Raw genomic sequence first — 55794 nt, forward strand, 5'->3', positions numbered from 1 at the left:
CCCTTTCCTGTGCACTGCTACGCAGTCCTTAGATACCCAGCTCGCTGCGCACGGCCGTCCAGTTGTCGCGCGTCATCAGCTTGCCGGTGGTCTGCGTGTCGGCGGCCGGCTGCTTGCCGTTGCGGATCCAGTCGACGAGGTTCTCGGTGCTTTCCTTGCCGTGGTTCGTCGAGCTGACCGCGATCGTGCCATAGAAGCCCGTGGGCTGCTTCTTCTGGAATTCGGCGAACGCTTCGCCCGCGCCGTTGATGCCCACGCCGATCACGTCCGCAGCCGGAATGTGCAGCTGTTCGGTCGCGCGCACGGCGCCCAGCACGCTTTCCTCGTTGAGCGCGAACACCACCCACTTCTTGATGTTCGGATGCTGCGCCAGCACGGGCGACGCTGCATTGAAGCCGCCTTCGTCGTCGGTGGTCTTTTGCGGCGCGTCGAAGATGTTTTCCTTCTTGAAGCCGCCGGCCAGCAGCGACTGCGTCGCGCCGTCCGTGCGCAGCTTCGCCGTCGGCAGCTCATAGTCGGTGATGCGCAGCGCGCCCACTTCTTCCGGCTTCCAGCCGCGCTTCTTCATTTCGTCGCTGATCGCCTGGCCCACCTGGTTGCCGATCTTGAACGCCGACATGCCGAGGTGCGGCACATTGGCGAGCGGCTTGCCCGCGGAGTCGACGAGCTGGTCGTCCACCGTCACGAACTTCATGTTGTAGCGCTTCGCGCGCGCCTGAATGGCCGGTCCGAGACGCACGTCGGGCGCGCAGATCACGAAGCCCTGCGCGCCTTGCGCGCCCAGGTTGTCGATGGCGGCGAGCACCTTCTCGCCGTCCGGCGTGCCGATGTTCACGACCGAGAAGTTCTCCTTCTGGCCGAGCGCCGTGGCGGCTTTCTGCTCGTTGATGAACCATGCCTGTTCCGGCATCTTCACGAGGAAGCCGATCTTCACGGGCGAGTCGGCGTGCGCCGCCATGTTCATGCCGAGCGGCGCGATGCACATCGCCGCGAACGCGGCACGAAGGGTCAAGCGGCGGATCTTGCTGGTCATGCTCCTGTCTCCTCAGGTGTGGTTGTTGCATATCGATGCAACTGCGGCAAAAAAGCGATCAGTGGCCGAAGGCCTCGACCTCGACGTGCCTGCCGAGCAGGAACGCGTCGGCCACGAGGCGCAGCGGGCGCACGTCGACGTCGTCGGTGCCGTGGGCGATCAACCAGTGAAAGCGGTCATAGAGCGCGGCATATTCGCGTTCGGCTTCGAGCGCGACCGGCTCGCCCGCAATCGCCAGGCGCTTGCCGCCTTCGGTGATCGCGAGCAGGCCATCGGTGGTTTCCACGTCGATTTCCCATTGTTCGACGGGGCCGTGGCGCCAGTCGAACTCGGCGCGCACGGGCACGCCATCGGTGTCGATGCAGTCGAGTTCCGCGGCGATCGGCGTGGCGCAATCGGCCGGCACGTGCAGCGTCGCGCCGCGCAGCAGCACCTCGCGCGGCAGGATACGCGTGACGATGGAAAGCGCATTGATGCCCGGATCGAACACGCCAAGGCCGCCCGGTTCCCAGATCCACTGCTGGCCCGGATGCCAGCGGCGCACGTCTTCCTTCCAGCGCACGTGCACGGCGCGGATGGTGCGCCCGGCGAGCCATGCGCGCGCCGGCTCCACGGCGCTCGCGCAGCGCGAATGCCACGTGGCGAACAACGTGCGGCCACGCTTTTGCGCGAGTTCGCGCAGCGCCTCGATCTCGCTCACGCTCGCGCCCGGCGGCTTTTCCAGCATCACGTGCTTGCCCGCTTCGAGCGCGGCGCGCGCCTGCGCGTAGCGCACCTGCGGCGGCGCGCACAGCGAGACCGCGTCGAGGTCGGACTCGGCCGCCAGCAGCGCGCCGATGTCGGTGTAGTTGCGCACGTTCTCCACCTGAGCGTTGCGGCTCGCGCTCGCCACCAGCTCGAAGCCGGGATTACCCGCGATGGCGGGCAGATGCTGGTCGCGCGCGATCTTGCCTACGCCGACGATGCCCAGGGTATAGGACGCTTTCATGAGGTTTCTCCGTCCCTGTCGCGTTGTCACGGAATCAGGGTGATTTTTATTCTGGATGACGAACGATTCACTTACCCCAGCGCAGCACGAGCGGATCGAGGCGGCGCGCAATATCGATCAGCTCGGCGCGCGTCGCGGGATGCATCGCGGGCAGCGGGTGGCGCGGCAGTTCGCACTCGATCACGCCCCCTTCCTTCATCAGCGACTTGCACGCGAGCAGGCCCGCCTGGCGGTTCTCGTGATTGATGAGCGGCAACCACTTCTGGTAGAGCGCGAATGCGTCGTCCGCGCGGCCTTCGCGGTGGGCTTCGATGATCGGGCGAATGCCGTCCGGGAAGCCGCCGCCCGTCATCGAACCCGTTGCGCCCGCGTTCAGGTCCGCGAGCAGCGTGATGGCTTCCTCGCCGTCCCACGGGCCTTCGGCCGCTTCGCCCGCGAGCTTGATCAGCTCGCGCAGCTTGTTCGCCGCGCCCGGCGTTTCGATCTTGAAGTACGACACCTGCTCGATCTCGCGCGCCATGCGCGCGAGGAACGCGGCGCTGAGCACGGTGCCGCTCGCGGGCGCGTCCTGGATCATGATGGGAATGTCGATGGCGTCGGACACGCGCGCGTAGAAGTCGTAGATCTGCTGCTCGGGCACGCGGAAGGTCGCGCCGTGATACGGCGGCATGAGCATGACCATCGCCGCGCCCTGCTCCTGGGCGCGCTTGCTGCGTGCGGCGGCGACGGTCGTGCCGTAGTGCGTGGTCGTCACGATCACGGGCACGCGGCCTGCCACGTGCTCGAGCACGGTGCGCGTGATTGTCTCGCGCTCGTCGTCGGAGAGCGAGAACTGCTCCGAAAAATTCGCGAGTATGCACAGGCCGTCCGAGCCCGCGTCGATCATGAAATCGACAGCGCGTTTCTGGCTTGCCAGATCCAGCTCGCCCGTTTCGGTGAACGTGGTCGGCACGACGGGGAAAATGCCCTGGTAGCGGGGCGTACGGCTCGTAGTCATGTCTTCAGTCCTGCTTGAAAAAGGGGGCGGGCCGCGCCTTCACGATTCGCTCGATGCCTGCTCGTGGCGCATGCCCGCTGCGCCCGACGGCGCGCGCTGCTGTCATTGCTGTCCTTCGGCCTTGCCTGCGTAGCGCCGCCTCACGTGGAGCGGATTCGCTTCACGCAGCGCCTCGGGCAACCACGCATCGGCGAGATTCTGGTAGCAGACCGGCCGCAGGAAACGCTCGATCGCCGCCGTACCCACCGATGTGCTGCGTCCGTCCGAGGTGGCCGGGAACGGGCCACCATGGACCATCGCATCGCAGACCTCCACGCCGGTTGGAAAGCCGTTGGCGAGCACGCGGCCCGCCTTGCGCTCGATGAGCGGCAGGAGCGTGCGAACGAGGTCGGCGTCCTCCGCTTGCGCGTGAAGCGTGATCGTCAACTGCCCTTCGATCTTGCGCAGCACGGCGCGCAGTTCGCTTTCGTTCGCGCATTCGACCAGCACGCTGCTCGGGCCGAACACTTCCTCGCCGAGCGCGGCGTCCGCCAGCAGATCGCCGGCGCTCACGCGCAGCAACGCCGCTTGCGCGCGTCCGGGCGCCGCGGCGCCGCGTGCGAGCGTCGTGACCTTCGGATGCCGCGTGAGACGGTCGATGCCGAGCTCGTAGGCGCGCAGGATTCCCGGCGTCAGCATCACGCCCGCCGCAGCCGCGCTGAACTCGCGCGCGGCGTTCGCAGCGAACGCGTCGAACGCTTCGCCCGCGACGCCGAGGATCAGGCCGGGATTGGTGCAGAACTGGCCGCAGCCCAGCGTCGCCGATGCCGCGAATTCGCGCGCCAGCGTCTCGCCGCGCGCGGCGAGCGCGCCGGGCAGCAGCAAGTTCGGATTCACGCTGCTCATTTCAGCATAGACGGGAATCGGCTCCGCGCGCGCCGCCGCGAGTTTCATCAGCGCGAGACCGCCCGCGCGCGAGCCCGTGAAGCCGACCGCCCGAATCGCCGGATGGCGCACGAGCGCGCTGCCCACGTCGTGGCCCGCGTCGAACAACAGCGAGAACACGCCTTCGGGCAAGCCCGCCGCCGCGACCGCTTGCTGGATCGCGCGGCCCACCAGCTCCGACGTGCCCGGATGCGCGGGATGCGCCTTCACGACCACGGGACAACCCGCGGCCAGCGCCGAAGCCGTATCGCCGCCGGCGACCGAGAATGCGAGCGGAAAATTGCTCGCGCCGAACACCGCGACCGGACCCACGCCGATGCGCCAGAAGCGCAGATCGGTGCGCGGCGGCTGCCGCTCGGGCAGTGCGGGCTCAATGCGCACGTCGAGCGAGTCACCGCTTCTCACGAGCGACGCGAACATGCGCAGCTGGCTTGCGGTGCGCGTGCGCTCGCCCTCCAGCCGCGCGCGCGGCAGGCCGGTTTCGGCCATGGCGCGTTCCACGAGTGGGTCGCCGAGCGCTTCGATGCGCGCCGCGCAATCGTCGAGGAATTGCGCGCGCTTCGCGGCAGGCAGCGTGCGATAGATGTCGAACGCTTCGTCCGCGAGATCGCAGGCCGCTTCGACATCGCGGTCGAGCGCGCCATGGAAGACCGGCTGCTCGATTGGTTCATTGCTCGCGGCATCGATCGCCCGAAACGCCACGCCTTCGCCGCGCTTCGCGCGTCCACCGATCAACAGTTCGCCAGTGATTTGCATTGTCATGATCAAAAGCCTTCAGCGCGCATCAGTGCGAATGCCGTGGAACCGCGGCCCCGCGCTTGCCCACGAGGAAGTCGAGATCGCATCCTTCGTCGGCCTGCAGCACGTGATCGACATAGAGGCGCGCATAGCCGCCCTTGCCCAGTTGCTCGGACACGCCGGGCGCCGCGGCCGGATCGACGTCGCTCAAGCGGCGCGCGAGTTCCTCGTCGCTGATGTCCAGATGCAGCCGGCCCGATTCGCAGTCGAGCTCGATCCAGTCGCCGTTGCGCACGGCCGCGAGCGGCCCGCCCGCGGCGGCTTCGGGCGCGACGTGCAGCACCACCGTGCCGTAAGCCGTGCCGCTCATGCGCGCGTCCGAAATTCGCACCATGTCCTTCACGCCCTGACGCAGCAGCTTGGGCGGCAGGCCCATGTTGCCGACCTCGGCCATGCCGGGGTAGCCGCGCGGGCCGCAGTTCTTCATCACGAGGATCGAGTCCTTGTCCACGTCGAGCGATTCGTCGCCGATGGTCGCCTTGTAGTGATCGAAGTTCTCGAACACCACGGCGCGCCCGCGATGCTTGAGCAGCTCGGGCGTGGCCGCCGAAGGCTTCAGCACCGCGCCGCGCGGCGCGAGATTGCCGCGCAGGATACAGATACCGCCGTCCGCGATCAATGGCTTGTCGAGCGGACGAATCACTTCGTCGTTGTAGTTCGGCGCCTCGCGCACGTTGTCCCAGATGGACTTGCCGTTCACGGTGAGCGCATCGGGATGCGGCAGCAGGTTCGCTTCACCCAGCCGGCGCAGCACGGCCGGCAGGCCGCCCGCGTAATAGAACTCTTCCATCAGGAAGCGGCCCGACGGCTGCAGGTCGACGATGGTCGGCGTGTTGCGGCCAATGCGCTGCCAGTCTTCCAGTTCGAGGTCGACGCCGATGCGGCCGGCGATCGCCTTCAGGTGGATCACGGCGTTGGTCGAGCCGCCGATGGCCGCGTTCGTGCGGATCGCGTTCTCGAACGCCTCACGCGTGAGGATCTTCGAGAGCTTCAGATCCTCCAGCGCCATCTGCACGATGCGGATGCCCGACATGTGCGCGAGCACGTAGCGGCGCGCATCGACAGCCGGAATCGCGGCGTTGTGCGGCAGCGAAACGCCCAGCGACTCGGCCATGCAGGCCATCGTCGAGGCGGTGCCCATGGTGTTGCAGGTGCCCGCCGAGCGCGACATACCCGCTTCGGCCGAGAGGAACTGGTGCAGGTTGATCTCGCCCGCCTTCAGCTCCTCGTGCAGCCTCCAGACCACCGTGCCCGAGCCGATATCGCGCCCTTCGTGCTTGCCGTTGAGCATCGGGCCGCCCGTCACGACGATGGCGGGCACGTCCACGCTCGCCGCGCCCATCAGGAGCGCGGGCGTGGTCTTGTCGCAGCCGCACAGCAGCACGACGGCGTCGATGGGGTTGCCGCGGATCGCCTCTTCCACGTCCATGGAAGCGAGATTGCGCGTGAGCATGGCCGACGGGCGCAGGTTCGATTCGCCGTTGGAGAACACGGGAAATTCGACGGGGAAGCCGCCCGCTTCATAGATGCCGCGCTTCACGTGCTCCGCGAGCTTGCGGAAGTGCGCGTTGCAGGGCGTCAGTTCCGACCACGTGTTGCAGATGCCGATGATCGGCCGGCCGTCGAATTCGTGATCGGGAATACCCTGATTCTTCATCCAGCTTCGGTACATGAAGCCGTTCTTGTCCGTGGTGCCGAACCACTGTTGGGAGCGCAGCTTGAATTTGGTTTCCGACATCGTGATCGTCTTTTGGGGCGAGTCATTCGCGCAATGGATTGAGCACAGTCTATGGAGAACTCTGATAACCTTCTAATGAAAAAATGGACGCATCCGATACCGAAACAGGCATTGGTATAAACACCTAATACTATTTGGGATTTCCAGCGAAATCATGCTCGACACAAGCCCCTGGTATGTGCGCACGCGGTTGAAAACGCGGCAATTGCTCCTCGTCGTGGCGCTGGCCGAAGAAGGCAACATCCACCGGGCGGCGGCGGTGCTCAGCATGACGCAGCCGGCCGCCTCGAAGCTGCTGCGCGAGCTGGAAGACATGCTGGGCGCGGTGCTGTTCGAGCGCATGCCGCGCGGCATGCGCCCCACGCTGTACGGCGACGCGCTGATCCGCCACGCGCGCGCCGTGCTCGGCAGCCTCGACCAGGCGCAGGAGGAGCTGAGCGCCCTGAAGGCCGGGCGCCTCGGCCACGTGGCGGTGGGCGCGATCACGTCGCCGGGCGTGCGCGTGCTGCCGGCGGCGGTCGCGGCGGTCAAGCGCACGCACGCCAACCTGCGCGTGAGCGTGGAGATCGACGCGAGCAACGTGCTGCTCGAGCATCTCGCGCAGGACAAGCTCGACGTGGTGCTGGGACGCCTCTCAGCCGAGCACGACAAGCTCCAGCTGCGCTACGAGCGGCTCGCGGGCGAGCCCGTCTGCGCCGTGGTGCGGCCCGGGCATCCGATGCTCGCCGACGGGCAATCCCGGTCTATCGCGCTCGCCGACATCGCACGCGACACGTGGGTCGTGCCGCCGGTGGGCAGCGTGTTGCGCCACCGCTTCGAGCTGATGTTCCAGCGCGCAAGCCTCGCGCCCCCTTCGAACGTGGTGGAAACGCCCGCGCTGCTTTTCATCACGCGCGTGCTGGAGCAAAGCGACATGATCGCCGTGCTCACCGAGGACGTGGCGCGCTACTACGCGGCGCACGGCATGGTCGCGATCCTGCCCGTGCCGATGGACTGCCAGATGGACGACTTCGGCATCATCACGCGCGCGGACGGCCTGCTCACGCCCGCGGCGAGCGTGATGATGGAGACGTTGCGGCAAGTGAGCGCCGAGATCTATGGAGCGCAAACCGCGCGATAATCGCGCGAGGAAACTCGTGCCCGAGGACGGAACCATGCACGCCAGCCATGCCGCAGCGCCCGACAGCACCGCCATTCGCGTCGCGCTATGGCGCGCGCTGCACATCGAGGTCGACGACGCGCCTCACGTCCTCGAAGACGAAACCGGTCTGCAGATCGCAGCGCCCGATGCGAACTGGCGCGAGCGGCCCGATATGGATCCGCAAGGCACGCGCGGTTATCGCGCTTCGATCGTCGGCCGGGCTCGCTTCGGCGAGGATCTCGTGGCGGAACAGACCGCGAAAGGCCTGGCGCTGCAATACGCGATTCTCGGCGCGGGTCTCGACACGTTCGCGCAACGCCGCCCGGAGATCGCTTCGCGGCTGCAGGTGTACGAGGTGGACAAGCCGGGGCCGCAGGCGTGGAAGCGCCGGCGGCTCACGGAGCTTGGCTATCGCGAAGAGGCGTGGCTGCACTTCGTGCCTGTGGACTTCGAAGCCGGCGAGGCGTGGTGGGAACGGCTCGCCGCGGCGGGATTCGACGCGGCGAAACCTGCGGTGATCGCGTCCACGGGCGTTTCCATGTATCTCACGCGCGAAGCGAATCTCGCGACGCTGCGGCAGATCGCACGGCTCGCACCGGGCTCCACGCTCGCCATGACGTTCCTCTTGCCGCTCGATCTCATCGCCGGGCCCGAGCGCTCGCAGCACGCCGCCGTGTACGAGCGCGCGCGAGCGGCGGGCACGCCGTTCGTGAGCTTCTTCGCGCCGGACGAGATGCTTGCGCTCGCACGCGAAGCGGGGCTGCGCGAGGCGCAACATGTTTCGACCGCGGATCTCACCGCGCGTTATTTCTCAGGACGTCGCGATGGGCTGCGGCCCGCGAGCGGGGAGTCGATTCTGGTGGCGACGGTTTGAACGGCAACGCCGCCCGGGGATAGGTCCGGCAGGATCCGCGGCACACGTTGTGTGCAGTTCATGTCGTCAGCCGGCGATACGCGTTCAAATGGCGGACCAGCCCCTGTGGATCGCCGCGCCTTTCGAGCAGTATCGCCAGATTGTGGTGAGCATCCGCGTACGACGGGTCGAGCGCAAGGCAGCGTTGATAACTTCGCTCTGCGTCTTCGAGGCGGCCCAGCTCCTCGAACGCAATCGCGCGGTTGAAGTGCAACACGGCATCGTCGGGGAAGTGAGTGAGCGCCTTCTCGAATAGATGCAGCGCATCTTCGCAGCGTCCTTCGAGTTCACACAGCAGCGCGCCGAGGTCCACATAGGCGGCATAAAAAGGCTGCGGCGATAGCTCGATGGCCTTGTTGTACGCGCGTTCAGCACCGCTTGCATCGGACGTTCTCAGTTGCTCGCCGAGTTCGTACCACTCCTGCGCCTGGTGCGCGACGTTCTTCTGCGCGGGAGCCGAGTCGAGAAAGACGACATCGCCCTTGATTTGCGCGACTTCGAAGTCCAGCAGAAGCTGGCCGGTAACGGCATCCCACTGCGAAGTGCCGGTTCGCACGGCGACCTCGCTGCCGACCGCCGATACGCGAATCCCTGTGAGCGGCAACGCATCGGGCAATGCGTCCTTGAGCCGAGTGAGGGCCGTGATGATCTTGCGCGGCGGGATGCGCGCCTCGCGCAACTGCAACGCAGTGCGCAGCAGCACGATATCCTGGAACGTGAAGCGGTATGCGTTGCCCGGCCCTCGCGACGGTGTCACGAATCCCGCCGCGACGAGGCCTGAAACCACGCTTCGCGAGACCCCCAGCATGGCCTGCAATTCGCGCATCGAAATCTCGCGCGCGGCGGCTCGTGACGTCACTTGCGTGCCCGAACCTTCGCAGGCGCTTCAGCGTGAGCCTTGGCTGCACGCGCCGGTGGCTTGCGCGTCTTGGGCGCGACGGGCAGCTCGGCAACGGGTTCCTCGCTCTTGCTGCGCCTCGGCGCCGGAGCCGCTTTCGCCTTTGCGCCTCCTTTCAGACTCGCGCGCAAGGCATCCATCAGGTCGATGACTTGTCCACCGCCAACCTGCTCTTCCTCGGGCTCGTGAATGACGACCTGCTTGCCTTCGATCTTCTCGTCGATGGCAGCGAGGATGCGCTTTTTTTCCTCGTCTTCGTAGGCATTCGGGTCGTAATTGTCTTGCGCACCCTGCTCGATGATCTGCAGCGCGAGTTTCATTTCGGTATCGGATACTTGAACACGCTCGATATGCAGCTCGGCCAGCGATCGAACCTCATCGGCATAGCGCAGTTGCTGAAAGACGAGCCCATCTTCTTCCGGGCGCACCTGCACGATTCGCGTTCGCCCTTTCGACGCCCATTTCGCCAGCGCGCACCGGCCGCTCTGTGCGAGCGCCTGCTGCAACAAGCTGTACGGCTTCCCGCCGCGCTTGTCGGGCGCGATGAAATACGCCTTGTCGTAGAACACCGGATTGATCGCCTCTTTCGGGATGAAGGCCATGATCTCCACGACATGGCTGGCGGCGTCTTCCAGCGCCTTGAGTTCGTCGCTCGTGAAGACCACGAAGCGGTCCTTTTCGAACTCGTAGCCCTTGTTCATGGCCGAGCGGTCGACCACCTCGCCCGTCTTCTCCGAGATGTACTGCTGCTTCACGCGCGAGCCGTCCGGCGCGAGCATGTGGAACCTGACGTCCGACGAAGTCTCGGTCGCGCTATAGAGCTTCACCGGTATCGAAACGAGCCCGAAAGACAGGGTCAAAGAAGCGATTGAGCGGGCGGGCATGGACTCCTCCTCGCGATTTGCACGGTCAGCATGTCGCTTACGCAAAGCGCATGCCGCCGCCGGCCAGCGATGGTTTCATTCTAGGCGCTTTATCGCCGACGCCAACGACTGCCGCGTCGACCCGTAATCCGCCCACGGGTCCAGCGGCTGGAAGCTCAGGTACTCGCGGGCCGTCTGGACCGTCCATTGCGCCCCGCTCTTGAGGGCAGCCAGTTGCTCCCAGGACACGGGCATCGAAACGCCCATCCCCGGCCGCGCGCGGGCCGAAAACGCGGCGGCCGTGGTCTGCGCCTTGCCGTTGCGCAGATAATCGACGTAGACCTTGCCGACCCGGTTCGAAGCCCCCGACGTCGCCGAAAAGCGCTCCGGAATGGACTTCGCGAGGTGCCGCACGAAAGCCTGCGAGAACGCCTTCACGGGCTCGTAGCCCAGGCGCGGCGCCAGCGGCACGACGACATGCAAGCCCTTCCCGCCACTCGTTTTCAGCCACGCTTGCAGACCGAGTTCCGATAGCAGCGTTTGAACGAGCAGCGCGGCCTCTTGAACGTGCCCCCATTTCACGCCTTCTCCCGGGTCCAGATCGAAAATGACACGGTCGGGCTTGTCGAGTTGTCGGACCGTCGAATTCCACGTATGGAATTCGATGGTGTTCATTTGCGCGGCCGAAAGCAAAGCGTCGACGGTGTCGACCGTCAACAAGGGCGGATGGTTCGGCCATAGCGCGCGGTCGTGGGCCGTCAGCCCGGGCATGCTCGTTCTCTCGGCATGCTTCTGGAAGAACAGCTGTCCCGCGATGCCCTCGGGTGCGCGGACCATGGCGAGCGGGCGAGCCTTCAAGTGAGGCAACATGCGTTCCGCAATACTCGCGTAGTAGCGGACGAGATCTGCCTTCGTGATGCCAGCCGAAGGATCGACTATGCGCTCCGGATGCGTGATCTTGAGCTTCGGCTGAGAGCTCGGTGCCTGGGTTCTGCCGCCCTCCCGGACGACACCGCCGGGCGGCTTGTCGATTCGCAGTCCTCTGAAGGAGGCCTGCCGGATGACGCCATCGGCCGTCCATTCCGCAAACTCGACCTCCGCGACGAGTTCGGGGCGAACCCAGCGCTCGCTGCCCGCGGAGCGCCGCCCCCAGCGGCGGCGCCTGTCGACAGCCATGTCGAAGGGCGCCGCATCCACTTCAAGGAGCGAGAGCCGTGCCCACAAGTCGTGCGCGGTCCTGGCGTCCCAGCCGGTACCGACGCTTCCGGCGTCACGAAGCTTGCCGTCCGTGTAGTAGCCGAGCAGCAGGCTGCCAACCTCGCCGTCCTTGCCGCCCCGGGCCGTGAAGCCGCAGATCACCAACTCCTGCCGCAGCCGCGATTTCGCCTTGAGCCACGTCTGGGTCCTCCCCGATTCATAGGGCGCATCGCGGCGCTTGAGCATGAGCCCTTCAAGGCCCAGTCCGGAGGCGGCCTCGAACAGCTGGGCGGGAGGTGCTTCGAAGTCCTGACTGAAACGGATATGCTCGCCGGGCTTTTCAAGCAGCTGCGCTAGCCGCGCGCGTCTCGCCCAAAGCGGCACCTTCCTGAGATCCTTCCCGTCGAGGTAGATCAGATCGAACAGGAAGTAGACGATGTGCTGGTTGGCGTTGCCGTCTATCGCATCCTGCAAGGCGGCGAAACTGGGAATGCCGTTCTTTATGACAGTGATCTCGCCATCGAGCCACGCACTCGTGACGGGAAGCGCTTCGATTTCCGCTGCGAGCGTCGGGAACCTGGCGGTCCAGTCATGGCCGCCTCGCGTAATGAGCCGCACATGCCCTTTGGCGATGCGCGCCAGCATGCGATAGCCATCGAGCTTCGCCTCCGCTATCCAGTCACCGCTTGTGGGAAGCGAAGCCGCCAGCGTGGCGAGTTGCGGCTCGAGTCTGGCAGGCAACGGCGCAGACACCGCCGCGGAGAGGTCTATCCCGGACGCCTCATTGTGCGCTGGCCTCGCTTCCTTCGGCTCGCGTTCTTCGATGAGCCCCAGCGGCTTCGTCGTGACGCTGTCGGGCAACGCCTTGATCACATCGTATTGCGCGAGCGGCTGCGCCCACGCATCGCGCTTCTTGAACAGCATCCACTGGTCCTGCTTGTCGTCGGGCTTCGATATGCGAACCAGTTCCCAGAGCCCGGCAAGCTTTTCGCCATGCAACCGAAAGACCAGCTTGCCGGCTGCCATTCCCTCCTGGGGATTGCCGACGGGCTCCCATGTCCCGCGGTCCCACACGATCACCGTGCCGGCGCCGTATTGTTTCGGCGGAATGGTGCCCTCGAAGCCTCCGTATTCGACAGGATGGTCTTCCACGTGGATAGCCATCCTTTTTTCCTTCGGGTCGTAGCATGGACCCTTCGGTACCGCCCATGACAGCAGCACGCCATCGAGCTCGAGCCGAAAGTCATAGTGAAGCCGGCTTGCCCAGTGCTTTTGAACGACAAAACAGGGATGCTCCCGGTCGGCGGTTCCGCCGGGCGGCGATGGCGCCGGTTCGGGCGTGATGCGGAAATCCCGCTTTTTGCCATAACGGGAAAGCGGCGGAGCCGCCGGGTCGCGGTCGCGGGGTGAGGCCATGACGATACTCCAGGAAGCGCTCTCGCCTGGTGTGTCGCAAATCGAAAGCCTGAAGACAGCTGCACGCGCTGCAGTTGGCAGACTCAGGTGGGCGCCAGGCCAGGCCTCAAACCACGGCTGCCTTGGTCACCGCAACGAGTACAAGCGCCGAACCGGGCTCGGGAATGCTTCCGAGGCCCGGTGCGTGGCGCCTGAGTGGATCTTCAGGCCGCGGCGGCCGAACTCGCAACCTCAGTGGCGGCCTGCGGCGCCGCTACTTCGACAGGTTCCGCAGACTTCACCGCGACCTTCGGCGCCCGTGCCTTTCTGGAGACCGGCGATTTCGCCGCCGCACCGTTCTTCGGAGCGGCCTTGCGCGCCGGCGTTGCCGCCTTTGCAGTGGCCTTCTTGACAGTGGCTTTCTTACTCGCGGTGCTCTTCTTTGCAGCGGATTTTTTGGCTGCCGGCGCCTTGGACGCCTTCTTTGCAGGTTCTGCGTTTTCAATCAAAAACTTCGACCGGTCTTTTGCGCCGGCGAGCCACGCGGGTGCCGTGCCACGGCCGGACCAGGTCGCGCCGGTTTTCGGATCACGGTATTTCGGCGGCTGCGGGCCACGTACGTAATTCCCCGCCTTCGGCGCTTTCACATCAGCAGCGGTTTTCGGCGTTGCGCCCGTAATCAGAAACTTGCTTCGGTCCTTCGCATTGGCAATCCAGGCAGGCGCTCGACCGCGGCCCGACCAGGTTGCACCCGTCTTCGGATCGAGATATTTTGCGGCCGACGAGCCCTGCCGGGCCGCAGCGGTAGTTCCCGCTTTGCGTCCGAGCCGTTTACCGACAAATGCTTCGATATCGGCGAGCGTCACCGCGTGCTTGCTCATGAGACCACGAATCTTTTCGAGCACCGCTGTCGATTTCGTTGTCGCCAATGCTTCTGCTTGAGCCTGTAACTTTGCGATCCTTGCCTGAATCGATTCGAGCGTAGCCATTCGTGTTTTTTCCCTTGAAAAGATAGTTTTCCGGCACTATGCCACATCGGACGGCAAATACAATATCTGGTTTTGAATTCCTTTGCGCTCGTCAGCGAGAAACATTACTGTCCATTGCTGACCAACTCACGTAATGCCGTTTACGGATTGGCTCGGCGAGCAGCTTCGGCAACTCCCGCGTCTGGAAAAATCCATGGTACGAGAAACCTATAAAGGATACGTTTTGTGGGGCCACGCCATCGCCCAACAGGCGGACATCCTCACGCCCGAGCGCTATGCCGGAGGCGGCACGGTGACCCGGGACCATAAACTCATCAGCGCTTCGGGCGTTCTGGATTTATTTAATTCGGAGGACGACGCACAGCAAGCGGGGTTAGCCTGGGCACGCGCGTGGGTGGACACCCATGGTTGACGCCGCAGATTCCGGCTCAACCGGATCCGCTTCGAACGATTGCACGCACATGCGGTGCAATGGCGCTTCAATTTGCGGCGCTTTTCGACGGCTCACTCCGGAAAGCGTTCGTGTCAGTTTCTAGTATTCCTCGATCAATCGGGCCAACGACTCGGCCTCCCGTGCGATGGCTTCGTCCGGTGACACGCCGTCGCTGATCCATAGCTGGACGGTATCCACGAACGCATTTTTCGCCGCGCCGCACAATTGCGTAATGCGAATTCTGTAGACACCGTCGAAGCTAAAAACCTCGAGACGCCCTTCGTGCTCACGCGCATAGAACTTCATTGTTTGCCCCTTTGAGTGATCGCTGCGCGTCCTTTCGCGGCCGTTGGCCCCGCTCCGCTCACTTACGCGCGGCCACTCATGCCGCGCATGCGCCTTGCGAAACGGGCACGCTCCGCGTCGTCCATCAGAGCCAGAAACTGGTCCGCTTCCATATGAACCAGTTCTTCGTGATCGCCCGCCTCGAAGTAGATGTCCGGTTGATCGGCAAGGTTCGTATCGAGGTAGGTTTTCATGCCATACGCCCCGCAGATCGGCGGCAACGCCCCTGCATCGCAGTCCTTGAAGAGCTCGCGCAGTTCGACCTCCGTAGCAAGGGCGAGCCTGCGTCCTGTCTTGTTCCAAAGCTCGGACAATTGCACGGCATAAGTCGAGGGCAGCACGACGGCTACATAGCCGTGCTCGTCTTCCAGCAGCACGGTTTTGGCAAGACGGTCGCCGGGAATGTGAGCCGCGGCAGCGCTTTCCATGCTCGAATGACTGTATGGGTGGCGCACGATTTCGTAGCGTGAGCCCTTGCTGCGCAGGCGCTCCTGCAAAGTGGTCGACATCGACATGGCACACCTCCTGTCGAATGCGTAGAAGAAAACCAACCGCGAGTCGTCCCTTCAGAATAGTTCACGCGCGTGCAAATAGCACGCCGCCACCGGCTCCATCAAACCTCGGCACGAGACCCGGTAACGGACTTCAAGTTGTCACCGATGAGTCCAGAGAAGCCGCCTTTCTCACCCGGGTTGATACTGCGGGCACTCGGTTTGGAACCAATGGTCGACGAGTTGCTGCGCCGCATGCAGATCGTCCGGGTAGTTCGGATCGTCGTTCCATGGTGACGGGTCATAGCCCGCTTTGCGCAGGGCCGAAAGCTCGCTTTGGCGTTGCGCCTTGGTCGGAGGTGCATTGGTTTTGAGCGCGGCCAGGTCGCGGCACTCCGTCGGGCTCAGATGTGGCCCGCTTTGCGGCACGCCGCCGACGACACATGCCGTCAGCAGGAGCGTCAACGCAGCAAGCGCCGAGCGGTTTCTCGCAAGGGTTTCCATAGCGCATCTCCACAGGTCTGATTGGCGCGGCGCAACCAGTGCGACGCCAACGGTCGCGCGTGACTTCCAGTGTTTATTCTGCCTTAGACCTGTCACCGGGGGAGGCGCTCAGTGCATGATGAGCAAATACTCGAGGCTAACCGGGCGTGCAAAGCGGTACCATGCGAAAGCCACCGGACGCCGGGTTTATCGGTGCGTCAGCCTCTAACGTCTCACTGGCTCGGGTTCCGTCATGATTCTCTATCACACCACTCACGGTTCATCGGTCATCGAAATATCCGTCGAAGGCAAAATCACAGACGGCGAACTGCGCGAAGCCATCGAGCGAATGCGTGACGACCTTGAACTGAACGGAAAGACCCGTGTACTCGAACGCATCGAGCATTTCACCGGTATGGAGCCTAAAGCGCTGTGGACTGACCTGACGCTCGGCGTTTCAGTGGCGCGCAAGGTCAAGCGCGCGGCGGTGGTCGCCGACGCGGGCTGGATTCGCGCCTCGATGCATTTGGCGCGATTCTTTACAAAGGCTGAAATCAAGGCGTTCCGTATCGACGAGCTGGAACAGGCGCGAGCCTGGATCAACGAATGAACCTCGCTTCCAGGGCGAGCGCTTGCGAACGGAACCTCAACATCGCCAGAAACGGTTGGCGAGGGGACGCGCACATCGACCAGGCCGCAACCTGAACCGACGCTTCGATGCCGCGCGAACCCGTTCGCGAAACGTAGCCGCTCCTGCTAAGTCAGTGAGTAGCCGGCTCGTTCAGATAGACACCTGCCGACAGCCCGGCTTTCACCTCCCGCGTGAACGCGTCGGTGGACACTTCCTCCGCTCCGGCCTCGATCGCGTCGTACGCCTGACGCACGACGTCGTCCGGCGTCGCCTTCGGCACTTCCAGCCCGCGCGTCAGGTCCGTATCGATAAAGCCGGCATGCAGCCCGACGACCTGCGTGCGCTGCTCGCGCAGCGAATGACGAAGCCCGTTGGTCACCGCCCACGCGGCCGACTTCGATACGCCATAACCGGAGAGGATCGGCCGGTTCACCCAGCTCGCAACCGACAGCACGTTCAGGATCGCGCCACCGCCGTTGCCGGCGAGGTTGCCCGCGAACGCCCGCGCCATCGCCAGCACGCCGAACACGTTCGTCTCGAAGTGATCGCGCAACGCATCGAGCGCGCCGTCGTCCGTCAGGCTGCCGAGCCGCGCGATGCCCGCATTGTTGATGAGCAGCGTGACGTCGCGCGCCGCGTCGGCGGCAGCGGCCACGGCCGCCGGATCGGTGACGTCGAGCTTCACGGGGACGACGCCCGGCAGCGTCACGCTAGCCGGATCGCGCGCGCCGGCGTAGACCTTGCGCGCCCCTCTTTCGAGCGCCTGTTTTGCGAACTCGCGGCCAAGCCCGCGGTTCGCGCCCGTGACGAAAACAACCGCACCTTCGATCTTCATATCCCATCCTTTCGTCTGATGGATCGCATGCGCGCCCGGCTTCGCGCGCGCTTGAATCGCATGCGCGCCCGGCTTCGCGCGCGCTTGAAATCCGGTGAAAGTTCATCTGGCCAGCCAGTGCATTGAAGCGCGATGAATCTGGACCGGCCGCAGCACCGCGCCGGCGTGGCGTCGCGTTGCACGCGGAAGTCGACTACACTCAGTCAATGTCGATCACCATCGTGGCATTGTGTCGATGCCATTGACGCATGTCAATGGTGATCGAAATTGTGTTTATCAATCGACGTGATCGCCTGGATCAGGGAGAAGGGAGGGACCGATGGGAGTATCACGACAGCAGGCCGCCGAGAACCGCAACGCGATCGTCGCGGCCGCCGAGCGGCTGTTCAGGGCGCGCGGCGTCGACGCCGTGGGGCTCACGGAGTTGATGAAGGAAGCCGGTTTCACGCAGGGCGGCTTCTATAACCACTTCAAGTCAAAGGACGCGCTGGTTGCCGCGGTGATGGAAAAGGCGATGCAGGACTATGCGGATTCGCCGAACAGCGGGAGCCTCGCGCAGCAGACGGCGCGCTACCTGTCGAGCGCGCACCGCGACAACATTGAAGCGGGGTGCCCGCTCTCGGGCTTCGCGGGCGATGCTCCCCGAATGACCGACGCGGCGCGTGCGTGCTACGCGCGCGGGCTCGCCGCTTATCTCGACCGCCTGGCAGACATGATGGCGACGGACGGCACGCCGCCGGAGCAAACCCGTCGCGACGCGATCGCAGCGTTCAGTGAAATGGTGGGGGCAATCGTGCTCTCGCGTGCGATCGCCGGCGCAGACCCGGCCCTCGCCGACGAAATCCTCGACGCGGGGCGGCGCACGCTCGTCGACGCGCCCGACGAGCCCCGAGCCTCGCGTCAGTAGCGCGCTGGACGAACAAAGGCCGCCCGCATCCTTTCCGATGCAAGCGGCCTGGACCTGCGGATCATGCCTTGATGAAGCGGTACTTCAACGGCGTATTACCCTGCACTCCTCATTATTTCAATAGCGTTGTACTTCGACAAAAACCGGTTAGCCTTGCCAGATACGACTGCTACCGCCGGACTGCTTTTTGCAACGGGTACATGGTATGGTCCAACTCTTCCGCAGGAGGGGAATCCCGGGATGGAGCCAACGACTCGCTCCATGAAAACCAGTGTAGACCTGGACGCGATGAACCAATTGCCCGAAACGAGCCCAATATGGCGCCGAGTTCACGCAATTGTCGACCGTCATGCAGCGCTCGACCGCCTTGCAGAGGAGGCGGCTTCCCTGGCGGTGCAAAAGCCAGCCGGTCGCATTTCACTTAGGCGTTGCGCCTCGAGGCAGTGCACACAGGCGTTGTCCCGATGGGTACTTTGGCTGAATCATGCAAAATACGCGGCATCCAATGATGCGGAGACCGCCCGTGGGCATCAATTTCGACTTGAACGACTTGCAAGCGTTTCGCGCGGTGGTCGAGCTGGGAAGCTTCCGAAAAGCCGCCGAGGCGGTCAGCATCTCCCAGCCTGCCTTGAGCCGCCGGATCGACAAGCTCGAGGAAGCGCTCGGCGTGCGTCTTTTCGATCGCACCACGCGCAGCGTCACCCTCACCACCGTCGGCCGCGTGTTTGCCCCGAGCGCCGAACAACTGCTCGATGATCTCGACGTCGCGCTGCTCGGCATCCGCGACGTTTCATCGAGCCGCCTGGGTCACGTGACGATCGCGTGCGTGCCTTCGGTGGCGTACTACTTTCTGCCGAACGTCATCGCGAGCTATCATCGCCGCTTTCCGCGCATCAGGGTCAAGCTGCTGGATTCGAGCGCGAACGACGTGCTCGGCGCCGTCATCAGCGGCGAGGCTGATTTTGGCGTGAGCTTCATGGGCAGCCAGGAGCCCGAGATCGAGTTCAAGTTGCTGCTGGAGGAGCGGTTCGTTGCCGCCTGCCGCCGCGACCATCCGCTCGCGCGCAAGAGTCGCGTGACCTGGGGCGAGCTTTACGAGCACGAGTACGTCTCGGTCGACAAGACTTCCGGCAATCGCCTGTTGCTCGACCAGGCGCTCTCGGCCGTGCCGCCGCGCGCGCCGAGCGTCTGTGAGACGCGGCACGTCACGACCATGCTCGGATTGATCGAAGCGGGGCTCGGCGTTGCCGCGGTGCCGTCGATGGCCATGCCCGGCGAGGACCACCCTGTCCTGACGAGCGTGCCGCTCGTCGAACCGGTGGTCAAACGACGCGTGGGCATCGTGAGACGACGCGGGCGTCCACTCACGCCCGCTGCGGAGGAGTTTCACCGGGCCATCATCGAAACGAAGCGCGGCAGAGTCGCAGGCAGCGATGCGGGAGGCAACAGCGCCACGACAGGCAAGACACGAAGGAAGACCGCGTCGTGAGTTTGACAAGACCGCTTCGTCTGCTCTATGTGCAGGTCCTGCTGGGCATGGCGCTCGGCATGACCGTCGGCCACTTCTGGCCATCGGCCGGCGCGCTGCTCAAGCCCCTCAGCGACGCGTTCGTCGGCCTCGTGCGGATGACGATCGCGCCAATCGTCTTCTGCACGATCGTCCTCGGCATCACCTCGCTTGCGAACGGGAAGGCCATCGGCCGCACGATCATCCGGGCGCTGGCGCTCTTCTATGTCCTGACGGCCGTCGCGCTCGCGATCGGCCTCGTCACCGCGCTCGTGATGCGACCCGGCGCCGGCCTGCACGTCGACGTGCGTCATCTCGATTCGAGCATTCTCGCGCCCTATGCGAAGCCCGCGCAGGGAACCGGGCTCGTGGCGCTCGCGCTGAGCGCGATCCCGGACACGATACTCGGCGCCTTCGAGAAGGGCGACGTGCTGCCGGTGCTGCTGCTCGCGATTCTCGCAGGCTTCGCGCTCAATTCGCATCAGCAGGCCGGCCGGCTCTTACTGGAGGTGATCGACGGCGTAGCACAGGTGCTCTTTCGCATCCTTGCGATGATCATGCGGCTCGCCCCGCTCGGGGCGTTCGGTGCGATGGCTTTCACGGTGGGCCGCTTCGGCATTCGCTCGGTCGGCTCGCTCGGCATGCTGATGGTGTCTTTCTATGTGGCATGCCTCGTGTTCGTCGCACTCGTGCTCGGCTCGCTCGCGCGGTTGCACGGTTTCGCGCTTTGGCGACTCTTGCGCTACCTGCGCGAGGAACTGCTGATCGTCCTCGCGACTTCGTCGACGGAGCCGGTCCTGCCGCGCCTGCTCGTGAAGCTCGAAGCGCTCGGTTGTGACAAGGGCGTCGTGGGGCTCGTGCTGCCCGCGGGCTATTCGTTCAATCTGGACGGCACCGCGATCTACCTGACGCTCGCCGCCCTGTTCATCGCGCAGGCGTGCGATGTGCCGCTCTCCGCGCCGCAAATCGCAACGATGCTCGCCGTCATGTTGCTCACTTCGAAGGGCGCGGCCGGCGTGTCCGGCAGCGGACTCGTCGCGCTCGTCGCGACGCTCACGGTGATTCCCGATCTGCCGGTGGCCGGCGTCGCGCTTCTGGTCGGCATCGACCGCTTCATGTCCGAGGCGCGCGCCTTGACGAGCGTGATCAGCAACGCCTGTGCGGCGATCATCGTGTCGTTGTGGGAAGGCGCCTGCGATCGAGCGCGTCTCGCTCGCGCGCTCGGCGCGGCCGGGCCGCGCTGCCGGGGCGGTGCCGATGACGCCGCCGATGACGCCGCGACAGACACCCGGGCGTGACGGGAAGGCTGCCCTTCCCGGGGCTCTGTCTCAATGCGCCGAGACGGAATCGAGCCCGGTCGAATTCACTTCTGCCTGTACGCCGGGAGAGGCGAGATAGTCGAGCAGCGCCTTCGCTTCCTTCGGATGCTGAGCGCCGACGGGGATGCCTGCGGCAAAGCGCGTGACCGACTGCAGAGACTCGGGAATCTTTCCGACGAAGGTCGCGCCCTGGATTGGCAGCAACTCGCTCACCTGCTGGAAGCCGATTTCGTAGTCGCCGTTCGCCACCACCGATGCCACAGGAATCCGCGGAATCATCTTCGCCTTCGGCCTGACCTGATCCTCGATGCCGAGCTTCCTGAATAACTCCCGCTCGATATAGACGCCGCTCGCGCTGTCCGAGTAGGCGACCGACTTCGCATGCAGCAGCGTCAGCCTGAGCGCTTCTGGCGAGCCGATGTCGGGCTTCGCCGCGCCTTCGCGCACGACCATGCCGATGCGCGAATCGGCCAGTTCGACCCGCGATCCGGCGATGACCTTGCCTTGCTTGATCAGATCGTCGAGCGCGTAGCCGACCATGATGACGGCGTCCGCGGGCTCGCCACGCTCGAGCCTGTTCGGGATCGCTTCGGGCGATTTGCCCATTGACGGTCCGTATGCGGTGTCGAGCGTGTTGCCCGTCTGGGACGCGAACCTGGGACCGAGCACCTTGTATGCGGCGGTAAAGCCGCCCGAACTCATGACGTGCAGGTCGGCGGCCTGCACGTTCGCCGCAGCGGCCGAGGTTGCGACGAGCGCTGCCGCGCAAAGTTTCCGAAGCAGGTTTCTCATGCTGAGGGTCGTTTGGGATAGTGATGATTGCGGGAACATGCGGGACCGCGCCTTGGCATCAGTGCGCCGGAGTCAGCGTCACCGCGCGGCGGCGATAGAGTGCGAACGTCGCCAGCAGGCCGCACGCCGCGGCGAAGCTCATCCAGTAGCCGGGGGCGGCCTTGTCGCCGGTCATATGAATGAGCGCCGTCGAAATCGCGGGCGTGAAGCCTCCGAACACGGCCGTAGCGAGGCTGTAGGCGAGCGAGAAGCCTGCAACGCGCACCTGCACCGGCATGACTTCCGTGAGCGCGACGACCATCGCGCCGTTATAGATGCCGTACATGAACGAGAGCCAAAGGAGCACGAGCAGCATGTTGATGAAGCTCGGCGCGTGAGCGAGCAGCGACAGTGCCGGGTACGCGGTCGCCATGGCGAGCACCGTCATGGCGACGAGGAGCGGCCGGCGGCCGATCTTGTCGGAGAGCGCCCCGCCGATCGGCAGCCACACGAAGTTCGACACGCCGACACACAGCGTCACGAGCAGACTGTCGGCGGTGCTCAGATGCAGGACCGTCTTGCCGAAGGTCGGCGCGTAGACCGTGATGAGATAGAAGCTCGTGGTGGTCATCGCGACGAGCATCATGCCCGCGATAACGACGGTCCAGTTCTGCCCCAGCGTGCCGAACACTTCCTTCATGGACGGACGATGCTGGCGCGCCTTGAACTCCTGCGTTTCCTCCAGATTTCGCCGCAGCATGAAGATGAACGGCACGATCATGCAGCCGACGAAGAACGGTACGCGCCAGCCCCACGCGGCGATGGCCGATGCGCTCATCCATTGATTGAGCGCGAAGCCGAGGCCCGCGGCAACGACGATCGCCACCTGCTGGCTCGCGGACTGCCAGCTCGTGAAGAAGCCCTTGCGGCCCGGCGTGGCCATCTCGGCGAGATACACCGAGACGCCGCCCAGTTCCGCGCCGGCAGAGAAGCCCTGCAGCAGCCGACCGAGCAACACGAGCGCGGGCGCCAGGAGTCCGATCGTGGCGTAACCCGGCACGAATGCGATCAGGATGGTGCCGCTCGCCATGATGGAGAGCGTGACGATGAGGCCCTTGCGGCGGCCGACGTCGTCGATATAGGCGCCGAGCACGATCGCGCCCAGCGGCCGCATCAGAAAGCCGGCGCCGAATACCGCGAACGTCATCATCAGCGAAGCGAATTCGCTTTGGGCGGGAAAGAAGACGTTGGCGATCTGCGTGGCGTAGAAGCCAAACAGAAAGAAGTCGAACTGCTCCAGAAAATTCCCGGCCGTTACGCGGAAAACCGCAGCGGCCTTCGACTGTGCGGTCGAAAGGCTAGACGAGGGGTGCATCGAGGTGTCTCCAGAGATCCAGAAAATATGCCGTGGTCCGGTCGTTTTGGTTTTGGCAATCTTCGCCCGGAACCGGCACAACGATAAGTGCAATTTTCGGAACGATTGATGTTGTCTGGTTATCAATCGATGCCTGCTGGTACGGCCGCAGCTTGCCGTGCCACGCTGTACTTGCCCGGTTTCCCGCAACGGCTTGCCCGGCCTGGATCACCCATGGGCCGGCCGAGCGGGCAAATCCGTTCGGCTCCCCCACCCCTGGGCGAACCCGGGAATATTGATTGCGGCACTGCACCAAGGCGCGCGACCGATGCGCGTCCCCAATTGAACCCCTCGAGCGGAGCCATGATGACTGAACCCACGATCGCACTACCCGACGCAGGCCCAGGCAAAGGGTCTCAAGGCGCTTCGACGCCGGACACTGGAATAAACGACTTCGCACGGCTGTGCGCCGACACCGCTGGCCGCATCGCAGAGCTCAACAGCCGTGCGCTCAGTACAACCCTGGATGAGTAGCGCGCAATCGCGCTGGAGGCAGCCAGCGAACGCTCGCCGTTCGACGCATGGCGTTTGAATGCAAGCTATGCGTTAGCGGGCACCGCGAAGGCTGCGGCCTACTGGCGGCACGTCAACGAGATCCTGCTCGGCGCGGTCGTCGATGCCGTAACCGATACGGAGAGCCGCCTGAACCGCGACTTCATGGCATGGAGCGCAGCGTTCAAGGACAGTGCTTCCGGATTGGGTTCGACGATATTGACGGGCGATCCGACTCACGCCGTTCGCGGTGCTACGCAGGCGGTACGGATCGTGGGTGCCGACGAAAAGCCGCCCCCATCCGGAACGCGTTGATGCGCTGTGGAAGCGAACTCACGCGGCGACACCCGTCCGCCGGTCTGCGCAGCGGGTACAGCTGCCGCGTCGAAATCGCGGTCAGCACGCCGGTTGTTCGCGCGTAGTCAGCACCGCAACAAGCCGCCACGAAAAAACAAAGCGGGAGCCGGCTCGACGCCGCTCCCGCCAGATCACTTCGTCGTGCTTCTAATCGGCGTGCGACTCGCGACCGACTCGCATGCCGCCGCGACGCTCAGCTCATATGCAGCCCGCCATTGAGCGAGAAGTCCGCACCGGTCGAGAAGCCCGATTCATCGGACGCCAGCCACGCCACGATGGAGGCGATCTCCCATGGCTCGCCGAGGCGCCGTACCGGAATGCTGTCCACGATCTTGGAAAGCACTTCGGGCTTCACCGCCTTCACCATGTCCGTGCCGATATAGCCCGGCGAAACGGTATTGACGGTCACGCCCTTGGTCGCCACTTCCTGGGCGAGCGCCATGGTGAAGCCGTGAATGCCGGCTTTGGCCGTGGAGTAGTTCGTCTGGCCGAACTGGCCCTTCTGCCCGTTCACCGACGAGATGTTGATCACGCGCCCAAAGCCCCGCTCGATCATGCCGTCGATCACCTGCTTGGTCACGTTGAAAAGGCTCGTGAGGTTGGTGTCGATCACGGCGATCCAGTCTTCATGCGTCATCTTGCGGAAGACGACATCGCGTGTAATGCCCGCGTTATTGACCAGAATGTCGATCTCGCCAACGTCCTTTTTCACCTTTTCGAACGCTTTGGCCGTGGAATCCCAGTCGGCCACGTTGCCTTCGGACGCGACGAACTCGTAGCCGAGCGCCTTCTGCTCGTCGAGCCAGCGCGTCTTGCGTTGCGAATTCGGGCCGCAGCCCGCGACGACCGTGTAGCCGTCCTTATGCAGACGCTGACAGATGGCCGTACCGATGCCGCCCATGCCGCCGGTCACGTAGGCAATACGCTTTGCCATAAATCCTCCTTTTGCTTTAGGGAGTAGGTGAGTGGGGAAGACTCTGGAGGATGGAGTCAGTTTGACGACCACCTACAAGCCGGGCGATGGGGATAAACCCGTAATGGGAAACGCCCGCTGTGCGGCTGCTGAACTCGTCCGGGAAACGATTCAGCCTAACAGCGGACTTATGGGGACACAAGGGAAGCAGGCTGTCAGGTGTGCGCGATCACACAGATACCTGGCATAACTCAATAAATGAATGAGCAGGAAATGCGTTTTGCATAGTTGCGCAGGCAGCCCCGCGCCGCGCGGGCTACCTGCAGGCTCGTTGAAAGGGCATCAAACGCCGGCAGCGAAATCAGCAAAACGCCCGCTGCCAAACGTCTCGGGCAGCCCCGTCACATCGTCCAGCCGCCCCATCGCTTCGAGCAGCGAGCGGCCCGCGGTCGTGAGCGACAGCCGGCGGTGGCCTTCCGTCCACTGCTCGAGCGCAACCAGCTGGCGCTCAAGCAGCGTGTCCAGTTCCTCGCGGTTCATGTCGATCTGCTCCGGCGAATGACGGACCAGCATTAGCGTGGCGAATTCATGCGGACTCAGCAATGTCGTCTCCCAGTAACTCGAATGCCGCAACCAGGGGCACAGGGCCGCATATCTTCAGGGTTCAATGTGTCACTGCGATGACTGTCACAATTTCGCGCCGGCGCGGTAGGGATCCTGTATTGCCGGCGTTGTCTCCGTCTTCCCGGCCCGCGGCGCGTGCGTCGGCAGCAGCGCTGCGCCGCATTCCTCCACGAGGTTGCCGAGCGAGGTGGGAAAGAGCGTGCCGGGATCGTCGGCGATGCCGGCGCCGTCGTCGCGCAGCGTCGCACCGATGCCCACCACGATCGTCGAGTCGGGAGCGCGCTCGCGCAGCCGCCGCACGAGATTGCGCAGGTAAGGCGCCGACTCGGGCGCGTCGAGCGAGACCACGCAAATGACCGGGGCACGTTCATCGATCACGGCCCCGCGTGTGGCGCGCACCTCGTCGTAGGTGGTCGCCGCGCAGGGAATATTGCGCCGCATGAGCAACTGGCCGACGATCGCCACCGCCACCTCGTCGAACGCGCCGCGTCCGGGCACGCAAAGCACTTCCCCCGCAACCGGCGACAGCGTGAACTCGTCCGCGCGCGCAGCGGACTCCTCGCCGCTGCCCTCGGGCGCGGCGTGGCGCGAATCGTCCACGGATTCGAGATCCTCGACGATATCGAGCAGCGCCTGGTTGATGCGCGCGACCTGCTCGGCGGGCAGCACGCCGCGCAAGGCGTCGTTGCGCGCGAAGCGCAGTCCTTCGAACACCACCTGCTCGTAGTAGTCGATGAGCCGCATGCTCGTGAGCAGCCGGTCGGCCTGCAGCAACGCCTCGTGCGGATCGTCGGCGAGCAGGCGCTGGTAGCAGGTTTGCGCGGGCGTGAGCGCGGGCTGGTCGCCGAGCAGGATGGTGAGGAAGTGCAGACGGTCCACATAACGGCCGAGCGTGACGATGCACAGCGTGAGCGGCGTGGACAGCACGAGACCCACGGGCCCCCACAGCCAGCTCCAGAAAATCGCCGCCACCACCACGGCGAGCGGCGAGAGGCCCGAGCGCCGTCCATACAGCATCGGCTCGGCGAACTGACCCGCCACCACGTCCACGACGATGAAGAAGATCAGCGTCGTGACGGCCATGGTCCATTGCGGCTGCGTGGCCGCGGCGACAATGGTCGCCATGATCGCGGCGATCCAGATGCCGATGTAGGGCACGAACCGCATGAGCGCCGCGACCGCGCCGAACAGCAGGGCGCCCGGCACGCCGATGCCCGCCAGCCCCAGCGCGATCACCCCGCCCACCGAGACATTCACGCCGAGTTGCGCGATGAAGTAGCGGGAGAGCCGCTGCGAGGCGTCGTTGATGGCGGTCGTCGTGCGGTGCAGGTCCTCGGAGCCGAACACGCTGATGAGCCGGTCGCGCAGATCCTCGCGCTGGAACAGGATGAAGATCGTGACCACAAGCACGATAAAGCCCGTTTCGAGCGGCGCGAGCGCCGGAGCGAGCGCCCTTTGCGCGAGCTGCAGCGGCGTGGGCGCCGGCGTGTGGACCTCCACGGGCATGGGCTGTTGCGGCTGGTTGCGCGCCGCGCGCCCGCGCGGCTGCAGCGGCGCGGGCGGCGGCGTGGGCGTGACGCGCTGCAGCGTGGCGGCGGCGCGGGCCATGAGCGAATCGGCGCGGCCCACGGTCTTTTGCTGCACCGTTTGCACCTTCTGCTCGATCTCTTCCTGGTACTGCGGCAGCGAGGCGGAGAGCTGGTAGACCTGCGCGGCGATCAGCGCGCCCACACCGGCGAGCGCGAGCACGGTGGAGAGAACCGCGACGAGAATGGCGATGAACTGCGGCACGTGGAAGCGCCGCAGCGCGGTCACGAGCGGCGCCAGCAGAAAGCTCAGCAGCACCGAGAGCGTGATGGGAATCAGCACCGCTTGCCCGAAATACAGGCCGCACACCACGACTACGCCGGTAATGACAGAGGCGAGGCTATGCAGCGTGGGCGGACTTGGCGGAAACACCCGGTTGCGTCGGCCCTGCGGCGGCAGCGGGAAATTCATGTCAGATCAGATCGGCAAGAAAGGGAAGCGAAAAACGGGGCCGTGACAGCTCGGGCAAGCGCACGGTCCATTTGCGAACAATTTTGCGAACCGGCCACACGCACCGGTGACATGCACCCGGCATGTCTCGAAATGGTACAGCGCCCGCGCGCCCTGGAGCGCAGCACAAAAAATCCGATTTTCGCAGGTGGGGAGGCCGGGGTGCAGAAACCGCGCGTCGCGGCCGTCCGTCACTGCGACTGCGTCTTGCCCGACACGAGCTCCTGATTGCGCGCGGCAAGGAACTGGATCAGCCCGTCCACCCCGCCCTGCTGGATCTTCTCGTTGAACTGCTGGCGATAGGTTTGAATCAGCCACGCGCCGAGCACGTTCAGGTCGTAGAGCCGCCAGCCCTGCGGCGTCTTGTAGAGGCGGTAGTCGATTTCCACCGGGTTGCTGTTCGTCTGCGCGAGCGTGCGCACCACGACGTCGGTGTCGCCGGGCGCGTTGCGCATGGGCGGGTAGTCGATCTTCTGGTCGGGCTTCAGCTGCGCGATCGCGCCCGAGTAGAGATGGATCAGCAGCAACTGGAACTGCTGCTCGACCTGCTCCTGCTGCCCGGGCGTCGCCGTGCGCCAGTGCGGCCCCATGGCGAGCCGCGTGGTGCGGCGGAAATCGACATACGGAAGAATGTCGCGGTTGACGATGTCCTGAATGCGCGCGATGTCGTCTGGCGCGATGGCTTTGGTGCGCACTTCGTCGAGCACCTGCTGCGTGGCGGTCTTGATGAGCGCCTGCGGGTCCGACTGGTCCACCTGGGGCGATTGGGCAAGCGCCGCCGTGGCGGGCAGGAGCGACAGACAGCACGCGAGCAGCGCGGTGATGCGGAATGACCTTGTCATCGATATCTCTGGGCAATGGCGGGAACGACGATGCGGCGGGATTCGACGAGCGGGACGGCCAGCGTCACGCTGCTTGCCGTTGCGCGAGGCTCTCTAACGCCGGGCCCCGGATGCATCGCATGAATTGCATATCGTACGAACCGCATGAACCGCTCGCCAGCGCTTAGTCTAGCGGGTTGCGCGCGCGCAGGTCAGGTCGCTGCGCCTTTCATGCGGCTTCGCGCATGCGCGTCCTCCGCGCGGGCCCGCCTCCGGGCGAGTCGGCGCGAAGTCTAGCAAGACCCATTCCATCCTGGCGGTCTCTCGATGGGCTTGCGTCGCAGGGGGCCCCGAGCCGCACCGGCTCTGTAAAAACGACACGCGCGTCACGGCAAGGCGGAAAACCGGAATGCCACCGGCCGCGAAACAAAGCGAGCGCGCCCCCGTGCTGAGTTACCCCTGTGCGGTGCGCTTCTGGAGAACCGCATGGATGTCCGCCCACTCGATGCCCAGGATCTCGAATTGATCTGCCGCCATCGCGAAGCGATGTTTCGCGAGGCTGGCCGCGACGAGGCCACATTGCGCACGATGACCACACACTTCCGCGAGTGGCTCGAGCCGCGCCTCGCCAATGGCGCGCATTGCGGCTACGTGCTGAGTGAGCAGGCTGTGGCGCTCGCGGGCTCGGGCTCATGCTGATCGACTGGCCCCCGCATCCGATGCATCCGGAAACCGGTCTGCGCGGGTATGTGCTCAATGTCTACGTGGAGCCGCGCGCCAGGCGCCGCGGTCTTGCACGCCGGCTCATGCAGCTCGCCGACGACGAATTCGCGAGGCGCGGTGTCACGTACGCGATATTGCACGCGACCGGGCAAGGGCGGCCGCTTTACGAGCGGCCAGGCTGGATCGGGACGACCGAGATGGCGAAGGCGCTTCCAGCCGCGCCCGTCTGAGAAGCCACCGTTCGCCACCGTTCGCGCCGCCGGATTTCCATTCGCGCCCGCTTCCCCGCCCTTCGTCGCATTCCCGTCGCCTCCCCGACTGCCGCTCTCCACACTGCAGCCATCGACTCCGCTCGACCTGCCAAGGAGGGCCAGCATGCCTGCCATCATTGCGGCGCACGTCGTCGCCGCGACGCTTTCTGTCATACTCGGAACCGCCGTCATGCTGGCCGAAAAAGGCAGCGCGCGACACAAGTGGCTCGGCCGCCTCTGGGCGCTCACGATGTGCGCAACCGCGCTCAGCTCGTTCGACATCCGCGAGCTGAATCCGGGGCATTTTTCCTGGGTGCACAGTCTTTCGCTGCTGACGTTCGCGAGCGTCGGACGCGCCATCTGGGCGATCCGCCACGGCAATGTCCGCGGCCATCGCCTCGCCATGCGCGGGTCGTTCTTCGCGCTCGTCGTGGCAGGCCTCGCCGCCATCGCGACGCCGCACCGGCTGCTCAATCTCATCGTCATGAGCTGGATCGCATGATTCCCTGGACGCACGTCGAGTTTCCGAACGCCTCGGCCCGCCTGCCCGCGCCGGCGGCGCATGTCCTCGTCGCCGGATTCGCGCGCGAGGCGGTGATCGTCGTCATCGGCAACGCGCTGATCGCGCTCGCGCTCACCGCCGTCGGCGTTGGCAAGGGCTTCGTCGACAACCTCGTGTTCAGCCAGTCGATCGGCCTCTCGATCATGCTGCTGCTCGACGCCGGCCGGTTTTTCCTGCAGCGTCGCAGCGCGCTCACCGTCCCCCGGCTCGCCGTGGCGATGGTGCTAGCCCTCGTGCTCGGCACCGCGCTGGGGCGCGGCATCGCGAGCATGCTGCTCGGCATCGGCCTGAGCCACGCCTTCGCGACAAAGGATCTCGAATTGACCGGCTGGATCGCGCTCACGGCCACGCTGCTCGTCACCTGGTATGGCTGGTCGCGCACGCGCATCGCGGAGCTGAGCGAGCAGGTCGCGCGCACGGCATGGCAGAAAGAAGCCGCCGAACGCACGGCGCTCACCGCCCGCCTGCAAGCGCTGCAAGCACAGATCGAGCCGCACTTCCTCTTCAATACGCTGGCGACGCTAGACAGCCTGATCGCGTCCGATCCTTCGCGTGCGCGCGAACTGCTCGCCAGCCTGAACCGCTTCCTGCGCGCGACGCTGGAAGCCTCGCGCGCGCAAAGCGAAACGCTCGCGGTGCAGTTCAGGGTGCTCGACTCGATGCTCGCCGTGCATGCGATGCGCCTTGGCCCTCGCCTCGCCTATGCGCTCGATCTGCCGCGCGATTGCGCCGATCTGCCGGTGCCGCCCATGCTGTTGCAGCCGCTCGTCGAGAACGCGCTCAAGCATGGCATCCAGGGCTTGGTACAAGGCGGAAGGATCGACATCGGCGCGCGGCGCGACGGCCAGGATGTCGTGCTGACCGTGACCGACACGGGCCCCGGCTTTGGCGTCACGCCAGGCACGCAGGGCGCGGGCGTCGGCCTCGTGAACGTGCGCGAGCGGCTTGCGGCGCTCTATGGCGAGCGGGCCTCGCTCACGCTGATCGAAAACGTGCCGCATGGCCTCGTGGCGCGCGTCCGGCTGCCTCTGTTCGATCCTGCCGGTGCTGACGTCGGCGTTGGCCTTGGCGCAGCCGGCGAGGCGCGCAAATCATGAAACGCCGCATGCCCGCCGATACGGCGCAACACAGCAGCAACGCGCACCGCTCGCCCGACACCCCGACCGCGCTGATCGCCGAAGACGAGCCGCTCATCGCGGCCGCGCTCGAACGCGAGCTTGCCGCCGCGTGGCCGGACTTGCGCATCGTGGCGATGGTCGGCAACGGCCACGAGGCCATCGAGCGCATCGCCGCGCTCGAGCCCGATATCGCCTTCCTCGATATCGCGATGCCGGGCGCGACGGGCCTCGACGTTGCGCGCGCGTGCGCGAATCTCGCCGCGCCACCGCAGATCGTGTTCGTGACCGCATACGACGCCTACGCGCTCGAAGCGTTCGAGGCCGCGGCCATCGACTATCTGCTCAAGCCCGTCGAAACGGCGCGGCTCGCGCGCACGGTCGAGCGACTGCGCGCCCGGCTCGCACGGGCGGCCGCGCAGGGCGCCGAAGCGCCGCAGACGCAAGCGGACCTGCAACACGTGCTGCGTCAACTCGAAGCAATCACGCAGGACGTGCGGGCAGCACGCGCGGGCTCGCCTGGCGGCAGTGCGACGGCCGTCGCGCGCGAGGCGCCGCTGCGTTATCTGCGCGCCTCCAGCGGCAACGATATCCGCATGGTGCCGGTGGAAGATGTGCTGTACTTCGAAGCAGCCGACAAGTACGTAGTGGTCACGACACGCAGCGGCGAATTGCTGATCCGCACGAGCCTGCGCGAGTTGTGTGCGCAACTGGACCCCGCGCGCTTCTGGCAGGTCCACCGCAGCACGGTGGTCAACGTGGACCAGGTGGAAAGCGCGTCGGTCAGCGCACTCGGCAAGATGACGCTGCGGCTGCGCGGCCACGCCGGCGCGCTCGACGTGAGCAGGCAATACGCACACCTGTTCCGGCAGATGTGAATCGGGCGCATGCGCGAGCGCGGCTCCTTGCCGGCGATGCCACATTCAAGGCATCACGCCGCGTCCGGCGGTCCGCCTTGCACCGCACTGCCGCCGAGATAGGTGGCACGCACCCGGTTATCGACCGCCAGCTCGCGAGCCGCCCCCGCGAGCGCCACACGCCCGCCTTCCAGCACATAGGCCCGATTCGCGATGCGCAGCGCCTGGCGCGCGTTCTGCTCCACGAGCAGCACGGCCGTGCCCGCATGGCTGATGCGCGCGATCACCTCGAATATCGCGCGCACGAGCTTCGGCGCCAGCCCCATCGACGGTTCGTCGAGCAGCACGAGCTTCGGCTCGAGCATGAGCGCGCGCGCAATGGCGAGCATCTGCTGCTCGCCGCCGCTCAGCGTACCGGCTAGCTGGTCCTTGCGCTCGCGCAGCCGGGAAAACGTTTCGTACGCCTGTGCAATGCCTTGTTCGAGCGCGGCGGCGTCGCGGCGCAACAAATATCCGCCCAGGCGCAGGTTCTCCTCCACCGTGAGCCCGCCGAAAATGCGCCGCCCTTCGGGCACGTGCCCGATACCGAGCGCGACGATACGATGCGACGGCAACCCGACGATCGCCTGTCCCCCGAACGCGATGGTTCCCGCGCGCGGCCGCAGCAGCCCGGAGAGAGTGCGCAGCGTCGTGGTCTTGCCCGCGCCGTTGGCCCCGAGCAGCGCAACGATCTCGCCCGGTGCGACATCGAGCGAGATGCCGTGCAACGCTTCGATGTTGCCGTAGTTCACGCGCAGGTCGCGAACGTCGAGCAGCTTGCCGGTCGTGCCCGGTTCCGCGTTCACCCCCATAGCGACTTCTCCCCGTTCGCGGCATCGGGGCCGTCGTCCTCGTCGGCCGTGCCGAGGTACGCGTCGATCACCACGGGATCGTTCTGGATCTGCGAGGGCGTGCCCTCGGCAATGATCTCGCCGTGATCCATCACGATGATGCGGTCCGACACGCCCATTACGAGCGCCATGTCGTGTTCGATCAGCAGCACGGTCACGCCCAGGTCGCGTATGTGACGGATCTGCGCCATCAGCGCGTGCTTTTCGGTGGGGTTCATGCCGGCGGCCGGTTCGTCGAGCAGCAGGAGGCGCGGCTGGCTCGCGAGCGCCCGCGCGATTTCGAGCCTGCGCTGATCGCCATACGGCAGGTCCGACGCATATTCGCTCGCGCGCGCGCCCAGCCCCACGAGATCGAGCCAGCGCTGCCCGAGTGCGCCATGCTCGGCCGCCTCGGCGCGCGCGGCGCGCGTGCCTGCCAGTTCCGCCACGAGCGGCGTATGCAGCCGGTGGTCCATGCCGATCAACACGTTCTCGAACGCGCTCATGTGATTGAAGAGCCGGATGCCCTGAAACGTGCGCGCAATGCCGCGATGGACGTTGCGGTGCGGCGCGCCGCCGCCCAGCGGCTCGCCGCGCCAGACGAGGCGCCCGCCGCTCGGGCGGATCACGCCGGTCAGGCAGTTGAACACCGTAGTCTTGCCCGCACCGTTCGGGCCGATCAGCGCGAGAATCTCGCCGCTGCGCACCTGGAAGCTGATGCCGCCAATGGCGCGCACGCCGCCGAAACGACGCTCCAGCTCGTGCACCTCCAGCAGCGTTTCATGCGCGGCCGCGGCTTCGATGCCGCCGCTATCGGCAAGCGAAACGGCGGCCGCGCTTTCCTTGCCCGCCGCTTCGGCCGCTTCCGCTTCATGGGCCACGGTCGCCTCTTCCGGTCGCGGCGCTGCGCGTTTCACGCGCGCGGGCCACAACCCTTGCGGGCGCAACAACATGAGCACGACGAGCGCCACGGCAAAGCCGAGAATGCGCCACAGGTTCAGGAAGCGCAGCAACTCCGGCAGGCCGGCCACGATCACCGCGCCGAGTATTACGCCGGGAATGCTGCCGCGCCCGCCCATCACGACGATGATGAGGATCGTGACCGATTGCAGATAGGTGAACGCCGTGGGGTCGATCGTGCCGAAGCGCGCGGCGAAAAGGCTGCCCGCGAGCCCGCCGATCAGCGCACCCATCACATAGGCGAGCATCTTCGCGCGCAGCGTCGCCACACCCACCGCCTCGGCGGCGGCTTCGTCCTCGCGGATGCTGGTCCACGCACGGCCTAGCCGCGAGCGCCCGAGCCGCACCGCGAACACCAGCACCGCAATGAAGAAGGCCATGCCCAGCTCGTACACCGCGCGCGGCGAATTGAACTCGAAGCCGAACAAGCTCGGCGGCTCGATGCCGTAAATGCCGTTCGGCCCGCCGGTGATGTCCAGATTCGTGGCGATGATGCGCGTGATTTCGCCGAAGCCGAGCGTGACGATCGCGAGATAGTCGCTGCGCAGCCGCAACGTGGGATAGCCGATCACGACGCCGGAAGCGCCCGCGAACGCGAGACTGAACGGCAGCGTCTCCCAGAAAGTGAAATGAAGCAGCGTTTCGAGCAGCGCTGTCGTGTAGGCGCCAATGGCGAAGAACGCCGCATAGCCGAGGTCGAGCAGCCCGGCGTAGCCCACGACGATATTGAGCCCGAGTCCGAGAATCGCATACGTGATGATGGTGAGCCCGACGTCGACGAGATAGCCGCTCGCGAACGCCGGCAACGCGATCGCCGCCGCGATGAGCACGATCGCGACGAGCCACGAGGTCCGCGATGACCGTAGCGCCCGCGCGCGCATCGCTCACATCCTCTCGACCACGCGCTCGCCGAACAGCCCTGTCGGCTTCACCACGAGCACGGCGATCAGCACGCCGAACACGAACACGTCGGTCCACTGCGACGACACATAGCCCGCGCCGAACGCCTCCAGCAAGCCGATCAGGAAGCCGCCCACCATGGCACCCGGAATATTGCCGACGCCGCCCAGCACCGCCGCCGTGAACGCGCGCAACCCGAGCACGAAGCCCATGAAGAAGTTGATCTGCGTGTAGAAGAGCCCCTCCATCACGCCCGCCACGGCGGCGAGCGCCGAGCCGATGAAGAACGTGAGCTGGATGAGCCGCTCGACGTCGATGCCCATCAGGCGCGCGGCGTCCTGGTCGATGGCGAGCGCGCGCATCGCCGTGCCGATGAAGGTATGGTGTACGAACAAATACAGCGCGGCCATCAGCGCGATGCTGGCCGCGACAATACCGATCTGCGCGAACGTAATATGAACCTCGAACACTTCGAAGCCGGTATGCGTGAGCAGATGCGGATACGTGCGGAAGCCCGCGCCATAGCCGATCAGCACGGCGTTCTCCAGCACGAGCGAAATGCCGAGCGCGGTAATGAGGATGGAGAGGCGCGGCGCGCGCAGCAAGGGCTGATACGCCACGCGCGCGATCACCACGCCGAGCACGCCGGTTGCCAGCATGGCTGCCGCGAAGGCCACGAACAGCGCGAGCGCGAGCGGCAGACGCCCCGCCGTGAGCGAGGCGAGCGCGGTCCAGCCCACGAACGCGCCCACCATGAAAAGATCGCCGTGTGCGAAGTTGATGAGCCGGATGATGCCGTAGACCATCGTGTAGCCGAGGGCGACGAGCGCGTAGAACGAGCCGATCGTCAACCCCTCGACGACGAACTGGAAAAAGGTGCTCATGGGCGGCCCGCGATGCTTACTTCATCGCCACCCACTTGCCGCTGGCATCCTGGCGTTGATACGGCTCGAACTGGTCGTTGTGCACGATGACCGTGATGTACACAGCACGGCTGCGGTCACCCTTCGGATTGAAGCCGATCGTGCCGGTGGCGCCCGCATAGTTCGTGATCTTGTGCAGCGCGGCGCTGATGTCCGCGGGCTTCGTCGACTTCGCGTCGGCGATGGCCTTGGCGGTCACGCCCACGGCGTCGTACTCGTACACCGAGTACGGTCCGGGCCCTTGCCCATAGGACTTGTTGTACTGGTCGACATAGTCGTGCGCACCCGCGAGGAACTGTGCGAGCGGCGCGGTCGTGATGATCATCCCGTCCGCGGCCGGCCCCGCCGTTTTCATCAGCGTCGGGTCGTTGGTGCCGTCGCCGCCCATGAACGTCATCTTGAGGCCCACCTGGCGCGCTTCCTTCACGAGCAGACCCGCTTCCGAAAAGTAGCCCGTGTAATAGATCACGTCCGGCTTGAGCGAGGCAACCTTGGTGAGCGTGGGCGAATAGTCCATCTGGCCCGGCGTGATCGAATCGGCGTAGACCACATCCACGCCCATCTTCTTGAGCGATTCGACGGTGTTCTGCGCGAGGCCCTTGGCATAGGTCGTGTTGTCGTCGATGACGGCCGCACGCTTGACATGCAGCGAATTCTTCATGAAATTCGCGGCGAAAGGCCCTTGTTCGTCGTCACGGCCAATCGTGCGAAACACGTTGTCGTAGCCCATTTCGGTGAGCTTCGGATTGGTCGAAGCGTCGAGCACATAGGGAATGCCGGCGCGATGGAACGCCGTCAATTCGGGCAGCGCCGCGCTCGAGCAATAGCCGCCCGCCACGGCAACCACGCCTGCGTCCACGAGCTTCTGCGCCGCCTGGACCGCCGTTTGCGCGTCGCAGGCATCGTCCTCGGGCACGAGTTCGATCTGTTTGCCGAGCACGCCGCCTGCCGCATTGATCTTCGCGGCCGCCAGCTTCGCCCCGTTGACGATGTCCGTGCCCGCTGCGGCGCTGCTGCCCGAAAGCGGCACCGGTACGCCGATCTTGATGGTCTGGGCTTGCCCGAGGCCAGGCGCGAGCGCGGCGAGCGAGAGGATCGCAAGCGCGAGCGTTGCGTGCAATGTGCCCGTCAGGCGGGGGGCGTCGGGCGTGCCATTGTTCTGATGATTCATGTGAGCGGCTCCTGAGCGTGGACCCGACCGGGCGATGCCGCAACGCAGGCGAGCCCGCGCGGTCAGTTAGCGAAACGAAATAATTCGTCCGGTGCGACGCCTTGCACGTCTATCGCGCTCATGGCGCGCAGCTTGCATGGGGACCGGCGCATAACGACTTATCCATGATAGGTCCACGCGACCGATTAACGCCTATAGGGTATGCGCGTATACAAATCGCGTGCGCTCGCGGCAGCGGGACGCTAATTTGTATACACGCAGGGAGGGCGCCGATGAAGACCATCGTGCTGGGCGGCGGAATTGCGGGCGTGACGAGCGCGTACTATCTCGCGCGCGACGGCCGCGACGTCACCGTGATCGAGCGACGCGGGGGCGTTGCGCTCGAAACCAGTTTCGCCAACGCCGGACTCGTCGCGCCGGGACATTCGTATACGTGGGCCTCGCCTCGCGCGCCGAAGATCCTGCTCAAGTCGCTGTTCGTCGAAGGCCAGGCGCTGCGCCTGCATCTCAGGGCGGATCCGCATATGTGGGCATGGTGCGCGCAGTTCCTGCGCAACTGCACCGAGGCGCGCTCGCGCGAAAACACGTCGCGCAAGGTGAGGCTGTGCCGCTACTCGCAACATCAGCTGCAAGCGCTCACCGCGCGCGAGCAGCTCGAATACGACCGCATCAGCCGCGGCCTGCTCTATCTCTACCGCGACGCCGCCTCCTTCGAACGCGGCCGCGCACACATGTCCATCCTTGTCGAGAACGGGCTGCCGCTGGAGACGCTGGACGCCGCCGCCGTCGCCGAACGCGAGCCCGCGCTCGCCCACGCGCGCGCGCGCATTGCGGGCGCGATCTACTGCCCCAGCGACGAAAGCGGCGACGCGCACCGCTTCACGCGCGGGCTCAAGGAGGTTTGCGAACGTATGGGCGTGCGCTTCGTGTTCGACGCGCCGATTCAGGCAATCGAAGCCACCGGCGATCGCATCGCCGGCGTGCGCACGACGGCCGGGGTGATCGCAGGCGACGACTACGTGCTCGCGCTCGGCTCATGGTCGCCGATACTCGCGCGGCCCCTCGGCTACCGGCTCGCGATCTATCCTGTGAAGGGATACTCGGCGACGTTCCCCTGTGGCCCCGGACATCGCCCGCCCGAAGTGGGCGGCGTGGACGAGAACCACCTCGTCGCCTGGGCGCGTTTTGGCGCGCGACTGCGCTTCACGGCCACGGCCGACTTCGCGGGCTACGACACGCGCCACACGCCAGCGGACTTCACATCCATGATGCAGGCGGCGCGCGAACTCTTTCCCGATGGCGCCGACTACACGCAGCCGGGCTACTGGGCCGGGCTGCGCCCGATGACGCCCGAGGGCACCCCGCTCATCGGCCGCACGCGCCATCGCAACCTGTTCCTGAACACCGGGCACGGGCATATGGGCTGGACAATGTCGTGCGGCACCGCAAAACTGCTCGCCGACATCATGGCTGGACGCGAGCCCGAACTCGACATGACGGGATTGACGCTGACATGACCACGACTGCACCGCAACATCGTACGGACACCTACACGAAGCTCGATTTCTCGCTCGACGAAGGCATTGCGCGCCGCGCGTCGATCGGCCTCGTCGTGCTCGCCACCGACCATACGATCGAATACGAATGGCGCGGCTTGCTGCGTCAGCCCGGCGTGGCGTTCTACGAGAGCCGCCTGGAGAATTCGCCGGACATCACGCCGCCGCGCCTCGCGGAAATCGAGGCGCGCATCGCCCCGGCCGTGGCCCTGCTGCTGCCAGGGGAGCGGCTCGACGTAGTGGCGTTCGGCTGCACTTCGGCCTCGATGGTGATCGGCGAAACGAAGGTCTTTGCGCGCATTCGCGAGGCACGCTCCGAGATTGCCTGTACCACGCCGATCACGGCGGCGCTCGCCGCGCTAAACGCGCTCGGCGTGCGGCGCGTGGCGCTGCTCACGCCGTATGTGCGAACCATCAACGACTTCATGCGCGACTATATCGAGGCGCGCGGCGTGGCTGTCACGCGCATGGCCTCGTTCGAGCACGCGGACGACAACGAAGTGGCGCGAATCGATGCGAATTCGATTCGCAGTGCGATAGAAGAACTCGCGCGGCACGATGACGCCGACGCGGTGTTCGTGTCCTGCACGAGCTTGCGTGTGGCCGCGCTCGTGCCGGAACTCGAAGCCGCTGTCGGCAAGCCGGTGCTGTCGAGCAACTACGCGATGGCGTGGCACGCGCTACGGCTCGCGGGGGTGCTGGATAGCGAGCCGCAGCTCGGCAGATTGTTCGCGCGTTAATGGACCCTGGTGCGCAACCCGATTCAGCGTCGCTGATGGATCAGGCGTAAATGGGCTTGCCGGCAAGCGCGCTGCGAATCGCGCCCGCGAGATCGCCGGCTGCGAATTTCGCCACGTAGCCGCTCGCGCCGGCATTCTTCACGTGGGCTTCGTTCGCGGTGCCCGTGAGCGACGAATGAATCACCACCGGAATATCCACGGTGCGCGGGTCCGCCTTGATCTTGCGCGTCAACGTGAAGCCGTCCATTTCGGGCATTTCGAGGTCGGTGAGCACGAGCGCGATGCGATCCTTCGCGCGCACGCCGTCGCGTTCCGCCTTCGTCGCAATCTCGTCCAGTTGCTTCCAGGCTTCAAGGCCCGTTTTGGCCATCGTGTATTCCACGCCGAGCGCCTTGAGGCTCTGGCCGATCAGCTCGCGCGCGAAGCCCGAGTCGTCGGCGGCCAGCACCTTCGCGCCCGGCGGAATGACCGCGGGCTCGCCCACCTCTTCGGGCACGACCGCGCCGTGCTGCGCCGGGAATACGTCGCGCAGCACCTGCTCCACATCCACCACCTGCACGAGCTTCTTGCTCTCGGGGTCGTTTTCGAGCCGCGCGATGCTCGTCACGCGGTTGCCCATCGTGACGTCGGCGGTCAGCACCTGGCTCCAATCGAGCCGCACGATCTCATCCACGCTTTCGAGCGCGAAGCCCTGCGTGGAGCGCGCGAATTCCGTCACGAGCAGGATGTTCAGACCCGTGGCCGGCTCGCAGCCCATGAGCCTCGGCAGGTCGATCACGGGCATCACCTGGCCGCGGATGTTCGCCGCGCCGAGCACGTAGGGGGACGACGCCGCGATCGGCGTGATCGTCGGCATGGTCAGGATTTCCCGCACCTTGAACACGTTGATGCCGAAGACTTCGCCAACCTCGCTGCCCGGCGCCGCGCCGAGCCGGAAAAGCAAAAGCTCGAACTGGTTCGTGCTCGTGAGGCGGGTTCGTTCGTCGATTGCGAAGCCGCTATCCATGGTTCCCTCGTGTGCTGTTCGTCTACCGTCTGGTGGAATGCGATGCGTCCGGCATCCGCTGCCTGCCATCGTCTACGGCCTGGCGCGGGAAATCTTGAGCCCTCATTCCACGCACGGTCGTTCTGGATCAAGCCACCCTCACGTATCCTCCCGCAGGCGGCTGGCGGCGTGCTCGCGCAGCAGCGCCGCGCATTCCCTGGCGCTCACCGGCCTGCCGAACAGGTAGCCCTGCTGCCGCTCGCAGGCGAGCGAGCGCAGAAGCGACGCCTGCTCGGGCGTCTCCACGCCCTCGGCCGTCACGCGTATGCCGAGCGAGTGCGCCATCGCCACGACGGCCCGCGTGATCGCCGCCGAGTCGCGGTTGGCGGGCAGGCCCGCCACGAACGTGCGATCGACCTTCAGATGGTGCAGCGGGAAGCGCTTCAGGTACGAAAGCGACGAATAACCGGTGCCGAAGTCGTCCACCGAAATGCGCACCCCCTATGTCGCTGAGGGCGCGCAGCACGGGCTGCACGCTCTGGCAGTCGCGCATGAGGATGCCTTCGGTGATTTCCACTTCGAGCGCCTCGGGCGCCAGCCCCGTTCGCGCGAGGCAGCCCGCCACCTGCTCGACCAGCCCGTCCGCGATCTGGCGAGGCGAGAAGTTGACCGCCATGACGAAGTCGGGCGCGAGAAGCCGCCGCCATTGCGCGGCCTGGCGGCACGCGTGCTCCAGCACCCACTGGCCGATCGGGATGGTCATGCCCGTGTCCTCGGCCACGGGAATGAACTCCACCGGCGAAACCGCGCCCAGCTCATCGCTCTCCCAGCGCAACAGCGCCTCCGCGCCGATCACGCGGCCGCTTTCGCCATCCACGATCGGCTGAAAAGCGAGGCGCAGCTCGCCCGACGCAAGCGCCCGGCGCAAGCCGCGTTCGATCTGGAAGCGGCGCTGCAGGCGCTGGCGCAGCTCGTTCGTGAAGAACTGGAACTGATTGGCGCCGCGCTGCCTGGCCGCATACATCGCCGAATCGGCGTTGCGCATGAGCGCGGCGGCGCTGCGGCCATCGTCGGGATAGAGGCTGATGCCGATCGAAGCGCCCAGGTAGTACTCGTTGCCCGCCACCCCGAACGGCGCGGCGATGACGTCGAGCACGCGTTGCGCGAGCGCGCTGAGGTCGTCCACCTTCTCGTAGCAGCACACCGCGATCACGAATTCGTCGCCGCCCACGCGCGCGAGCGTATCCGCCTCGCTCACGCAGCCTGCAAGGCGGTGTCCCACGTCGCGCAGCAGCGCGTCCCCCGCCTCGTGGCCGCCTGTGTCGTTGACCTTCCTGAAACCGTCGAGATCGACGAAGAGAAGTGCGGGCTTCGCCGCGCAGGTCGCGCGCCCCAGCATCGCCTGCATGCGCTCGGCGAGAAAGGTGCGGTTGTAGAGGCCCGTGAGCGCGTCGCGCGTGGCGAGGTAGCGCAACTGCTGCTGCGCCTCGCGCACCGGCCCGATGTCCGTGAACGAGACCACCGCGGAAATCGCCTCGCGCTCGCCGGCGCGGAAGATCGGCAGCACGTTTTCTCTCACCCAGACGACCTCGCCATCGGCGAGTTCGAATCCCACCGTCTCGCCGATCACGGGCTGGCCGGTCTATAACGCACGCATGCTCGGGCGCATCGAATTGGGCAATGGCGCGCCGTTTTCGTCGAGTACACGCCCGATGACGCTCATGATGCTGCGGCCGATGGCAACCTCGGACATGCGCAGGAGACGCCGCGCGCTGCGGTTGCAGGCGAGCACGATGTCGTCGCGCGACTGCATCACGATGCCTTCGTTGAGGTGATCCACCACGAGGCGGTGATGTTCCTCGCTTTGCGCGAGCCGCTCGGCAATCGTCTGCTGGGATCAGCAAGGCCGCGACGCTGCTGGCGATGTCGCACAACAACGCCTCCTCGGCCGCCGTGGGCCGCCAGGGCCGGCTCTGGTACACGGCGAGCGCGCCCAGCACGCCGCCGTCGAGGTCCTCGATCGGGGTGGTCCAGCCTGCGCGCAGGCCGCTCTCGAGTGCGATGCGCCGGTACTCGCCCCACTCGTGCGCGCCCTCGTAGTCTTCGACGCAAACGGTGCGCCGCTCGGCGATGGCCGTGCCGGACGGGCTGGTGCCGGAGCCGACCGGCGTGTCATCGAACGCCGCGTGATACTGCGCCGGCAAGGACGGCGCGCTGCCGATGTGAATGCGCCGGCCGTCGGCGTCCAGTTGCAGGATCGAGCAGTTCGCGCCCGCGCCCAGCAGCCGCTCGGCGCGGCAGCAGACCTCGGCGAGCAGTTCCTGCAGCGGCAGGTTACGTGACACAAGCCGCAGTACGTTGCGCTCTCATGCGAGCGCTTCATCTGCAGCGCTCGCTGTTGCGTTCGTCTCTTTCGACGCCTTACGTTGAGCGCCCCGTGATCCCGCTGCGCCGGACGCTCCCACCGCCTGGGAATAGTCCATACCTGCTTCCCCTCTTGTTGCCGTGGTGCGTGTCGTGCACGTAGCACCCGTGGCCGGCTCGATCTCTAGTGTGTCCTGCGCGGCTTCCCGCCAGCGCGCCTGGCGAGCGAGCGCGCCGCAACTGGGTTAACGGCAGAGGTGGTGGGATCTTGAAGCGGGTTGGGGGCGGCCAAGGCCGGCGGCTAGCCGGATAGCGGGGGTCGAATGGAGAGGCGCGCGGGGTGGACTGGTGCGCGCTGAACCCCGCGCATTTCGAAAGTGCATGCGGCCACATCAACGATGCCGCCGCCACTTGGGTTATTCGATCGAGTTAGAGCGGTTGTCTGCTGGGCAAAAAGACCAGTCGGAACCGTAACAAACGCAATTGGCAATGCGACACCTCGAAGCTGCGAGTCTTAATGTTCGTCCAGTTTCTAAAAAGTCCCGCCCGAAGCGGAACTACTTTGTTACCTAATCGCTTCGGTATTCGGAGTCACGAGTGGATCATTGCAGAGCCGCTCGCAGCCGCCCTCGCATATGGGAACCAGGCTGACCGCTATCTGGTTTAGTGTGGCGTTCCCTCTGTCATCGACGTCTGGCTCCGTGATGATTCTCGTATCAATCCAAATATTGGTCTCCCCGACGCCAAGTTGCACTAGATAGCTCCTTAACTCGCTCGCACGCGCTGCCGCGACCGCCCTCGGATTCCGCTCCTTGATATAGCCGCCGGTGTACACGATTCCTCCAATCTCGGCATTCGGCCACTGCTTCGCAGTGGCCATCATTTTGGCAATTTTGACGCGATCCACGTTCGGAATTTCCCTGGAATTGGGTGGCAAGCTGCTCACCATATCTTCCGAAATTGTGCAAGCGCTTGCGTTGCCAATTCCTGCCGCCAGGAATAAGGAGAAAACGCAATACAAAGCCTGAAACCTTTGCCAATAATTTCTCATATCGCTCCCCTTAGCCCTTGAACCCTATGTAGCACGTCAAGCTATCCGCGTTTCTCAGGGCCTTCTCGGGGTTATCCTGTGCCCAAAATGAAAGGCTGACAGTAACTCCGTACACATCATCAGTGGAGTCGAACACATCCGTAAAGTGTGTGCATTCGTGAATCAGCGCTAGGACTTGGCAGCCGTAACGAACGCAATTAGCAATGCGACCGCGCAGCAGCAAGCCTTTTTTTCATGCTTCCCCACTTTCGAAATAGCCCCGTCGAAGCGGGGCTATTATCGACGACCGGTGACTAATACTTCAATAGCTCGCCAATTTCCTTTGAGCGGCTTTCCGTAATGCCCGCCATACACTCCCAAAAGAATATATAGCGCTCAGCTGCCTCACCCATTACATAAGTTTCACTATAACATTCGTTGTCGCGATATCCGGCCCACGAGCTTTGTGCCTTCTCGAAATATGGCATCGCTTTCGGCTCACCGTCCGCCGTTAGCGATTTATCGCGATTCGCAAGTTTTTCCCGCATCGCTTTCAGCCTCCCGTTTAGCTCACTATTCAATCGTACAAATTTCTGGTGCGAGCATTGTGCCAAGTCATCATTCGTAGCATTGTCTCGGCCGTCGCATAAGCGCGCAAGTTCTGCCGCGGTTCGCCCTTTGAAGTAGACTTGCGGCGACTCGAAGTAGTGGTAATCGAACTCTCCGGAGTAGACCGTCTTGCCGAATGCTGCGACGGGAAGAAGCACAAGCATGAATAGACATTTAGTGCGTCGAATCATAGATCCCCGCTTCGAACATCTCCGCTTCTCGATGGCGGCGCCTCTGAAGCCCTCTAACGGGCTTTCCCTTCGAACTCGCGTATTCACGCATTTTATTTCCCACCTTTCCGTAGTCGCCACTATTGACAAAATCAATTATACCCACACCATTACCTTGCAGATTGTACAGAAAGCAGACCAACGCATCGTATTCAAATTGATATAAAGTCAGTTTAATTCCGTCATTGAGTTTTCTCTCAGCCCATGCAATGTCCTTCCTAATCAACTCCTCCGCTTCAGCTTCGCTAATTCCTTTCCTGAATGGATTTTCCGAAGCCGCACCTGAAATTTTACCGAGATGCACCAAATGTCCATAGCCGATAGTCGCGTTGCCGCTCCGACTTCCGTCCTTATCGTACATAGTAGCGCTGAACGCCTCCCATCCCTCAAGAAATCTAATTCCTGCCTCTGAGAACTTCCACGGCTTGCAATAACGCCGCGAATACACATTGACGTTCGAGTTTGGGTCCGTGTTCGTTACGCACTCATGCAAGGGGTCGGTCATATTTACTCCGTCATTACGACAGTGAAAATCGAAGAATCAGCAAGCAGATTCGCGATGTCCAAGGTAGACGCGGATGCTTTGCGCCCGGTCTGTCTTGTGGCGTTGGGTGCGTCCGTAAGAATCAGTAACGCCGTGTGTTAGCGCGCCTTGCGACTCGATCGTGTAATACGTGTCGGCCAGAATCGAGCCGTTGGCATCGTGCAACGTGAACTGTTCGTCGTAGCTCGTGCGGGCGAGACTGGCACACGCGCAGGAAAGCTAGCCGACACTGGGGGGCCGGTATCGATGTACTCACAGCAACGCGCATAAACGGCAATGAGTCGCGGGTGTGTTTCGCACTTGCAGATGACGATATCGCCCTCAACCGCTTCCTTTGCGCTGCCAAGCGTATAGTCAATTCCCCGAAGGTAATCCGATATTCCGGCCCCCGCGGCAATTACGCCAACAGACTGACACGCCGCGCACCATGCTTGATGACCTAGATACGCTTGCGCACGGTTTCGCCCTTCGTGGTCTTCGATAGTGCAGCGAGTATTGCCTTCTATGACCTGGCTATTTCCGCCACTGGTTAATGGATCACCTTCGACAATTGCATAGTAAATAGCCATTTAAACCTCTCTATGTCCGAGATAGAGCGCTAGCGTCCGCGCTCCGTCCGTTTGATAGCGTGCCGTGCGACCTAGCGAATCGGTAACGCCGTGTTGTAGTTCGCCCGATGGTAGGCGTACCGTGTAATACGTGTCGCGCAACACGCAGCCGTTCGCGTCGTGAAGGGTGAATTGCTCGTCGTAGTTGCGTTGCGCCGTGCTCGATGTCGTGGTGTTCGCACGTTGCTCTATAAGCCCCATCGATTCTTCGGCGGTAAAAACCATCGCCATATTTCGCTCGGCGTAGAACACTGGCGGCGGTGAACAACCGCAGATGTTGATATCTCCGCTCAGTGCCCATGGCTGCCCATTCGGGCCGGTACCTTTATGGCGCGGGCCGCGCGGTGCGATGTAGCCTTCCTGTTTGCACGCCTGGCAATACGTCTTCATGTAGAGCGTGGAGATATTCACTTCAGGCGGCGGATTGGAACAGGTCACACTCGACAAACCCTCCGTTATGAACGCATCGCCAGCCTTGTCGCCGATGCCAAGGAATACGCGCCTCATACGGCCTCGCCTCGATGGTTCATTTCCTCTGCGGTGACAATCTCCCAGGTGTCCAACCACGCGGACCCCTTACGATCTGTGCTATCCGTTATTGTGTCGCCGTTATCCAGCACGCTCCCCACATATGCGAACTGAGCCATCGTCGGATTCGTCCTTATTGCGATCCCACTAATGATTCGCGCCGTCGTTCCGTTTGCATAATGGACCTTATCGCCGAGAATGCCGACCTTCACGCGTTTTCCGTCAACGCTCCATTCGCCGCCCGGATCACGCAATACGCCGCCGCGAGCAGTCGTTGATCCATAGAGTGCGAAGCGCTCGCCCGGTATGCACGGCGGCGGCACATATGACGCATCGAAAAGGCCTTCTGGCGTTTCGCCTTCCGCGACGAGCAAGCCTGACTCCCCATCTTCCCAAGGCGTGAATACGATCTTGTCTCCGTTGCTCAAGGTGCTACCTACGAGAGCAAAGCAACTCGCACGATCCGCAGCCAGGGAGCCGGAACCATCCTTGATTACCGCCTGGCTGCCGTCGGGATAAGTGACGATATCCCCCACAAGTGCGACGGGAAGGTCGCAGATGACAAGGCCTGATGTCGCGCTGGTGACATACCCGCCGCGCTCCGTGCGCGCGCCAATTGTTGCGAATGCGTACACGGTGCCTTTGCACTTTTCCTGATCCGACATCTCCATTTCTCCACAAGGTCGACGAACGAGACCGGCCCGGCGAGGCGACCGGCGAAGCGCCGGGGTATGTTTTTGCCCGGCGCTACGATAACTACGCCGTCTGAATCAGCGGGGATATAAGACTGGTCCGAATTGGAAAGAAAATAGTCTCGCGAGTGCATTCGCACGCAACTGATTTGACGTCCGACAGATAAATATGTCGGTTAATTGAGATTGTCTGAGTTTTCTCCCAATACTCGCGACCATGCAATACGGCACGGCAAGAGCTACGAACGGCGCAGCGCACGCACGAGCGGCATCACTTTGGCGTGCTCGATTCCCGGATTCGCACACGCGCTATTACGGTCGGCGCGCGGCTCGATCAAAGGGATGAAATATGTGCGACCGCGCGAAGTTACACGCGCCGGTGCCGCTCGTTGATACGGCGCAGGCAATGAAAAGCGGCGCAGTACGCGTGAAATACTGGCCCAAGACGTTACGCCATGCGCGTATCGCCACCATGCCGAACTGGCATAAGGGCATCTTCGAACGCGAAGGAACAGTGCACAAGGGCACACGAAAAAAGGCCGCCCACAAACGAGCGGCCTTTCTGTCCAAAAAATACGGGCCTTTGATACCCGATGTACCTACAAGCGACACCTGCCCAATTTTGCCGTATCGCCTCGCACGACTACACGCGCCGACGAACAACCGCCTTACGCCTGGCTCTTATCGCCACCACCATCCTTATGAAACACCCGCTTGGTCGCGCGCTTCGTAGCCTCATAACCTTCGCGCGATACGTGCGCGATGCCATGGCCCACCGTCTTCGCCGCGCTCGCGGTGGCGTGGCCGAAGTCGCGCGCGGCGTGCCCGGTTTTCGTGGCCGCTTCCTTCGAATCGTGCTTGATGTTCTCCTTCACTTCGTGAAGGTCGGCGTGCGCCATCGTGCTGGCCATGCCCAGCACGAGCGCGGCAAGTATGAACCGTTTTGTTTTCATCATCGGGCTCCCTTTGTGTTTTCAACGGATGACCGCGGACGCGTCGAGCATCACCGCCGCGCGTCCCGTAAGCAGCACGCTGCCGTCGCAGCGCAAAGTAAAACCGTAAAGGATCGTATTGCCGCTTCCGCTCACGCGCTCCGCCTCGATTACCAGCGGCGCATCGAGCGTATCGAGCCGCTCGACGTACGCCTCCACGTTGCGCACGCTAGCAAGATACCCTACGCGCGGCACGCTCGTCGTCGATCCGTCCAGCGCACCCAGCAGCGCGCCATGCACGGCCATTGCCTGTGCCGCATACTCCACGCCGCAAACCGCCGCGAGACGGCCGCGCGAACGCAGCGGATTGCCCACGTCGCGATGGCTCGTCGCCGTGCAGCGAATGCGCGTCTCGTCCCACGCCTCGACCGCGTCGAGCAGGCACATCGCGCCGCTATGCGGAATGTGCGCCGCGATCCACGCATGGTCCAGCGGCACGGTCCTCGCTGCGTTGGCGATCGCGTGCACGAGGACGCGCGGCAGGTCGGCCTGCATCGTCATGCACCTTCCCCCGACACCTCGGGCATCGTCACGTCGATATGCACGCGTACCTCGGGCATGTAGTCGATCACCACGCTGCCCTGCCGACGTGGTTCGGCAAGGCACGCCAGCACTTCCAGCAGCGGCAGCACGCGCGCGGCAGGGTTGTTCGTGCGCAGCGCTTCGAGTTCGGGAGAAGCCAGCGTCGACGCCTGCGCATCGGTGAGCGTCACATCGAGGCGCGCGAGCGTCGCCGCGCTCGCCTGCGGCGCGAGCACGAGCGCGACGCCGAATGCATCCGCAACGGGCCGCACCGCGTGAAGCGGTTCGGGGTAGTCCGCATCGTAGGCAATCAGCAAGGTGGGCACGCCATCCACGGCCACCTGGCACACGCTTTCGAGCAGCCCCGCCGCGAAGCTGCCGTCGTGCGCGCACAGCACGTTCGACGTCGCCCGCGCCCCCGCCGCGATGCTCCAGTAGCCAGCGGGCGCGTTGTGCACCGAGTTGTGAAAGCGCGTGGGCGAGAGTTGGCGATCGTCGCCCGCGAGCGTTGCGCAGATCGCGTGACAGTTCACGCCATCGCCGCCCGAGGCCGCGAACACGGCGGCGAGCGTGGTCGCGTCACGGCCGCTCGCCGCCACGGCTTCGTGGCCCACGGCCAGCGCGATCTTGACGACCGGCCCGGTGCGGCGGCGCTCCGCGGCGGGCAAACCGTCCGGCGGCGGCAGCACCGTGCGTGCGCTCGCGTAAGGCGCGCGCGCCGCGAGCACGTCGGCGGCCTGCGGCCAGTTGGCGAGCCCCGGGCCGATCACGCCGACGCTTTCGATGAAGGCGGAAAGTCTCATGAGGGTCATCCGTGACAGGCGCGGTCCGCGCGGCCGAGCAGCAGGCTGCAGTTCGTGCCGCCAAAGCCGAAGGAGTTGCTGAGCGCGGTGCCCACGCGTGCCTCGCGGCTTTCGAGCACGTAGTCGAGGCCGAGCGCCGCGTCGGGCTGCGTGGTGTTGACGCCGGCAGGCAAGAAACGATGCCGCAGCGCGAGCGCCGCGATCACGGCTTCGAGCGCGCCCGCAGCGCCCAGCGTATGTCCGGTCGCGCCCTTCGTCGAGCTGCACGGCGTGCGCTCGAACACGCTGTTGATCGCGCGGCTTTCGGCGGCGTCGTTGCTCGGCGTGGCCGTGCCGTGCAGGTTGATGTAGTCGATGTCGCGCGCAGCGAGGCCCGCGGTCGCGAGCGCCTGCTCCATCGCGGCGCGCGCGCCGAGGCCTTCGGGATGCGGCGATGACATGTGATGCGCGTCGCTCGATTCGCCTACGCCGAGCAGCAGAATCGCGTCGTCATCGAGCGTGTCGGGCACGCGTTCGAGGAAGGCGAACGCCGCGGCCTCGCCGATCGATATGCCGTTGCGGTTCACGTCGAACGGGCGGCACGGATCGCGTGAAAGCAGTTCGAGCGAATTGAAGCCGTACAGCGTCGTCAGGCAGAGCGAATCGACGCCGCCCACCACGGCCGCGTCGATGAGCCCCGCTTCGATCATGCGGCGCGCGGAGCCGAACACCTTCGCGCTCGACGAGCACGCCGAAGAAATCGACGTCGCCGGCCCGCGCAGGCCGAAGTACGCGCGCACGAAAGAGGCGAGCGCGAACGGGTTGTGCGTTTGCGCGTAATGGAAGCCGGGTTTGAGCGCGCCGCTTTCCGGGTCGCGCAACCGGTACGCGTTTTCGGTTTCGAGTATGCCCGAGGTGCTGGTGCCGACGAACACGCCCACGCGTTGCACGCCATAGCGTGCGACGGCGGCCTGGACGTGTTCGGCGAAGCCGTCCTGGGTGAGGCCGAGCTGCGCGAGACGGTGGTTGCGGCACGCGTAGTCGGCGAGATCGGCGCGGATGGCCCCGCTCTCGACGCCGGCCACGGCGCCGATCCACGTATCGAGGTCTGCGCGCTCGAAGTCGCAGCGCGCGAGGCCCCCGCGCTTGCCGCGCAGCGCGTCGAGCGTCGCGTCGAGCCCGCGCCCGAGGCAACTGGTGGCAGTGAAATGCGAAAGGAGGATGGGTTTCACGTCAGTCGATCCGTTGGCGCATACGTGGAATCAGGGATGGCCCGTCTGGTCGTCCAGACACGCGCGCAGTGTCGCCCACTGCAGGTCGTTGTCCGCAGCGGCGCGCAGCAGCGGCGGCAGCACCTCTAGCACGAGCGGCTCACCGCGCGCGTCGCGGGCCGCGTGGCCGTCATGCACTAGCAGGATGTCGCGTGGCGCAAGACCGTCGAGCAGACGGCGCGTGATCGCACCGGCCTCTTGCGCGCGCGTGTCGAACCCGCGCCGCGTCCAGCTCGCGAGCTGCAGGCCGAGGCTGCACAGCGCCGGCTCGAGAAACGGATTACGCAAGCCCGCAGGCGCGCGGAAAAAGCGCGGCGCGACGCCCGCAATTTCGGTGAGCGTGCGCTGCCCGGCCGCGATCTCGCGCTTCATGGCGCGCGGCCCGAACAGCGAAAACGTAAGCCGATGGTGCTCGCTATGGTTCTCGACGGCGTGGCCGCGCGCCACGATCGCTTCGACCAGCTGCGGATGGCGTCGCGCCAGCTCCCCGATGCAGAAGAACGTTGCGCGCGCATCGAACCGATCGAGAAGATCGAGCACGCGCGGCGTTACTTCGGGGTCCGGACCATCGTCGATGGTCAGTGCGATGCGCCGCCCCACAGGTTCGGGCAAGCGCGTCCAGTTCGGACCGAGCAGCGCGCTGCGCGGCCACAGGCCGGCGGCGGTGAGCGCCAGATGCGAGGCGGCCACGCTGCCCACGGCCCACGGCCACGCACCCGGCTGCACGGCGAGCGCGGCGGCCGCGCCCGCGTGCAGCGCCGCCGCGCCGCAAATGAACGGCGACGGCTTCCAGCGTCGCACCGCGGCGGGCGTGAAGCATGACGACGGCAGCGAAGGCGAACTCATGCGCGGCCTCCGTCGGGGTGGCTCAAATGTGCGGCCTCGGCGCGAGTTTGCGCAGGACGCCGCAGCGGTTGGGGCGCGTCGGGAGCGTGTGCCTCGTCGGTGCCGTGAACCAGCGGCGGCGCGAGGATCGCCGCGAACACGAGCGCGAGCACGGCACCTGGCCCCACCGTCAGACCAAACGTTTCGAGCAGCGGCACGTGAGAGAGCGCGAGCAGACCGAAGCCCGCCACCGTCGCGAGATTGGCCACCAGCAGCGAGACGAGCGTACGCGGCGTGACGCTCGCGTGCTCGTCGTGCTTGCAGAAGAACAAGGCATAGTTCGATCCCACCGCGACGATGAGCAGCATGCCCACGAGATGCAGGATGGTGAGCGACACGCCCGCCAGCGCGAATCCCGCCGCCACGACCAGCACGGCGGCGACGAGCGGCGCGAGCGCACGCGCCGCGCGAGTCGGCGAGCGCAGTGCGACGGCCAGCAGCACGGCGATGGCGACGAAGCCCGCGAGCGAGAGGCGGATGTCCTCATGCACATAGTTCGCGTACAGGCGGTCCGCCTCGGCCTTCAGGTCCACGAAGAGCGCGCCCGGCACATTCGCGCGCGCGACGGCGTCGCTCACGGGCGTGGCGTCGAGGCTCGGGGCGTCCGCAGCACGCGTGCCCTGCGCATTGGACGGCGCGCGCAAGGCCAGCATCGCGTTCCATTGGCCGTTGCGCTGGGTCAGGAGCGCATCGACGGCGAGCGCCATCGACGTGCCCTTGAGGTCCGCACGCGTGACCAGCGGCTGGGTGCGCGCAGCCTCCACATCGGCAAGGAAAGGCGCGAACGCATCCGGCCTCACGTCCACCGACTGATTCCTGATCGCCTCGGTCAGGCGTGCAGCGAGTACATCCTTCGCGGGCAGGCTCGCGAGGCGCGCGCGTTGGGTCGCGTCGCTCGGCAAATAGCGCGACGGGCTCTCGAAACCGCCCAGCACGCCACGGTCGACGAGCGGCTGCAACTGCGCGCCGACCTTCTCCGCGCCTTCGAGCGCGGCCTGCTCGCTCGCGGCCGGAATCACCACGAGATAGCGCACGTCGGGCGCGCCTACGTCCGCGCGCAGGCGCGTGTCGAGCGCCTGGCTCGCGGCGGGCACCGGGCTCAGCGAGGAAAGCTCGCGGCTCCAGAGGCCGTCGCGATGCAACCAGAGCAAGGCGACGGCGGCGAGCACGAGCGCCGCGAGCGGCCAGCGCAAGCGCGGCGCGGCCTGCGCGAGACGCGCGAGCGCCGCGCCGATGCGCGAGACATCGCGCATCGCGACCGTGCCGCCGCAAAGCTGCGGCAGCACGAAACGCGTGACGAGCGCGGCGCTCACGAGGCCGGCAATCGAATAGAGGCCAAGCTGCACGAGGCCGGGAAAGCCCGAGAACAGCATCGACGCGAAGCCGCACACCGAGGTCAGCACGCCGAGGCGAATGGTCGGCCAGTAGGCGGCGAGCCACGCGCGCAGCGTGTCGCGGCCCTGAAGCGCACCCGGCGGTGCGCCGCGTGACCCACCTTGCGACGACTGCACGAACAGATAGATCGAGTAGTCCACCGCTTCGCCGATCAGCGTGGTGCCGAAGCCGAGCGTCAGGCCGTGCACCGTGCCGAATGCGAGCGCGACCGCAGCGATGCCCGCCGCCACGCCCGAGAGCACCGGCAACAACCCGAGCGCCAGCGTGCGCGGCGAGCGGTAGAGCGTGAGCAGCAGCGCGACGATCAGCACGAGGCTCAGCGTCGAGAGGCGTTCCACGTCGTGACGGATGGCATCTCGCGTCGCAACCGCGAACACGCCAGGCCCCGTCATCGATACCTGGTAGGCCGAAGCATTGGGCAAGGTGGCCGCGGCGGCGGCAAAGGCCTGACGCACGGCGTCGATGGCGCGCCCCTGGGCGTCGGTGTCGGAGCCGGCGACGGTCTGTGCGACGAGCACGGCGCGCCGGCCGTCGCGCGAGGCCCATACACCGGCGCGGCTCGCGGGCTGCGCCGCGCTATCGAGCTGGCCGAGCATCGCCGCCACCTCGCCCGTCGGGTCGCGCGGCAGCAGATCCTTGGCGATGAGCCCCGCGGACGAAGTCAACAGATCGAGGCTCTCGCCGAGCGCGTCGTGCAGCCCGTGTTCGGTGAAACGTTGCGGCGTGACCGCTGGGCTCAGCACGTAGCGGTGCGCAAACATGAACTGCTCGTCGCGCGCGTCGTTTTCGTCCGCGCCGTTATGCACGGCCGCGAACTGCGGGTCGGCGCGCAAGGTCTGCGCCACGCGGCGCGAAAGCGCAGCGCGCGTGCTCTCGTAACCGCCGTCGATGCCGATGAGAATGAGCCGCGAAGCGAGGCCGTCGCGCAACTGATCGACGAGCACCTGCTGCTTCGGGCTCGGCGAGCGCGGCAGGAACGCCGAGAGATCGGCGGTGAAATGCGCGCGGCCTATCGCCACGGCGCACGCCACGAGGCACAGCAGCCACACCGCGACGGCGCGGCGCTGCGCGAGCGCGAAGCCGCGTGCAAGGAGCGGATGGGCGCGCGGATCCATCAGTTCGCGTCCGCGGAAAGGGCGTGCAGGCGCATCAGCGAATGATCGCCATCCGCCTGCTGGATCGCGACGCTGCGCAATGCGTCGCCGGAGCCGTCTATGGTGATCGTGCTCACCACTTTGAGCATGCGCGAGTCGAGCGGCGTGAGCGTGAGCGACCAGTCGTCGCCCTCGCCCGCGAGCGCGACCTTGTACACCTTTTCGAGCGCGAAGCGGTTGCCCGCCAGCGTCGCGCGGATGCTCTCGATGAACGCGCCAAGCTCCGGATAGCGTGCAAGGGCGAGCGTGTATTTGTGGTTCTCGCGCTGCACGGTCAGCATGTCGCCGTCCACCACGAGATGCTCGGGCTTCGGGCTCTGCGTGATCTTTTCCAGGTGGTCGGGCGCGACGAACACGAGTTCGCCCGACGATTCCACGGGCTGCGTGGCGATCGAAAGGTATTTCGTCTCGGTGAAGCTCGCGTGGCCGGACTTGTGCTGCGCGAGCGTGGACATGAGGCGGTCGATCGTCCAGGCCGGTTGCGTCGTTCCGGCCGCCTGCGCGATGGCGCTCGAAACCATCAGGAAACATGCAGCGCTTGCCGCCGCGCGCATGGACACGAATTGGCGGATCGCGCTCATGCGTCGGTCACCTCGTGCACGGGAAGCTCGGCGTGGGCGCGCGACTCGCGGCGGCGCATCGGGGCCGCGCCCGCCTTGCGGGCCGCGGCCGGAGCCGCAGCCGGAGCCGATGCCGGGACGCCCGCATGCGCGGCCTTTCTGCCGCCCTGCCAGAAGTCGAAGTAGTTGAACCAGTTGTACGGCGCGGCGCGGCAATAGCGGTCGAGCAGCGCGACGTAGCGCACGAGCGCCGCGTCGATCGTGCGCTGGCGCGCCTCGCGCGGCACGTCCGTGAAGTCCGCGAGCGTTTCGAAGTGCACGTCGTAGCGGTTGCCGTCGCGGTAAAGGCCCGTCATGAAGAGCACCGGGCGCTTGAGCATCGCGGCCATGTAGAGCGGGCCGAGCGGAAACGCCGCCGGCTCGCCGAGAAAGGCCATGCGCCGCATGGTGGCCGCGTCGTCCGCGAGCAGCGTGCGGTCGGCGAGCAGGCCGACCATGCAGTTCTGGTCGAGACGCTCGTGCACCTTGAGCATCGAGCCGACCTGGCCCAGGCCGATCACCTCGGGCTTCGCCGCCGGATTCACGGCGGCCAGCGTCGCGTTGATCTTCTGCGCGTTCTCCTCGTACATCGTCACGACCACGCGCAAGTCGGGCCGCGTACGGCCGAGCGCGCGCACGACCTCGAAGCTGCCGAGGTGCGCGCCCATCAGGAAGACGCCCCGTCCCTTCTCGAGCGCGGCGTCCACGAGCGTGTGGCCATGCGGGCGGATGTCGAACAGATCGAAGCGCCCGTTCGCCAGATAGATGCGGTCGTGGATCGTCGCGGCAAACGTGAAGACGTGGCGGTAGACGTCGCGCCACTGCGCGGGGCGGCCCAGCACGCGGCGCAGATAGTCGCGCGAGGCCGCGCACGCGCGCGGCGAAAACAGCACGAAATACAGTGCGATCAGGTGCAGCAGCGCGCGGCCCGCACGGCGGCCGAGGCGCAGGGAAAGCCACGTCATGACGCGCAGAAGCAGCGTGTTGCTGCGTTCCTGCTGGTTCGCCCAGTCGGTGCGATTCGTCATGGCTGCGCTCCCGTTTGCCCGCTCGCACGGGTGAGAGGGCCGGCGCTGCTTGCGCCGCTGAGCACGCCGCTCGCGACATCGCGCGCGCCCGCGCGCAGCGTGAAGCGGATCGCGCCGCTCGCAGCGGCATCCCAGGCAAGGTCGAAGGTTTCGCCGGGCGCGGCCGGGCTCAGGAACTTGGCGGAGCTGAGCTTCCATGTGGCGAGCGGCCGGTTCAGCGCGGTGCCGATCGCATCGATGGCGTGATCGAGCAGCACGACGCCGGGCACCACCGGGTGACCCGGAAAGTGGCCGGGCAGCGCCGGATGGTCGGCGGGAATCGTGAACGAGAGCGCGGACGACGGCGTGCCCGCTTCGTTCGCATCGGGCGCGTGCTTCGTGGCGGGCGCGAGGCCGCCGCCCGTATGAAGCGCAACCAGCGCAGCAAGCACGTCGTGCGGCAGCTTGCCGGTGTCGTTGCGCGGCAGCGCATCGACGAATATGAGCGGACGCGGCAGGAACGCGGGGTCGATGCGCTCGCGCAGCGCGCGCTGCAGATCGGCGAGCGAAAGCGTGGGCGCGACCACGAGCGCGACGAGGCGCTTCACGTGCTCGTCGCCGTCGCGCTCGTCGTGCCGGGGCATGAAGAACACGCCGTCCACCACGCCAGGAATCGCGTTGATCTGATGGTTGAGGTAGGCGAGCGACGTGCGCTT

Annotated in this window: 54 protein-coding genes and 1 pseudogene (1 of these 55 running past the window's edge); 15 read left to right on the forward strand and 40 right to left on the reverse strand. The window is 65.4% G+C overall.

The features are described from left to right. Positions 1-28: 28 nt before the first annotated feature. The 5 genes from BMI01S_RS06140 to BMI01S_RS06160 all read right to left on the reverse strand — a co-directional run bounded on the left by BMI01S_RS06140 (position 29) and on the right by BMI01S_RS06160 (position 6478). Positions 29-1033: an arabinose ABC transporter substrate-binding protein gene (locus BMI01S_RS06140; RefSeq protein WP_028211259.1), complete on the reverse strand. Its 1005-nt coding sequence runs from the start codon at positions 1031-1033 to the stop codon at positions 29-31. A 58-nt stretch (positions 1034-1091) separates the two neighbouring features. Continuing rightward, positions 1092-2021 (reverse strand): Gfo/Idh/MocA family protein, encoded by a 930-nt coding sequence (locus tag BMI01S_RS06145; protein WP_028230197.1) that lies wholly within the window; start codon positions 2019-2021, stop codon positions 1092-1094. A 67-nt stretch (positions 2022-2088) separates the two neighbouring features. Then, positions 2089-3018 carry a dihydrodipicolinate synthase family protein gene (locus tag BMI01S_RS06150; protein WP_028230196.1) on the reverse strand — a complete coding sequence of 310 codons (930 nt, stop codon included), beginning with the start codon at positions 3016-3018 and terminating at the stop codon, positions 2089-2091. A gap of 102 nt (positions 3019-3120) precedes the next feature. Beyond that, positions 3121-4698 (reverse strand): aldehyde dehydrogenase (NADP(+)), encoded by a 1578-nt coding sequence (locus tag BMI01S_RS06155; RefSeq protein ID WP_028230195.1) that lies wholly within the window; start codon positions 4696-4698, stop codon positions 3121-3123. A 28-nt stretch (positions 4699-4726) separates the two neighbouring features. After that, positions 4727-6478 carry an IlvD/Edd family dehydratase gene (locus BMI01S_RS06160; protein WP_028230194.1) on the reverse strand — a complete coding sequence of 584 codons (1752 nt, stop codon included), beginning with the start codon at positions 6476-6478 and terminating at the stop codon, positions 4727-4729. Positions 6479-6632: 154 nt separating this feature from the next. On the opposite strand from BMI01S_RS06160, the gene BMI01S_RS06165 reads away from it, so the two are divergent. Continuing rightward, positions 6633-7598 carry a LysR substrate-binding domain-containing protein gene (locus tag BMI01S_RS06165; protein ID WP_028211254.1) on the forward strand — a complete coding sequence of 322 codons (966 nt, stop codon included), beginning with the start codon at positions 6633-6635 and terminating at the stop codon, positions 7596-7598. A gap of 34 nt (positions 7599-7632) precedes the next feature. Continuing rightward, positions 7633-8493 (forward strand): class I SAM-dependent methyltransferase, encoded by an 861-nt coding sequence (locus BMI01S_RS06170; protein ID WP_028230193.1) that lies wholly within the window; start codon positions 7633-7635, stop codon positions 8491-8493. A 58-nt stretch (positions 8494-8551) separates the two neighbouring features. Here the strand turns inward: BMI01S_RS06170 and BMI01S_RS06175 are convergent, their stop codons facing one another. From BMI01S_RS06175 to BMI01S_RS06190, 4 genes are all read right to left on the reverse strand, one after another. Beyond that, entirely contained in the window at positions 8552-9391 is an 840-nt protein-coding gene (locus tag BMI01S_RS06175; RefSeq protein WP_028230192.1) for a tetratricopeptide repeat protein, read from the reverse strand. Next, a complete protein-coding gene (gene ku, locus BMI01S_RS06180; protein ID WP_028230191.1) occupies positions 9388-10314 on the reverse strand; it encodes a non-homologous end joining protein Ku in 927 nt (308 codons plus the stop codon). Before ku ends, BMI01S_RS06175 begins: the two co-directional genes overlap by 4 nt. A 75-nt stretch (positions 10315-10389) precedes the next feature. Beyond that, positions 10390-12906, reverse strand: coding sequence for a DNA ligase D (gene ligD / locus BMI01S_RS06185; protein WP_028230190.1), 2517 nt, complete (start codon positions 12904-12906; stop codon positions 10390-10392). Positions 12907-13109: 203 nt separating this feature from the next. After that, entirely contained in the window at positions 13110-13874 is a 765-nt protein-coding gene (locus tag BMI01S_RS06190; protein WP_028230189.1) for an H-NS family nucleoid-associated regulatory protein, read from the reverse strand. A 193-nt stretch (positions 13875-14067) separates the two neighbouring features. Between BMI01S_RS06190 and BMI01S_RS06195 the strand changes: the two genes are divergently transcribed. Continuing rightward, on the forward strand, positions 14068-14286 hold the full coding sequence (locus BMI01S_RS06195) for a hypothetical protein (protein WP_028211248.1): 219 nt from the start codon (positions 14068-14070) through the stop codon (positions 14284-14286). Positions 14287-14406: 120 nt separating this feature from the next. On the opposite strand, the gene BMI01S_RS06200 is transcribed toward BMI01S_RS06195, so the two are convergent. The 3 genes from BMI01S_RS06200 to BMI01S_RS06210 all read right to left on the reverse strand — a co-directional run bounded on the left by BMI01S_RS06200 (position 14407) and on the right by BMI01S_RS06210 (position 15647). Next, entirely contained in the window at positions 14407-14613 is a 207-nt protein-coding gene (locus tag BMI01S_RS06200; protein WP_028211247.1) for a hypothetical protein, read from the reverse strand. A 62-nt stretch (positions 14614-14675) separates the two neighbouring features. Beyond that, a complete protein-coding gene (locus BMI01S_RS06205; RefSeq protein WP_028230188.1) occupies positions 14676-15167 on the reverse strand; it encodes an aminoacyl-tRNA deacylase in 492 nt (163 codons plus the stop codon). A 168-nt stretch (positions 15168-15335) separates the two neighbouring features. After that, positions 15336-15647 (reverse strand): DUF4148 domain-containing protein, encoded by a 312-nt coding sequence (locus BMI01S_RS06210; protein ID WP_028230187.1) that lies wholly within the window; start codon positions 15645-15647, stop codon positions 15336-15338. A 232-nt stretch (positions 15648-15879) separates the two neighbouring features. On the opposite strand from BMI01S_RS06210, the gene BMI01S_RS06215 reads away from it, so the two are divergent. Beyond that, positions 15880-16236, forward strand: coding sequence for a SpoIIAA family protein (locus tag BMI01S_RS06215; RefSeq protein WP_028230186.1), 357 nt, complete (start codon positions 15880-15882; stop codon positions 16234-16236). A gap of 151 nt (positions 16237-16387) precedes the next feature. On the opposite strand, the gene BMI01S_RS06220 is transcribed toward BMI01S_RS06215, so the two are convergent. Further along, a complete protein-coding gene (locus BMI01S_RS06220) occupies positions 16388-17092 on the reverse strand; it encodes an SDR family oxidoreductase (protein ID WP_028230185.1) in 705 nt (234 codons plus the stop codon). Positions 17093-17411: 319 nt separating this feature from the next. On the opposite strand from BMI01S_RS06220, the gene BMI01S_RS06225 reads away from it, so the two are divergent. The 3 genes from BMI01S_RS06225 to dctA all read left to right on the forward strand — a co-directional run bounded on the left by BMI01S_RS06225 (position 17412) and on the right by dctA (position 20804). After that, positions 17412-17999, forward strand: coding sequence for a TetR/AcrR family transcriptional regulator (locus BMI01S_RS06225; protein WP_028230184.1), 588 nt, complete (start codon positions 17412-17414; stop codon positions 17997-17999). 523 nt (positions 18000-18522) lie between these two features. Next, positions 18523-19488: a LysR family transcriptional regulator gene (locus tag BMI01S_RS06230; RefSeq protein WP_028211241.1), complete on the forward strand. Its 966-nt coding sequence runs from the start codon at positions 18523-18525 to the stop codon at positions 19486-19488. Beyond that, positions 19485-20804 (forward strand): C4-dicarboxylate transporter DctA, encoded by a 1320-nt coding sequence (gene dctA, locus BMI01S_RS06235; protein ID WP_028230183.1) that lies wholly within the window; start codon positions 19485-19487, stop codon positions 20802-20804. Before BMI01S_RS06230 ends, dctA begins: the two co-directional genes overlap by 4 nt. Before the next feature lie 30 nt (positions 20805-20834). On the opposite strand, the gene BMI01S_RS06240 is transcribed toward dctA, so the two are convergent. Beyond that, positions 20835-21617 (reverse strand): substrate-binding domain-containing protein, encoded by a 783-nt coding sequence (locus BMI01S_RS06240; RefSeq protein ID WP_028230182.1) that lies wholly within the window; start codon positions 21615-21617, stop codon positions 20835-20837. 58 nt (positions 21618-21675) lie between these two features. After that, positions 21676-22971 (reverse strand): MFS transporter, encoded by a 1296-nt coding sequence (tcuC, locus tag BMI01S_RS06245; RefSeq protein WP_028211238.1) that lies wholly within the window; start codon positions 22969-22971, stop codon positions 21676-21678. A gap of 567 nt (positions 22972-23538) precedes the next feature. Between tcuC and BMI01S_RS38025 the strand changes: the two genes are divergently transcribed. Next, positions 23539-23817, forward strand: coding sequence for a hypothetical protein (locus tag BMI01S_RS38025; RefSeq protein WP_028230181.1), 279 nt, complete (start codon positions 23539-23541; stop codon positions 23815-23817). Positions 23818-24052: 235 nt separating this feature from the next. On the opposite strand, the gene BMI01S_RS06255 is transcribed toward BMI01S_RS38025, so the two are convergent. The 4 genes from BMI01S_RS06255 to BMI01S_RS06270 all read right to left on the reverse strand — a co-directional run bounded on the left by BMI01S_RS06255 (position 24053) and on the right by BMI01S_RS06270 (position 28275). Beyond that, positions 24053-24793: a 3-ketoacyl-ACP reductase gene (locus BMI01S_RS06255; protein ID WP_028211237.1), complete on the reverse strand. Its 741-nt coding sequence runs from the start codon at positions 24791-24793 to the stop codon at positions 24053-24055. Positions 24794-25114: 321 nt separating this feature from the next. Further along, positions 25115-25375 carry a hypothetical protein gene (locus BMI01S_RS06260; protein WP_028230180.1) on the reverse strand — a complete coding sequence of 87 codons (261 nt, stop codon included), beginning with the start codon at positions 25373-25375 and terminating at the stop codon, positions 25115-25117. Between the two features lie 84 nt (positions 25376-25459). Then, positions 25460-27394 carry an AI-2E family transporter gene (locus BMI01S_RS06265; RefSeq protein ID WP_063619580.1) on the reverse strand — a complete coding sequence of 645 codons (1935 nt, stop codon included), beginning with the start codon at positions 27392-27394 and terminating at the stop codon, positions 25460-25462. A gap of 230 nt (positions 27395-27624) precedes the next feature. Beyond that, a complete protein-coding gene (locus BMI01S_RS06270) occupies positions 27625-28275 on the reverse strand; it encodes an MlaC/ttg2D family ABC transporter substrate-binding protein (RefSeq protein WP_042288599.1) in 651 nt (216 codons plus the stop codon). 465 nt (positions 28276-28740) lie between these two features. On the opposite strand from BMI01S_RS06270, the gene BMI01S_RS43830 reads away from it, so the two are divergent. The 5 genes from BMI01S_RS43830 (at position 28741) to BMI01S_RS06290 (ending at position 31783) form a co-directional block, all read left to right on the forward strand. Beyond that, a complete protein-coding gene (locus BMI01S_RS43830; protein ID WP_306303684.1) occupies positions 28741-28953 on the forward strand; it encodes a hypothetical protein in 213 nt (70 codons plus the stop codon). Beyond that, positions 28947-29207: a GNAT family N-acetyltransferase gene (locus BMI01S_RS43835; protein WP_306303685.1), complete on the forward strand. Its 261-nt coding sequence runs from the start codon at positions 28947-28949 to the stop codon at positions 29205-29207. Before BMI01S_RS43830 ends, BMI01S_RS43835 begins: the two co-directional genes overlap by 7 nt. A gap of 145 nt (positions 29208-29352) precedes the next feature. Further along, positions 29353-29730: a DUF2306 domain-containing protein gene (locus BMI01S_RS06280; protein ID WP_028211235.1), complete on the forward strand. Its 378-nt coding sequence runs from the start codon at positions 29353-29355 to the stop codon at positions 29728-29730. Continuing rightward, complete coding sequence (locus tag BMI01S_RS06285) at positions 29727-30887, forward strand: sensor histidine kinase (protein WP_051381302.1); 1161 nt, start codon at positions 29727-29729, stop codon at positions 30885-30887. Before BMI01S_RS06280 ends, BMI01S_RS06285 begins: the two co-directional genes overlap by 4 nt. 8 nt (positions 30888-30895) lie before the next feature. Next, on the forward strand, positions 30896-31783 hold the full coding sequence (locus tag BMI01S_RS06290) for a LytR/AlgR family response regulator transcription factor (RefSeq protein ID WP_042288603.1): 888 nt from the start codon (positions 30896-30898) through the stop codon (positions 31781-31783). Positions 31784-31836: 53 nt separating this feature from the next. Here the strand turns inward: BMI01S_RS06290 and BMI01S_RS06295 are convergent, their stop codons facing one another. From BMI01S_RS06295 to BMI01S_RS06310, 4 genes are read right to left on the reverse strand one after another with little or no spacing between them, the layout of a single operon-like run. Beyond that, on the reverse strand, positions 31837-32613 hold the full coding sequence (locus BMI01S_RS06295; RefSeq protein ID WP_042288606.1) for an ABC transporter ATP-binding protein: 777 nt from the start codon (positions 32611-32613) through the stop codon (positions 31837-31839). Continuing rightward, entirely contained in the window at positions 32604-34472 is a 1869-nt protein-coding gene (locus tag BMI01S_RS06300) for a branched-chain amino acid ABC transporter ATP-binding protein/permease (RefSeq protein WP_028211232.1), read from the reverse strand. Before BMI01S_RS06300 ends, BMI01S_RS06295 begins: the two co-directional genes overlap by 10 nt. A gap of 3 nt (positions 34473-34475) precedes the next feature. Beyond that, positions 34476-35375, reverse strand: coding sequence for a branched-chain amino acid ABC transporter permease (locus BMI01S_RS06305; RefSeq protein WP_028211231.1), 900 nt, complete (start codon positions 35373-35375; stop codon positions 34476-34478). Between the two features lie 16 nt (positions 35376-35391). Continuing rightward, the gene (locus BMI01S_RS06310) at positions 35392-36585 is read right to left on the reverse strand and encodes a branched-chain amino acid ABC transporter substrate-binding protein (protein ID WP_028211230.1); all 1194 of its coding nucleotides are present in this window, start codon (positions 36583-36585) and stop codon (positions 35392-35394) included. A 272-nt stretch (positions 36586-36857) separates the two neighbouring features. Here BMI01S_RS06310 and BMI01S_RS06315 point away from each other — a divergent pair, with 272 nt between their 5' ends. After that, the gene (locus BMI01S_RS06315) at positions 36858-38102 is read left to right on the forward strand and encodes a D-amino acid dehydrogenase (protein WP_028230179.1); all 1245 of its coding nucleotides are present in this window, start codon (positions 36858-36860) and stop codon (positions 38100-38102) included. After that, the gene (locus BMI01S_RS06320) at positions 38099-38881 is read left to right on the forward strand and encodes a maleate cis-trans isomerase family protein (RefSeq protein WP_028230178.1); all 783 of its coding nucleotides are present in this window, start codon (positions 38099-38101) and stop codon (positions 38879-38881) included. Before BMI01S_RS06315 ends, BMI01S_RS06320 begins: the two co-directional genes overlap by 4 nt. Before the next feature lie 40 nt (positions 38882-38921). On the opposite strand, the gene BMI01S_RS06325 is transcribed toward BMI01S_RS06320, so the two are convergent. The 17 genes and pseudogenes from BMI01S_RS06325 to BMI01S_RS38805 all read right to left on the reverse strand — a co-directional run. Beyond that, positions 38922-39887 (reverse strand): chemotaxis protein, encoded by a 966-nt coding sequence (locus BMI01S_RS06325; RefSeq protein WP_028211227.1) that lies wholly within the window; start codon positions 39885-39887, stop codon positions 38922-38924. Between the two features lie 138 nt (positions 39888-40025). Next, positions 40026-42211, reverse strand: a pseudogene (locus BMI01S_RS06330) (putative bifunctional diguanylate cyclase/phosphodiesterase). Between the two features lie 584 nt (positions 42212-42795). Then, on the reverse strand, positions 42796-43281 hold the full coding sequence (locus tag BMI01S_RS06335) for a hypothetical protein (protein ID WP_154671149.1): 486 nt from the start codon (positions 43279-43281) through the stop codon (positions 42796-42798). A 10-nt stretch (positions 43282-43291) separates the two neighbouring features. Beyond that, positions 43292-43504, reverse strand: a complete 213-nt coding sequence (locus BMI01S_RS38800; RefSeq protein ID WP_081715942.1) for a M35 family metallo-endopeptidase — start codon at positions 43502-43504, stop codon at positions 43292-43294. Between the two features lie 70 nt (positions 43505-43574). After that, positions 43575-44033: a lysozyme inhibitor LprI family protein gene (locus BMI01S_RS06340; protein WP_238327731.1), complete on the reverse strand. Its 459-nt coding sequence runs from the start codon at positions 44031-44033 to the stop codon at positions 43575-43577. Positions 44034-44043: 10 nt separating this feature from the next. Next, positions 44044-44604, reverse strand: a complete 561-nt coding sequence (locus BMI01S_RS06345) for a lysozyme (RefSeq protein WP_028230177.1) — start codon at positions 44602-44604, stop codon at positions 44044-44046. Between the two features lie 608 nt (positions 44605-45212). Continuing rightward, complete coding sequence (locus BMI01S_RS42890) at positions 45213-45758, reverse strand: PAAR domain-containing protein (protein ID WP_238327729.1); 546 nt, start codon at positions 45756-45758, stop codon at positions 45213-45215. Beyond that, a complete protein-coding gene (locus BMI01S_RS06355) occupies positions 45755-46444 on the reverse strand; it encodes a PAAR domain-containing protein (RefSeq protein ID WP_036044370.1) in 690 nt (229 codons plus the stop codon). The genes BMI01S_RS42890 and BMI01S_RS06355 overlap by 4 nt, the downstream gene beginning before the upstream one ends. A gap of 695 nt (positions 46445-47139) precedes the next feature. Beyond that, complete coding sequence (locus BMI01S_RS06360; RefSeq protein ID WP_028230175.1) at positions 47140-47424, reverse strand: hypothetical protein; 285 nt, start codon at positions 47422-47424, stop codon at positions 47140-47142. A 21-nt stretch (positions 47425-47445) separates the two neighbouring features. Next, a complete protein-coding gene (locus tag BMI01S_RS06365; RefSeq protein WP_042288650.1) occupies positions 47446-47958 on the reverse strand; it encodes a hotdog family protein in 513 nt (170 codons plus the stop codon). A gap of 2 nt (positions 47959-47960) precedes the next feature. After that, on the reverse strand, positions 47961-48788 hold the full coding sequence (locus BMI01S_RS06370) for a beta-ketoacyl synthase chain length factor (RefSeq protein ID WP_028230174.1): 828 nt from the start codon (positions 48786-48788) through the stop codon (positions 47961-47963). 5 nt (positions 48789-48793) lie between these two features. Beyond that, a complete protein-coding gene (locus BMI01S_RS06375; protein ID WP_028230173.1) occupies positions 48794-49999 on the reverse strand; it encodes a beta-ketoacyl-[acyl-carrier-protein] synthase family protein in 1206 nt (401 codons plus the stop codon). 30 nt (positions 50000-50029) lie between these two features. Continuing rightward, the gene (locus BMI01S_RS06380) at positions 50030-50884 is read right to left on the reverse strand and encodes a polysaccharide deacetylase family protein (RefSeq protein ID WP_028230172.1); all 855 of its coding nucleotides are present in this window, start codon (positions 50882-50884) and stop codon (positions 50030-50032) included. After that, on the reverse strand, positions 50881-53433 hold the full coding sequence (locus tag BMI01S_RS06385) for an MMPL family transporter (protein WP_028230171.1): 2553 nt from the start codon (positions 53431-53433) through the stop codon (positions 50881-50883). Before BMI01S_RS06385 ends, BMI01S_RS06380 begins: the two co-directional genes overlap by 4 nt. Further along, positions 53433-54053 (reverse strand): LolA family protein, encoded by a 621-nt coding sequence (locus BMI01S_RS06390; RefSeq protein WP_028230170.1) that lies wholly within the window; start codon positions 54051-54053, stop codon positions 53433-53435. The genes BMI01S_RS06385 and BMI01S_RS06390 overlap by 1 nt, the downstream gene beginning before the upstream one ends. Next, positions 54050-55099 (reverse strand): LpxL/LpxP family acyltransferase, encoded by a 1050-nt coding sequence (locus tag BMI01S_RS06395; protein ID WP_154671148.1) that lies wholly within the window; start codon positions 55097-55099, stop codon positions 54050-54052. Before BMI01S_RS06395 ends, BMI01S_RS06390 begins: the two co-directional genes overlap by 4 nt. After that, positions 55096-55794: the 3' portion of an AMP-binding protein gene (locus tag BMI01S_RS38805; RefSeq protein WP_028230169.1), read on the reverse strand. 1083 nt of this gene lie beyond the right edge of the window; only the last 699 of its 1782 coding nucleotides appear in the window; the start codon falls outside the window, past its right edge; it ends in the stop codon at positions 55096-55098. The genes BMI01S_RS06395 and BMI01S_RS38805 overlap by 4 nt, the downstream gene beginning before the upstream one ends.

The organism is Paraburkholderia mimosarum LMG 23256 = NBRC 106338, assembly GCF_000739815.1.
GTDB lineage: Bacteria > Pseudomonadota > Gammaproteobacteria > Burkholderiales > Burkholderiaceae > Paraburkholderia > Paraburkholderia mimosarum.

Excerpts from the sequence above, each read along its gene's own strand:
- BMI01S_RS06140 (WP_028211259.1), bottom strand. The coding sequence starts at position 1,033 with ATGACCAGCAAGATCCGCCGCTTGACCCTTCGTGCCGCGTTCGCGGCG.
- BMI01S_RS06145 (WP_028230197.1), bottom strand. The coding sequence starts at position 2,021 with ATGAAAGCGTCCTATACCCTGGGCATCGTCGGCGTAGGCAAGATCGCG.
- BMI01S_RS06150 (WP_028230196.1), bottom strand. The coding sequence starts at position 3,018 with ATGACTACGAGCCGTACGCCCCGCTACCAGGGCATTTTCCCCGTCGTG.
- BMI01S_RS06155 (WP_028230195.1), bottom strand. The coding sequence starts at position 4,698 with ATGCAAATCACTGGCGAACTGTTGATCGGTGGACGCGCGAAGCGCGGC.
- BMI01S_RS06160 (WP_028230194.1), bottom strand. The coding sequence starts at position 6,478 with ATGTCGGAAACCAAATTCAAGCTGCGCTCCCAACAGTGGTTCGGCACC.
- BMI01S_RS06165 (WP_028211254.1), top strand. The coding sequence starts at position 6,633 with ATGCTCGACACAAGCCCCTGGTATGTGCGCACGCGGTTGAAAACGCGG.
- BMI01S_RS06170 (WP_028230193.1), top strand. The coding sequence starts at position 7,633 with ATGCACGCCAGCCATGCCGCAGCGCCCGACAGCACCGCCATTCGCGTC.
- ku (WP_028230191.1), bottom strand. The coding sequence starts at position 10,314 with ATGCCCGCCCGCTCAATCGCTTCTTTGACCCTGTCTTTCGGGCTCGTT.
- ligD (WP_028230190.1), bottom strand. The coding sequence starts at position 12,906 with ATGGCCTCACCCCGCGACCGCGACCCGGCGGCTCCGCCGCTTTCCCGT.
- BMI01S_RS06190 (WP_028230189.1), bottom strand. The coding sequence starts at position 13,874 with ATGGCTACGCTCGAATCGATTCAGGCAAGGATCGCAAAGTTACAGGCT.
- BMI01S_RS06195 (WP_028211248.1), top strand. The coding sequence starts at position 14,068 with ATGGTACGAGAAACCTATAAAGGATACGTTTTGTGGGGCCACGCCATC.
- BMI01S_RS06200 (WP_028211247.1), bottom strand. The coding sequence starts at position 14,613 with ATGAAGTTCTATGCGCGTGAGCACGAAGGGCGTCTCGAGGTTTTTAGC.
- BMI01S_RS06205 (WP_028230188.1), bottom strand. The coding sequence starts at position 15,167 with ATGTCGATGTCGACCACTTTGCAGGAGCGCCTGCGCAGCAAGGGCTCA.
- BMI01S_RS06210 (WP_028230187.1), bottom strand. The coding sequence starts at position 15,647 with ATGGAAACCCTTGCGAGAAACCGCTCGGCGCTTGCTGCGTTGACGCTC.
- BMI01S_RS06215 (WP_028230186.1), top strand. The coding sequence starts at position 15,880 with ATGATTCTCTATCACACCACTCACGGTTCATCGGTCATCGAAATATCC.
- BMI01S_RS06220 (WP_028230185.1), bottom strand. The coding sequence starts at position 17,092 with ATGAAGATCGAAGGTGCGGTTGTTTTCGTCACGGGCGCGAACCGCGGG.
- BMI01S_RS06225 (WP_028230184.1), top strand. The coding sequence starts at position 17,412 with ATGGGAGTATCACGACAGCAGGCCGCCGAGAACCGCAACGCGATCGTC.
- BMI01S_RS06240 (WP_028230182.1), bottom strand. The coding sequence starts at position 21,617 with ATGAGAAACCTGCTTCGGAAACTTTGCGCGGCAGCGCTCGTCGCAACC.
- tcuC (WP_028211238.1), bottom strand. The coding sequence starts at position 22,971 with ATGCACCCCTCGTCTAGCCTTTCGACCGCACAGTCGAAGGCCGCTGCG.
- BMI01S_RS06255 (WP_028211237.1), bottom strand. The coding sequence starts at position 24,793 with ATGGCAAAGCGTATTGCCTACGTGACCGGCGGCATGGGCGGCATCGGT.
- BMI01S_RS06265 (WP_063619580.1), bottom strand. The coding sequence starts at position 27,394 with ATGAATTTCCCGCTGCCGCCGCAGGGCCGACGCAACCGGGTGTTTCCG.
- BMI01S_RS06270 (WP_042288599.1), bottom strand. The coding sequence starts at position 28,275 with ATGACAAGGTCATTCCGCATCACCGCGCTGCTCGCGTGCTGTCTGTCG.
- BMI01S_RS43830 (WP_306303684.1), top strand. The coding sequence starts at position 28,741 with ATGGATGTCCGCCCACTCGATGCCCAGGATCTCGAATTGATCTGCCGC.
- BMI01S_RS43835 (WP_306303685.1), top strand. The coding sequence starts at position 28,947 with ATGCTGATCGACTGGCCCCCGCATCCGATGCATCCGGAAACCGGTCTG.
- BMI01S_RS06280 (WP_028211235.1), top strand. The coding sequence starts at position 29,353 with ATGCCTGCCATCATTGCGGCGCACGTCGTCGCCGCGACGCTTTCTGTC.
- BMI01S_RS06285 (WP_051381302.1), top strand. The coding sequence starts at position 29,727 with ATGATTCCCTGGACGCACGTCGAGTTTCCGAACGCCTCGGCCCGCCTG.
- BMI01S_RS06290 (WP_042288603.1), top strand. The coding sequence starts at position 30,896 with ATGCCCGCCGATACGGCGCAACACAGCAGCAACGCGCACCGCTCGCCC.
- BMI01S_RS06295 (WP_042288606.1), bottom strand. The coding sequence starts at position 32,613 with ATGGGGGTGAACGCGGAACCGGGCACGACCGGCAAGCTGCTCGACGTT.
- BMI01S_RS06300 (WP_028211232.1), bottom strand. The coding sequence starts at position 34,472 with ATGCGCGCGCGGGCGCTACGGTCATCGCGGACCTCGTGGCTCGTCGCG.
- BMI01S_RS06305 (WP_028211231.1), bottom strand. The coding sequence starts at position 35,375 with ATGAGCACCTTTTTCCAGTTCGTCGTCGAGGGGTTGACGATCGGCTCG.
- BMI01S_RS06310 (WP_028211230.1), bottom strand. The coding sequence starts at position 36,585 with ATGAATCATCAGAACAATGGCACGCCCGACGCCCCCCGCCTGACGGGC.
- BMI01S_RS06315 (WP_028230179.1), top strand. The coding sequence starts at position 36,858 with ATGAAGACCATCGTGCTGGGCGGCGGAATTGCGGGCGTGACGAGCGCG.
- BMI01S_RS06320 (WP_028230178.1), top strand. The coding sequence starts at position 38,099 with ATGACCACGACTGCACCGCAACATCGTACGGACACCTACACGAAGCTC.
- BMI01S_RS06325 (WP_028211227.1), bottom strand. The coding sequence starts at position 39,887 with ATGGATAGCGGCTTCGCAATCGACGAACGAACCCGCCTCACGAGCACG.
- BMI01S_RS06335 (WP_154671149.1), bottom strand. The coding sequence starts at position 43,281 with ATGAGAAATTATTGGCAAAGGTTTCAGGCTTTGTATTGCGTTTTCTCC.
- BMI01S_RS06340 (WP_238327731.1), bottom strand. The coding sequence starts at position 44,033 with ATGCTTGTGCTTCTTCCCGTCGCAGCATTCGGCAAGACGGTCTACTCC.
- BMI01S_RS06345 (WP_028230177.1), bottom strand. The coding sequence starts at position 44,604 with ATGACCGACCCCTTGCATGAGTGCGTAACGAACACGGACCCAAACTCG.
- BMI01S_RS42890 (WP_238327729.1), bottom strand. The coding sequence starts at position 45,758 with ATGAGGCGCGTATTCCTTGGCATCGGCGACAAGGCTGGCGATGCGTTC.
- BMI01S_RS06355 (WP_036044370.1), bottom strand. The coding sequence starts at position 46,444 with ATGTCGGATCAGGAAAAGTGCAAAGGCACCGTGTACGCATTCGCAACA.
- BMI01S_RS06360 (WP_028230175.1), bottom strand. The coding sequence starts at position 47,424 with ATGAAAACAAAACGGTTCATACTTGCCGCGCTCGTGCTGGGCATGGCC.
- BMI01S_RS06365 (WP_042288650.1), bottom strand. The coding sequence starts at position 47,958 with ATGCAGGCCGACCTGCCGCGCGTCCTCGTGCACGCGATCGCCAACGCA.
- BMI01S_RS06370 (WP_028230174.1), bottom strand. The coding sequence starts at position 48,788 with ATGAGACTTTCCGCCTTCATCGAAAGCGTCGGCGTGATCGGCCCGGGG.
- BMI01S_RS06380 (WP_028230172.1), bottom strand. The coding sequence starts at position 50,884 with ATGAGTTCGCCTTCGCTGCCGTCGTCATGCTTCACGCCCGCCGCGGTG.
- BMI01S_RS06385 (WP_028230171.1), bottom strand. The coding sequence starts at position 53,433 with ATGGATCCGCGCGCCCATCCGCTCCTTGCACGCGGCTTCGCGCTCGCG.
- BMI01S_RS06390 (WP_028230170.1), bottom strand. The coding sequence starts at position 54,053 with ATGAGCGCGATCCGCCAATTCGTGTCCATGCGCGCGGCGGCAAGCGCT.
- BMI01S_RS06395 (WP_154671148.1), bottom strand. The coding sequence starts at position 55,099 with ATGACGAATCGCACCGACTGGGCGAACCAGCAGGAACGCAGCAACACG.